The sequence below is a fragment of the Stenotrophomonas sp. SMYL8 genome, from assembly GCF_036320065.1.
Taxonomy (GTDB): Bacteria; Pseudomonadota; Gammaproteobacteria; order Xanthomonadales; family Xanthomonadaceae; genus Stenotrophomonas; species Stenotrophomonas maltophilia_A.
Map to the genome: position 1 here is coordinate 116,158 of NZ_JAWIRR010000005.1, position 55,702 is coordinate 171,859.

General features: G+C 66.6%; 51 protein-coding genes and 1 pseudogene (1 of these 52 cut by a window edge). 24 read left to right on the forward strand and 28 right to left on the reverse strand.

What is annotated here, in order from left to right; genetic code table 11:
• Window positions 1-129: 129 nt before the first annotated feature.
• On the reverse strand, window positions 130-789 hold the full coding sequence (locus tag V3B25_RS06755; RefSeq protein WP_189720168.1) for an RIO1 family regulatory kinase/ATPase: 660 nt from the start codon (window positions 787-789) through the stop codon (window positions 130-132).
• Window positions 790-1,225: 436 nt separating this feature from the next.
• Between V3B25_RS06755 and V3B25_RS06760 the strand changes: the two genes are divergently transcribed.
• Window positions 1,226-2,131 (forward strand): aspartyl/asparaginyl beta-hydroxylase domain-containing protein, encoded by a 906-nt coding sequence (locus V3B25_RS06760; protein ID WP_029550749.1) that lies wholly within the window; start codon window positions 1,226-1,228, stop codon window positions 2,129-2,131.
• Window positions 2,132-2,249: 118 nt separating this feature from the next.
• On the opposite strand, the gene speE is transcribed toward V3B25_RS06760, so the two are convergent.
• Window positions 2,250-3,101: a polyamine aminopropyltransferase gene (speE, locus tag V3B25_RS06765; protein WP_049403786.1), complete on the reverse strand. Its 852-nt coding sequence runs from the start codon at window positions 3,099-3,101 to the stop codon at window positions 2,250-2,252.
• 191 nt (window positions 3,102-3,292) lie between these two features.
• Between speE and speA the strand changes: the two genes are divergently transcribed.
• Complete coding sequence (gene speA, locus V3B25_RS06770; protein ID WP_012512349.1) at window positions 3,293-5,182, forward strand: arginine decarboxylase; 1,890 nt, start codon at window positions 3,293-3,295, stop codon at window positions 5,180-5,182.
• 43 nt (window positions 5,183-5,225) lie between these two features.
• On the forward strand, window positions 5,226-5,546 hold the full coding sequence (locus V3B25_RS06775; protein WP_005411369.1) for a DUF6122 family protein: 321 nt from the start codon (window positions 5,226-5,228) through the stop codon (window positions 5,544-5,546).
• A 258-nt stretch (window positions 5,547-5,804) separates the two neighbouring features.
• On the opposite strand, the gene V3B25_RS06780 is transcribed toward V3B25_RS06775, so the two are convergent.
• From V3B25_RS06780 to V3B25_RS06790, 3 genes are read right to left on the reverse strand one after another with little or no spacing between them, the layout of a single operon-like run.
• Window positions 5,805-7,124, reverse strand: a complete 1,320-nt coding sequence (locus V3B25_RS06780) for a HAMP domain-containing sensor histidine kinase (RefSeq protein WP_329810356.1) — start codon at window positions 7,122-7,124, stop codon at window positions 5,805-5,807.
• Window positions 7,121-7,780, reverse strand: coding sequence for a response regulator transcription factor (locus tag V3B25_RS06785; protein ID WP_154264680.1), 660 nt, complete (start codon window positions 7,778-7,780; stop codon window positions 7,121-7,123). Before V3B25_RS06785 ends, V3B25_RS06780 begins: the two co-directional genes overlap by 4 nt.
• Window positions 7,780-8,070, reverse strand: coding sequence for a PepSY domain-containing protein (locus V3B25_RS06790; protein ID WP_005411366.1), 291 nt, complete (start codon window positions 8,068-8,070; stop codon window positions 7,780-7,782). The genes V3B25_RS06785 and V3B25_RS06790 overlap by 1 nt, the downstream gene beginning before the upstream one ends.
• 151 nt (window positions 8,071-8,221) lie before the next feature.
• On the opposite strand from V3B25_RS06790, the gene V3B25_RS06795 reads away from it, so the two are divergent.
• A complete protein-coding gene (locus tag V3B25_RS06795; RefSeq protein WP_049422919.1) occupies window positions 8,222-8,656 on the forward strand; it encodes a PepSY domain-containing protein in 435 nt (144 codons plus the stop codon).
• A 128-nt stretch (window positions 8,657-8,784) separates the two neighbouring features.
• Here the strand turns inward: V3B25_RS06795 and V3B25_RS06800 are convergent, their stop codons facing one another.
• The 4 genes from V3B25_RS06800 to V3B25_RS06815 form a co-directional block, all read right to left on the reverse strand.
• A complete protein-coding gene (locus V3B25_RS06800; protein WP_329810357.1) occupies window positions 8,785-9,267 on the reverse strand; it encodes a hypothetical protein in 483 nt (160 codons plus the stop codon).
• Window positions 9,268-9,393: 126 nt separating this feature from the next.
• On the reverse strand, window positions 9,394-10,602 hold the full coding sequence (locus V3B25_RS06805; protein WP_329810358.1) for an FAD-dependent oxidoreductase: 1,209 nt from the start codon (window positions 10,600-10,602) through the stop codon (window positions 9,394-9,396).
• 3 nt (window positions 10,603-10,605) lie between these two features.
• A complete protein-coding gene (locus V3B25_RS06810; protein WP_329810359.1) occupies window positions 10,606-11,034 on the reverse strand; it encodes an SMI1/KNR4 family protein in 429 nt (142 codons plus the stop codon).
• A gap of 121 nt (window positions 11,035-11,155) precedes the next feature.
• Window positions 11,156-11,650 carry a lipocalin family protein gene (locus V3B25_RS06815; RefSeq protein ID WP_153854710.1) on the reverse strand — a complete coding sequence of 165 codons (495 nt, stop codon included), beginning with the start codon at window positions 11,648-11,650 and terminating at the stop codon, window positions 11,156-11,158.
• 182 nt (window positions 11,651-11,832) lie between these two features.
• Between V3B25_RS06815 and V3B25_RS06820 the strand changes: the two genes are divergently transcribed.
• Window positions 11,833-12,081, forward strand: coding sequence for a hypothetical protein (locus tag V3B25_RS06820; RefSeq protein ID WP_049422925.1), 249 nt, complete (start codon window positions 11,833-11,835; stop codon window positions 12,079-12,081).
• Window positions 12,082-12,168: 87 nt separating this feature from the next.
• Entirely contained in the window at window positions 12,169-14,598 is a 2,430-nt protein-coding gene (locus V3B25_RS06825) for a DUF3772 domain-containing protein (RefSeq protein WP_049422926.1), read from the forward strand.
• Window positions 14,599-15,285: 687 nt separating this feature from the next.
• Here the strand turns inward: V3B25_RS06825 and V3B25_RS06830 are convergent.
• Both V3B25_RS06830 and V3B25_RS06835 read right to left on the reverse strand, forming a co-directional pair.
• Entirely contained in the window at window positions 15,286-17,391 is a 2,106-nt protein-coding gene (locus tag V3B25_RS06830) for a phosphoglycerol transferase I (protein ID WP_201117538.1), read from the reverse strand.
• 244 nt (window positions 17,392-17,635) lie between these two features.
• Window positions 17,636-19,291 (reverse strand): annotated as a pseudogene (locus V3B25_RS06835) (AarF/UbiB family protein); the annotation flags it as partial.
• A gap of 199 nt (window positions 19,292-19,490) precedes the next feature.
• Here V3B25_RS06835 and V3B25_RS06840 point away from each other — a divergent pair.
• Window positions 19,491-20,417, forward strand: coding sequence for a DUF808 domain-containing protein (locus V3B25_RS06840; protein WP_049422928.1), 927 nt, complete (start codon window positions 19,491-19,493; stop codon window positions 20,415-20,417).
• 272 nt (window positions 20,418-20,689) lie between these two features.
• Here V3B25_RS06840 and V3B25_RS06845 read toward each other — a convergent pair whose 3' ends face one another.
• Window positions 20,690-22,228, reverse strand: a complete 1,539-nt coding sequence (locus V3B25_RS06845; protein ID WP_014038768.1) for a GGDEF domain-containing protein — start codon at window positions 22,226-22,228, stop codon at window positions 20,690-20,692.
• Between the two features lie 105 nt (window positions 22,229-22,333).
• On the opposite strand from V3B25_RS06845, the gene V3B25_RS06850 reads away from it, so the two are divergent.
• From V3B25_RS06850 to V3B25_RS06860, 3 genes are all read left to right on the forward strand, one after another.
• A complete protein-coding gene (locus V3B25_RS06850; RefSeq protein ID WP_193391260.1) occupies window positions 22,334-22,969 on the forward strand; it encodes an NAD-dependent dehydratase in 636 nt (211 codons plus the stop codon).
• Entirely contained in the window at window positions 22,969-23,676 is a 708-nt protein-coding gene (locus tag V3B25_RS06855; protein ID WP_049422931.1) for a YafY family protein, read from the forward strand. Before V3B25_RS06850 ends, V3B25_RS06855 begins: the two co-directional genes overlap by 1 nt.
• Window positions 23,677-23,960: 284 nt before the next feature.
• The gene (locus V3B25_RS06860; protein ID WP_049422932.1) at window positions 23,961-24,347 is read left to right on the forward strand and encodes a VOC family protein; all 387 of its coding nucleotides are present in this window, start codon (window positions 23,961-23,963) and stop codon (window positions 24,345-24,347) included.
• A 133-nt stretch (window positions 24,348-24,480) separates the two neighbouring features.
• On the opposite strand, the gene V3B25_RS06865 is transcribed toward V3B25_RS06860, so the two are convergent.
• From V3B25_RS06865 to pdhA, 4 genes are read right to left on the reverse strand one after another with little or no spacing between them, the layout of a single operon-like run.
• Entirely contained in the window at window positions 24,481-25,869 is a 1,389-nt protein-coding gene (locus tag V3B25_RS06865) for a dihydrolipoamide acetyltransferase family protein (protein WP_121504222.1), read from the reverse strand.
• A complete protein-coding gene (locus V3B25_RS06870) occupies window positions 25,866-26,219 on the reverse strand; it encodes an SH3 domain-containing protein (protein ID WP_012512332.1) in 354 nt (117 codons plus the stop codon). Before V3B25_RS06870 ends, V3B25_RS06865 begins: the two co-directional genes overlap by 4 nt.
• A 1-nt stretch (window position 26,220) precedes the next feature.
• Window positions 26,221-27,288 carry an alpha-ketoacid dehydrogenase subunit beta gene (locus V3B25_RS06875; RefSeq protein ID WP_329810360.1) on the reverse strand — a complete coding sequence of 356 codons (1,068 nt, stop codon included), beginning with the start codon at window positions 27,286-27,288 and terminating at the stop codon, window positions 26,221-26,223.
• The gene (gene pdhA, locus V3B25_RS06880; protein ID WP_005411347.1) at window positions 27,281-28,363 is read right to left on the reverse strand and encodes a pyruvate dehydrogenase (acetyl-transferring) E1 component subunit alpha; all 1,083 of its coding nucleotides are present in this window, start codon (window positions 28,361-28,363) and stop codon (window positions 27,281-27,283) included. The genes V3B25_RS06875 and pdhA overlap by 8 nt, the downstream gene beginning before the upstream one ends.
• A gap of 335 nt (window positions 28,364-28,698) precedes the next feature.
• Here pdhA and V3B25_RS06885 point away from each other — a divergent pair, with 335 nt between their 5' ends.
• From V3B25_RS06885 to V3B25_RS06900, 4 genes are all read left to right on the forward strand, one after another.
• Window positions 28,699-29,574 carry a tryptophan 2,3-dioxygenase family protein gene (locus V3B25_RS06885; protein ID WP_121504224.1) on the forward strand — a complete coding sequence of 292 codons (876 nt, stop codon included), beginning with the start codon at window positions 28,699-28,701 and terminating at the stop codon, window positions 29,572-29,574.
• A 181-nt stretch (window positions 29,575-29,755) separates the two neighbouring features.
• Window positions 29,756-31,255, forward strand: a complete 1,500-nt coding sequence (locus V3B25_RS06890; RefSeq protein WP_005411345.1) for an oligopeptide:H+ symporter — start codon at window positions 29,756-29,758, stop codon at window positions 31,253-31,255.
• Window positions 31,256-31,274: 19 nt separating this feature from the next.
• A complete protein-coding gene (locus tag V3B25_RS06895) occupies window positions 31,275-31,880 on the forward strand; it encodes a thioredoxin family protein (protein ID WP_329810361.1) in 606 nt (201 codons plus the stop codon).
• A gap of 263 nt (window positions 31,881-32,143) precedes the next feature.
• On the forward strand, window positions 32,144-33,283 hold the full coding sequence (locus tag V3B25_RS06900; RefSeq protein ID WP_329810362.1) for a hypothetical protein: 1,140 nt from the start codon (window positions 32,144-32,146) through the stop codon (window positions 33,281-33,283).
• 31 nt (window positions 33,284-33,314) lie between these two features.
• Here the strand turns inward: V3B25_RS06900 and V3B25_RS06905 are convergent, their stop codons facing one another.
• Both V3B25_RS06905 and V3B25_RS06910 read right to left on the reverse strand, forming a co-directional pair.
• Window positions 33,315-34,370: a PDDEXK nuclease domain-containing protein gene (locus tag V3B25_RS06905; RefSeq protein ID WP_329810363.1), complete on the reverse strand. Its 1,056-nt coding sequence runs from the start codon at window positions 34,368-34,370 to the stop codon at window positions 33,315-33,317.
• A gap of 375 nt (window positions 34,371-34,745) precedes the next feature.
• The gene (locus tag V3B25_RS06910; protein ID WP_043034279.1) at window positions 34,746-35,240 is read right to left on the reverse strand and encodes a MarR family winged helix-turn-helix transcriptional regulator; all 495 of its coding nucleotides are present in this window, start codon (window positions 35,238-35,240) and stop codon (window positions 34,746-34,748) included.
• Window positions 35,241-35,369: 129 nt separating this feature from the next.
• Between V3B25_RS06910 and hppD the strand changes: the two genes are divergently transcribed.
• Together hppD and hmgA are read left to right on the forward strand one after the other, a co-directional pair.
• Window positions 35,370-36,482: a 4-hydroxyphenylpyruvate dioxygenase gene (gene hppD / locus V3B25_RS06915; protein WP_005411340.1), complete on the forward strand. Its 1,113-nt coding sequence runs from the start codon at window positions 35,370-35,372 to the stop codon at window positions 36,480-36,482.
• A gap of 85 nt (window positions 36,483-36,567) precedes the next feature.
• On the forward strand, window positions 36,568-37,875 hold the full coding sequence (gene hmgA, locus V3B25_RS06920) for a homogentisate 1,2-dioxygenase (RefSeq protein WP_329810364.1): 1,308 nt from the start codon (window positions 36,568-36,570) through the stop codon (window positions 37,873-37,875).
• A gap of 81 nt (window positions 37,876-37,956) precedes the next feature.
• Here hmgA and V3B25_RS06925 read toward each other — a convergent pair whose 3' ends face one another.
• Complete coding sequence (locus tag V3B25_RS06925; protein ID WP_049422941.1) at window positions 37,957-38,490, reverse strand: hypothetical protein; 534 nt, start codon at window positions 38,488-38,490, stop codon at window positions 37,957-37,959.
• 125 nt (window positions 38,491-38,615) lie between these two features.
• Here V3B25_RS06925 and V3B25_RS06930 point away from each other — a divergent pair, with 125 nt between their 5' ends.
• Window positions 38,616-39,272, forward strand: coding sequence for a hypothetical protein (locus V3B25_RS06930; protein ID WP_329810365.1), 657 nt, complete (start codon window positions 38,616-38,618; stop codon window positions 39,270-39,272).
• Between the two features lie 73 nt (window positions 39,273-39,345).
• Window positions 39,346-40,311, forward strand: coding sequence for a sodium:calcium antiporter (locus V3B25_RS06935; protein WP_032127153.1), 966 nt, complete (start codon window positions 39,346-39,348; stop codon window positions 40,309-40,311).
• Between the two features lie 919 nt (window positions 40,312-41,230).
• On the opposite strand, the gene V3B25_RS06940 is transcribed toward V3B25_RS06935, so the two are convergent.
• The 8 genes from V3B25_RS06940 to V3B25_RS06975 all read right to left on the reverse strand — a co-directional run bounded on the left by V3B25_RS06940 (window position 41,231) and on the right by V3B25_RS06975 (window position 49,158).
• Window positions 41,231-41,620, reverse strand: a complete 390-nt coding sequence (locus V3B25_RS06940; protein WP_049401677.1) for a Na+/H+ antiporter subunit G — start codon at window positions 41,618-41,620, stop codon at window positions 41,231-41,233.
• Window positions 41,617-41,901 (reverse strand): K+/H+ antiporter subunit F, encoded by a 285-nt coding sequence (locus tag V3B25_RS06945; protein WP_005411334.1) that lies wholly within the window; start codon window positions 41,899-41,901, stop codon window positions 41,617-41,619. The genes V3B25_RS06940 and V3B25_RS06945 overlap by 4 nt, the downstream gene beginning before the upstream one ends.
• Window positions 41,898-42,404, reverse strand: coding sequence for a Na+/H+ antiporter subunit E (locus V3B25_RS06950; protein WP_329810366.1), 507 nt, complete (start codon window positions 42,402-42,404; stop codon window positions 41,898-41,900). The genes V3B25_RS06945 and V3B25_RS06950 overlap by 4 nt, the downstream gene beginning before the upstream one ends.
• Entirely contained in the window at window positions 42,401-43,936 is a 1,536-nt protein-coding gene (locus V3B25_RS06955; RefSeq protein WP_329810367.1) for a monovalent cation/H+ antiporter subunit D, read from the reverse strand. Before V3B25_RS06955 ends, V3B25_RS06950 begins: the two co-directional genes overlap by 4 nt.
• A complete protein-coding gene (locus tag V3B25_RS06960; protein WP_180845044.1) occupies window positions 43,933-44,325 on the reverse strand; it encodes a Na+/H+ antiporter subunit C in 393 nt (130 codons plus the stop codon). Before V3B25_RS06960 ends, V3B25_RS06955 begins: the two co-directional genes overlap by 4 nt.
• Window positions 44,325-47,153 (reverse strand): monovalent cation/H+ antiporter subunit A, encoded by a 2,829-nt coding sequence (locus V3B25_RS06965; protein ID WP_329810368.1) that lies wholly within the window; start codon window positions 47,151-47,153, stop codon window positions 44,325-44,327. Before V3B25_RS06965 ends, V3B25_RS06960 begins: the two co-directional genes overlap by 1 nt.
• 333 nt (window positions 47,154-47,486) lie before the next feature.
• The gene (locus V3B25_RS06970) at window positions 47,487-47,972 is read right to left on the reverse strand and encodes an Mpo1-like protein (protein ID WP_032127158.1); all 486 of its coding nucleotides are present in this window, start codon (window positions 47,970-47,972) and stop codon (window positions 47,487-47,489) included.
• A gap of 259 nt (window positions 47,973-48,231) precedes the next feature.
• Window positions 48,232-49,158 carry a phosphoribosylaminoimidazolesuccinocarboxamide synthase gene (locus V3B25_RS06975; protein ID WP_032127159.1) on the reverse strand — a complete coding sequence of 309 codons (927 nt, stop codon included), beginning with the start codon at window positions 49,156-49,158 and terminating at the stop codon, window positions 48,232-48,234.
• A 141-nt stretch (window positions 49,159-49,299) separates the two neighbouring features.
• Between V3B25_RS06975 and V3B25_RS06980 the strand changes: the two genes are divergently transcribed.
• From V3B25_RS06980 to yegS, 4 genes are all read left to right on the forward strand, one after another.
• The gene (locus V3B25_RS06980) at window positions 49,300-49,629 is read left to right on the forward strand and encodes a DnaJ domain-containing protein (protein WP_005411327.1); all 330 of its coding nucleotides are present in this window, start codon (window positions 49,300-49,302) and stop codon (window positions 49,627-49,629) included.
• A gap of 30 nt (window positions 49,630-49,659) precedes the next feature.
• On the forward strand, window positions 49,660-50,334 hold the full coding sequence (rpe, locus tag V3B25_RS06985) for a ribulose-phosphate 3-epimerase (RefSeq protein WP_032127160.1): 675 nt from the start codon (window positions 49,660-49,662) through the stop codon (window positions 50,332-50,334).
• Between the two features lie 59 nt (window positions 50,335-50,393).
• Window positions 50,394-50,876, forward strand: coding sequence for a GNAT family N-acetyltransferase (locus V3B25_RS06990; protein WP_329810369.1), 483 nt, complete (start codon window positions 50,394-50,396; stop codon window positions 50,874-50,876).
• Window positions 50,877-51,179: 303 nt separating this feature from the next.
• Window positions 51,180-52,115 carry a lipid kinase YegS gene (gene yegS, locus V3B25_RS06995; protein WP_329810370.1) on the forward strand — a complete coding sequence of 312 codons (936 nt, stop codon included), beginning with the start codon at window positions 51,180-51,182 and terminating at the stop codon, window positions 52,113-52,115.
• Window positions 52,116-52,130: 15 nt separating this feature from the next.
• On the opposite strand, the gene V3B25_RS07000 is transcribed toward yegS, so the two are convergent.
• The gene (locus V3B25_RS07000; RefSeq protein WP_229301135.1) at window positions 52,131-52,994 is read right to left on the reverse strand and encodes an ankyrin repeat domain-containing protein; all 864 of its coding nucleotides are present in this window, start codon (window positions 52,992-52,994) and stop codon (window positions 52,131-52,133) included.
• 105 nt (window positions 52,995-53,099) lie between these two features.
• Between V3B25_RS07000 and V3B25_RS07005 the strand changes: the two genes are divergently transcribed.
• Both V3B25_RS07005 and trpE read left to right on the forward strand, forming a co-directional pair.
• Window positions 53,100-55,457 carry an XVIPCD domain-containing protein gene (locus V3B25_RS07005; RefSeq protein WP_154353458.1) on the forward strand — a complete coding sequence of 786 codons (2,358 nt, stop codon included), beginning with the start codon at window positions 53,100-53,102 and terminating at the stop codon, window positions 55,455-55,457.
• Window positions 55,458-55,635: 178 nt separating this feature from the next.
• Window positions 55,636-55,702, forward strand: the 5' portion of a protein-coding gene (gene trpE, locus V3B25_RS07010) for an anthranilate synthase component I (RefSeq protein ID WP_201117515.1). The gene runs 1,409 nt beyond the window's last position; only the first 67 of its 1,476 coding nucleotides appear in the window; its start codon is at window positions 55,636-55,638; the stop codon falls past the right edge of the window.

A 55,702-nucleotide genomic window follows, 5' to 3' on the forward strand; every position in this document is an offset into this window, starting at 1 on the left:
CCCATCCCCCGCGAGAGATTTTGCCCCCCCCCCCCGCCCGCCCGCCGCCCCGCCCCCCCCCCCCCCCCCCGACTCTACAAAGAGCGGTAAAGCGGTCGAGCAAGCTCGACCCCTACCAAAGCAAAGCGCTTACCGGCGCTTCGCCCACTTATAGAACCGCTTCCAGCCCTGCCGCACGGCGGCGACCCAGCCGGGGTCGGCCACCAGTGCGGCCTGCGCGGCACTTGGCGCCTGGCCGGTCACGCGCTGGCGGATCTTCAGCAGGTTTTTCATGTCGCTACGGCGCATCTGCCGGCTCAGCGGGTTGCGGCGCAGCCAACGCGGGGCCCGCCAGGCCGAGGTGAAGTCCAGCAGCACCGGTACGCCGCTGCTGACCACCACGTTGGTGCCATGCAGGTCGTTATGGGTAATGCCGGCGGCGTGCAAACGGCTGAGCGCGTGCTGCAGCTGCTCGAACACTTCATTGCCCACGGCCTGCGCGGTGCTCAGGGTCTGGCCGGGAATGAACTCCATGCCCAGCGCCAGGCCACCGAGGGTGCCGAGCAGCGCGGGGGCATGCTTCCAGCCGCCGAGGCGCTGCAGCATGCGGGCTTCACGGCGAACCATCAGCCGGGCGATCAGCGAAAGGGGAGTGCCGCGGTAGCGGGAATAGTCCTTGATGACCGCCTCGCGCCCGTCCAGGCAGGTGCGGTAGACGTCGGGGGCCAGGAAGCGTTCGCCGCGCTTGAGCAGCAGCGGGGTGGCGGCGTCATCGCCGCAGGAGGAGGGGGGGAGAGCAGGAAGATACATGTCGGGGTCTCGGACGACCCGGTGGGTGGCGCAAAGCGTCAAGCGAACCGGTGTTACAGGGAGTTACTAAGTTTTCGTTAATTTTAGTACTCGCCAGTTCGCTATTCCACGATTTGTCGGAGAAATGTCGGGGTCGTGGCTGGAACAGTTCGTCGCGCCCAATCGGACAATTCTGTCTCACTTGGTCGGTGATTCTTTCAGAATCAATAGGTTGCGTTTCGCTCTATTTCGTTCATCCGCGGCCCGCTGAACGTCACGCACGTCCAGCTTGACCCCGACGCACGGCCTGCCGACCATAAGCTGTTAATTCGCGACATCGGCGGCCGCCCCTTCCTGGCACGTCCCCGTCCCCTGCCGCGGTCCCCACCGGTGCTGGCCGTCCGGCCGTGCATCGCCCTGTTTCCCGTTCCGGCTGCGGCTGGAGGAAAGTGTTTTGATCATCAAAATCGTCATTGCAGCGCTGTTCGTCGCCTGCGTGCTGTACATCCACTTCCGTGGCAAGGTCCGCGCGCGCTGGTCGCGCCAGCTGCTGGACCACTCCAGTTTCATGGCCCCGATCAACGTGGTCATGTACATGTTCTCGAAGGTGCCGACCACGCCGTTCCTGGACCCGGCCAAGGAATTCCCGCAGCTGGAGCCGCTGCGCCAGAACTGGCAGATGATCCGCGACGAGGCGCTGGCGCTGCGCGATGCACAGAAGATCGCCGCCTCCAGCACGTTCAACGATGCCGGCTTCAACTCGTTCTTCCGCCGTGGCTGGAAGCGCTTCTACCTGAAGTGGTACGGCCCGTCGCACCCGTCGGCGAAGGCGATGTGTCCCAAGACCACCGCGCTGCTGGAGTCGCTGCCGGACGTGCGTGCGGCGATGTTCGCGCAGCTGCCGTCGGGCAGCGAACTGCGCCCGCACCGCGACCCGTTCGCCGGTTCGCTGCGCCTGCACCTGGGCCTGGCCACGCCCAACAACGACGGCTGCTACATCGAAGTGGACGGCATCAAGAAGAGCTGGCGCGACGGCGAGTGGATGATGTTCGACGAGACCTACATCCACCACGCGCACAACGAGACGCCGGATGATCGCGTGATCCTGTTCTGCGACATCGCCCGCCCGCTGCGCTTCGGCCTGCCGGGCCTGTTCAACCGCGCGGTGGCGGCCACGCTGCTGGCCGGTGGTGCCTCGCCGAACCTGCCGGGTGACCCGACCGGTGGCGTCAACAAGGCCTTTGGCAGCGTCTACAAGGTGCGCCTGAAGGCCAAGGCGCTGCGTGAGCGCAGCGTGGTGGCTTACCAGGTCATCAAGTGGGGCCTGGTGGTGGCGGTGATCGCCGGTATCTGGGCGCTTTGATCGTTACATGCGGTTGCCGGCCAGCGGCCGGCACTACCGGAACATGAAAAAACCCGCGCTGTCGCCAGCGCGGGTTTTTCTTTTGCATCGTTGGGTGCCGACCGTTGGTCGGCACGCATTACTTCAATGCAGCCTGCACGAACGGCGGGGTCACCAGCACGCCGGTGTGCAGCGCGGCGGTGTAGTACAGGGTGTTGAAGGTCTTGGCGGCCGAGTCGGCCTGGCGGAAGTCGAAGCTGCTGTCGCCCTTGCGCGCCATGGTCACGCTCCACCAGCCGGTGGGGTAGCACGGCTGCGGGAACGGCAGGGTCTTGAACGAGCCGAAGCCGGCCTTGCCCATCTCGGTGCGCATTTCGTTGATCAGGTCCAGCTGCATCAGTGGCGATTCGGACTGCTGCACCAGGATGCCGTCGTCCTTCAGGGCCTTGAAGCAGCTCTCGTAGAAGGCCTTGTTGAACAGGCCTTCGCCGGGGCCGACCGGGTCGGTCGAATCGACGATCACCACGTCCACGCTGCCGGCCGGGCAGTTGGCCATGTAGGCCACGCCGTCGTCGAACAGCAGCTCGGCGCGGGCGTCGTCGTTGGAGTCGCACAGTTCCGGGAAGTGCTTGCGCGCCATCACCGTGACCTGCTCGTCGATGTCGCACTGGGTCACGCTCTCCACGCCCTTGTGCTTGAGCACTTCGCGCAGGGTGCCGCAGTCGCCGCCACCGATGATCACCACGCGCTTGGGCGCGGCGTGGGTGAACAGCACCGGGTGGCTGATCATCTCGTGGTAGAAGAAGTTGTCCTTGCTGGTCAGCATGATGGCCCCGTCGATGGTCATCAGGTTGCCCCAGTCGGTGGTCTGGAAGATCTCGATCTTCTGGAACGGCGACTGCACCTCGTCCAGCTTGCCGGTGATGCGGTAGCCGATGGCCGAGCCGGTGCGCTCGAAGTGCTCGATGTACCAGTTGTTGCTGTCAGTCATTTGAAAACAGTCCTGTTCGGAGAGGTGAAGCCGGGCTGGCGGGCGGGGCCGCGTGGCACAGATGCCACATCCGGACGGATCGGCCCGTTCAGGTTGGAACCTGTCACGGGCGCGGGCGCGCATGATAACGAACCTGTGGGCATATAGGCGTTATCATGCCCCCCCTTTTATTGCCAACAAGGCCGACTGAAATGACCGATTGGTCCCTCGACCAAGCCCGCAAGACCTACTCGATCCCGCATTGGGCGGACGGTTACTTCGACGTGGATCAGGCCGGGCACATGGTGGTGAGACCGACCGGGGCGGACGGCCCGGTGGTGTCGCTGCCCAAGGTGGTCGATGCGGCCCGTGCGGCCGGCGCCAAGCTGCCGCTGCTGGTCCGCTTCCCGGACATCCTCGGCCAGCGCCTGGGCAAGCTGCAGGCGGCCTTCGGCCAGGCCCAGCAGGACTGGGAATACAGCGGCGGCTACACCGCCGTGTACCCGATCAAGGTCAACCAGACCCGCGGCGTGGCCGGCACCCTGGCCAGCCACCACGGCGAAGGCTTCGGCTTGGAAGCGGGCAGCAAGCCCGAGCTGATGGCCGTGCTGGCGCTGTCGCGCCCGGGTGGCCTGATCGTCTGCAACGGTTACAAGGACCGCGAGTACATCCGCCTGGCTCTGATCGGCCGCAAGCTGGGCCTGCAGACCTTCATCGTCATCGAGAAGCCTTCCGAACTGAAGCTGGTGCTGGAAGAGTCCAAGGCGCTGGACGTGAAGCCGGGCCTGGGCGTGCGCATGCGCCTGGCCTCGCTGGGCGCCGGCAAGTGGCAGAACAGCGGTGGCGACAAGGCCAAGTTCGGCCTGTCGCCGCGCCAGCTGCTGGACCTGTGGAAGTCGCTGCGTGACACCGAGTACGCCGACTGCCTGAACCTGCTGCACTTCCACATGGGCTCGCAGATCTCCAACGTGCGCGACATCGCCAACGGCATGCGCGAAGCCACCCGCTACTTCGTGGAGCTGTCGCGCCTGGGCGCGAAGATCACTCACGTCGATGTGGGCGGTGGCCTGGGCGTGGACTATGAAGGCACCCGTTCGCGCAGCTTCTGCTCGATCAACTACGGCCTGCATTCCTACGCCAGCAACATCGTGCAGCCGCTGGCCAACGCGTGCGAGGAGTTCGGCCTGACCCCACCGCGCATCGTGACCGAGTGCGGCCGCGCGATGACCGCACACCACGCGGTGCTGATCGCCAACGTCTCGGAAGTGGAAGAGGCGCAGGAAGGCCGCGTGCCGGACCAGCACGACGACGAGCCGGCCGCGATCCGCCACCTGCGCGAGATCCACGACGAGCTGGACGTGCGCCCGGCGGTGGAACTGTTCCAGGAAGCACAGCACTTCCACGCCGAAGGCCTGGCCAGCTATGCGCTGGGCCAGATCGACCTGCCGCAGCGTGCGCGCATCGACGATCTGTTCTACGCCATCGCCCATGGCGTGCGTGCGCGCCTGAGCTACGACGAGAAGAGCCATCGCCCGGTGCTGGATGAACTGAACGAGCGCCTGGTCGACAAGTATTTCGTCAACTTCAGCGTGTTCGAATCGATCCCGGACGTGTGGGCGATCGACCAGGTGTTTCCGATCGTGCCGATCGAGCGCCTGGACGAAACCCCGGACCGCCGCGGCATCATCGCCGACATGACCTGCGACTCGGACGGCATGGTGGAAACCTATGTCGAGAACGAGAGCCTGGACAGCTCGCTGCCGCTGCACAAGATGAAGCCGGGCGAGAGCTACCGCATCGGCTTCTTCATGGTCGGCGCCTACCAGGAGATCCTGGGCGACATCCACAACCTGTTCGGCGATACCGACGCGGTGGAAGTGCTGGCCGATGCCGATGGCTATGCCATCACCCAGCAGCGCCGTGGCGACACCACCGATGTGATGCTGGATTACGTGGGCTACCGCCTGGACGAACTGCGTGCCACCTACGCACAGCGCGTGGCCGAGGCGCAGCTGTCGCCGGAACGCGCGCAGGAGTTGTCGGAGGCGCTGGAAGCCGGCCTGACCGGTTACACCTACCTGTCCGACGAACCGCTGGTCTGAGGTCAACGGGAACGCCGGGCATGGCCCGGCGCTTCCGGTCCCGATGAGCGCGCGCGCGATCTTCCACCTGTTCCTGCATGCCGCCGTGCCAGCCCTGCTGGCATGGCTGTTCTGGCGCAAGCGCTTCGCCTCGGCGTGGCTGCTGATGCTGCTGGGCTGGATCATCGACCTGGATCATCTGCTGGCTGATCCGATCTATGCACCGAACCGCTGTAGCATCGGGTTCCACCCCTTGCACACCGCACCGGCCATCGCGGTCTATGCGGGGCTGTGCGTGCCGAAGAAAACGCGGTTGTTCGGCATCGGTTTGATCATCCACATCGTGCTGGACGCGATTGATTGCTGGTGGATGCATCACCGTTGATGCTGGGTGCGTGTCGACCAAGGTCGACACCTACCGGGGCGCGATGGCCGACGGGACTGATGTACTGCTTTGGTAGATGCCGACCTTGGTCGGCGCTTTTGATGCGTGTCGACCAAGGCCGACACCTACCGGGAGCACGGCGACCGGTCGGGTTGGCGCTTGGTAGAGCCGGCCGCTGGCCGGCTTCCGCAGGGTGTTCCCGGTGACCACGTGGTTGCCGGCCAGCGGCCGGCACTACCCGCCGTCAGGTTGGCCGCCTCACGCCACCGGCAACCACAACGTGGCCCGCAATCCCGGCTGTGCATTTTCCAGCGCCAACCGCCCGCCATAACTGGCAGCGATATCACCCACAATCGCCAACCCCAGCCCACTGCTGCCCTCGCGCTCATCCAGGCGCACGCCACGCTGGGTGACCTGTTCCAGCGCGTCTGCAGCCAGCCCGGGGCCGTCGTCGCGTACCTCAATGCGCAACTGCCCTTCGCTGGTGTCTGCAGTGACGTCCACCCGCTGCTTCGCCCACTTGCCGGCGTTGTCCAGCAGATTGCCCAGCATTTCCTCCAGGTCCGCACCGGCACCGGCGAACTGCAGTGCCGGATCGATACCAGCCGCCGTGAACGTGATGCCACGTTCGCCATGCACGCGTGCCATCAGCCGGCACATCGCCTGTGCGACTGCCGCCACGTCGGTGCGCTGGCGATGGTCGGCGGCCAACCCTGCGGCCAGGTAACGGTCGACGCTGGCCTGCATACGCGCACTCTGCTCGCGTACGGTGGCGCGCCAGTCCGCGCCGTCGCCGTCGGCCTCAGTGGCCAGCACGCTCAGCGGGGTTTTCAGCGCATGCGCCAGATCCTGTGCACTGGTGCGCGCGCGCGCGACCATGCGTTGCTGATGCTCCAGCAACGCGTTGAGCTCCTCGCCCAGCGGTGCGACCTCCGCACCCAACCTCCGTGTATCGATGCGCTGCGCGTCGCCGCGCCGCACCCGTTCCAGCTGTGCACCGAGGCGATGCAATGGACGCAATCCGAAGTGCACCTGGCTGGCCAGCACCGCCAGCCACGCCGCGACCAACACACCCAGCGCGATGGCAGTACGCTGGCGGAACGCGGCAACGTCTGCATCCAGCGCGCTGCGATCGGTGGCAACCACGGCCACGAACGGTTCGTTGGCGCGTGGCAGGCGCACCTGCTGCACGCGTGCGCGCAGGGATTGCTGCAGCGGCCCACTCAGATTGCGCGTGGCCGGCCCGCTGGCTGTGACGGGCAGGGTTTCATCCCACAGCGAGCGCGACTGCAGCAGCACGCGGCCATCGGCACCGGCGATCTGCCAGTAAGCACCTGAGAACACGCGCTGGAAGCGCGCGTCATTGGGTTCCTGGCGCAGGCGCAGCTGTCCGTCCGCATCCACTTCGGCCTGCGCCAGCAGGGTCAGCATGTCCTGCTGCAGTTCATGGTCGAAGCGATCGCGCGCGCTGCGCTTGAACAGTTCGCCCAGCAGTGCACTGGCCAGCAGCGAGACCAGCAGCAGGCCGACACCGCCAGCCAGCAGCAGGCGCCGTCGCAGCGAGGGTTGCCGGCTCACGGCGCGGCCAGCCGCCAACCCTGGCCGCGTACGGTCTGGATCAGATCGATGCCGAGCTTGCGGCGCACCCGCCCGAGCAGCACGTCCAGTGCGTTCGAGTCCGGATCGTGGCCGCCATCGAACACCTGTTCACCCAGCCGGTCGCGGCCGATCACCTGGCCGCTGTGGTGGATGAAGTAGCTGAGCAGGCGGAACTCCTGCGGGCTCAGCGACAGCGCCTGCCCGTCCAGTTCGAAGCGGCCGGCGTTGACGTCCAGCTGCAGCGGGCCGCAGTGCAGGCGCGGGCTGGCGTGGCCGTGGCTGCGGCGGATCAGGGCGCGCAGGCGCAGCACCAGTTCGTCGGCCTGGAAGGGTTTGGTGAGGTAATCGTCGGCGCCGGCGTCGAAGCCGGCCAGCTTGTCGTGCCAGCGCCCACGTGCAGTCAGTACCAGCACAGGGAAACCCCGGCCGTTGCCGCGCCAGCGCTCGATCACGCTCAGTCCGTCCAATCCGGGCAGACCGAGGTCGACGATGGCCGCCTGCAGATCTTCGATCTGGCCGATCTCCTCGGCCTGGCGGCCGTCGGCGACCACGTGCACCACGTAGCCGGCCTGCTCCAGCAGGGGCACCAGGCGCTGTGCCAGCGCGGCATCGTCTTCGGCCAACAGGATGCGCATCAGTCGTCGAGCTCCGTCTTCAGCAGCTTTCCGCTGCGCGCATCATAGTCCAGCTCCACTACCACGCCGTCGCCGCGCAGGATCTCCACTTCGTAGACGCCATCGTCCAGTTCCACTTCCAGCAGCTGGCCCGGAAAGCGCTTGAGCGCATCGCGCACCACGCTTTCCAACGGCACGTAGCGGCCCTGCTGCACGGCGCGGCGCGCGACCTGCTGCGCCGGGTCCTGTGCCGGTGCGGCGGCGGTGGGGGCGCTGGCCAGGGCCAGCAGCAGGGGCAGGGTGGAGAGCATCGGGGCGCAGGGAGGGCTGTAGGAACAGGCGCGAGTGTGGAGGGGCTGACTAACAGCTGGCTAACAGTGCCGGCTAAGGAGCTGTTAACCACGGGGTGCATTGTGGCGTTGCCGGGATGGTCCGGCCACGAACACGAACAGGAGAACCCCCATGTTGAAGTCGCTCACCCTCGCCACTGTTGCTCTGCTGGCCATCGCACCGGCCGCACAGGCTGCACCGCTGGGCATGGCCCAGGTCGAAGAGACCCTGCGCAAGGCCGGCTACACCCAGATCCACGAGATCGAACGCGATGATGGCCTGTGGGAGGCTGACGTGAGCCGCGCCGATGGCCGCTTCAGCGAGGTCTACGTTGACCCCAAGACCGGCGAGATCTTCGACGAGCACAGCGGCCGCGCGCTGTTGACCACCGAGCAGGTGCTGGCACGGGCACAGGCGCATGGCCTGCGCGAGATCCATTCGCTGGAACGCGATGGTGCGACCTGGTCGCTGGAAGCCCGCAATGCCCGCAACCAGAAGGTGGACGTGCGCCTGAGCGGCTATGACGGCCGCATCCTGCACAGCGAGCGCGACGGCTGGCTGGATTGATTCGCGTGCCGGTAGGTGCCGGCCGCTGGCCGGCACACGGGGAGAAAGCGTGTCGACCAAGGTCGACACCTACCAAGCGTACGCAGCGGTAGTGGCCGACCTTGGTCGGCCCAGGCCCGACGCGGGGCTTACCAGCCAAACGGCGGCGGGTAATCCCAATAGCCCGGGCCGCGGCCGTAGTAGCCGCCGTACGGGCCGTAGAAGCCCGGGCCCTTGCCTTCGCTCACGTGGATGTTGACGTTGACCCCGTGGGTCTTGCCCTCATCGGTGGTGTAGTTCTTGCTCAGGTTCAGCGTGGCGGCGTTGTAGTGGCTGTTGCCACCGATCTTGGAATAGCCGATGCCGGTGGTGAAGCTGCCGGACACTTTGACCTTGTCGTCGGTGACGTCGGCGATCTTCGCGTCGTCGTGCACGCGCGGGCCGCTCTTGTCACCGTAGTACGTGCCCGGCGGGTCCTGCTGCAGGGCCGGGTCGTTGAGGTAGCGCATCGGCGCCTGCGGCAGCGTCAGGTCCAGGCCGGCGGCCTGCGGCGCGGTGGCGCCAGCGGCGGACTGGGCCAGCACGGTTCCCGGCAGGGCCAGGCACAGCAGCAGGGTCAGGGGGCGGATCATGACGGCGCTCCAGCGGACAGGTGGCCACGCAACACGCGGCGGTACAGGCCGACGCTAGCAGGGGTTGCTTGAATGATGCCTGTCGGCGCCGGATTGGGGTAGAGCCAGGCCATGCCTGGCTGCAGGTCACAACCGCCCGAACCCGAACAGCCCTTCCAGCGCATGCCTGCGCCGCTCGATCCGGGCCCGCAGCAGCTGGGCGCCGATCATCGAATAAGTGATGCCGTTGCCGCCGTAGGCCATGGCGAAATGCACCCGTGGCCCCCACTGATCGTGCGGGCCGAAGAAAGGCAGGCCGTCGGCGGTTTCGGCGAAGGTGCCGGCCCAGGAGAAGGCGGGCACCGGATCCAGCCGCGGGAACCAGTGCTGGAGCTGTTTCATCAGCTTGTCGGCCTTGCGCTCTACGCGCCGATCGCGGCGGGCGGGAATGTCGATGGCGTCGTCCAGCCCCCCCACGAGCAGGCGGCGATCGCCGGTGGCGCGCAGGTAGAGGTACGGGCGTGCGCTCTCCCACACCATCGTGTTGCGCAGGCGGCCCAGCACGTCCGCATCGATCGGGTCGGTGATGAAGGCGTAGCTGCTGCGGTTACGTGCGACGCGCTGCTGCAGCCACGTCTGGTTGGCGTAGCCCATTGCCAGCACCACATGGCGGGCGTGAATCGTGGCGCCGCCCTCGGTGAGGGCGGTTACCCCGCGCGCGCTGGGCGTGAGCGTGTGCAGTGCCGTACGGTCATGCACATTGCCGCCGCGCCGGCGCACGCGTTGCAGCAGCGCATAGGTCAGGCGATAGGGATCGACCCGCGCCGCCTGGCGCGTGAGCAGGGCACCGCCGGCGTCCACGTCGAAGCGCTCCCGCAGTGCCTCCGGGCCCAGCCAGCGGGCATCCAGGCCGATTCCGCGCCGTGCCTCACCTTCGGCCATCAGGCGCGGCACGTCGCGATGGCGGCTGGCCAGGTACAGGCTGTCCATGCGCTGGAAATCAACGTCTTTCAGGCCGCGAGCCACGTCGCCCAGGGCCGGAATCGCCTCGGCACACGCCCGATAGGCAAGCGTGGCGGCGTCCTGGCCATAGCGTTGGGCCAGCTCCATCAGATGGGTATCGATCTCGTACTGCAGCAGCGCGGTGCTGGCGGCGGTGCTGCCCCAGCCGATGTCGCGCTGCTCGATCACCGCCACGTCGTGGCCATGCCGGGACAGTTCGTCGGCAATCAGCGCACCGGTGATGCCGCCGCCGACCACCAGCACGTCGCAGCGCAGGTCCTTTTCCAATGGCGGAAACGCCTGGATCAATCCATTGCGTACCGCCCACCAGGGGTAACCGCTCTTCAGGTCCATGCGTCAATTCGCCGGATCGATTTCATGCTCGTCCGCAGGCTGATCTACAAGCAATCGAGCGAACAGGTCGGGAAGGTCACTCGCTACCGGGATGGCGTACTGACGTTCCATGCCAATGAATGGAATCCGCACAACCGGCATTGCTGCGTCCAGTGTGTCGAATCCATAGCCCTCCCCGCCGCCGTCCGAAGCGAACAGGAATATGCCCGGCGCGTATGATTCAACCTCATACTCACGAATGAAGTCGATGACCTCTTCTGCTTCCCAGAAGACAATGTAGTTGTCACCAATAAATCCTTCGCCGCCGTTGTGCGCCCTAAGGAATTCAAGGTAATTCTCGGGAAGTGTCACTCCCACGCGGGCTGACAGACCAGCAATGGCCGACATTTCAGCCGGGCCATTGAGCTGTCCCTCTGTCAGGTGATATTCCATGGCTGCTCTTCCATGTCTCTCGGGGACTGGTTAAACCAGAAGTTTGCCTGCTGCTGATGAATGTCGCGATGGGGGATAACGTCATTGGCGGAGTCGGTTGGCGTCCACCATTGCCCGTAGATCAGGCCGTGGGCTGGCCGGTATGCGGGGTCTGGATCAGTTCGGACAGATCGAAGCCCTGCAGGCGGGCGGCCGCCAGATAATGGTCCTGCACGGTCGCGTCCAGGCGCGGCTCGCGGGCCAGCAGCCACAGGTACTTGCGATCGGGGCTGCCGACCAGTGCCACGCTGTAGTCCGGCGCGACCTGGATCACCCAGTAGTCGCCCTTGGCGAACGGCAGCCAGCGCAGGCCCTTGGGCAGGAAGCTCACCTCCAGGCGCGCGCTGTCGTTGTCGACGGCGCAGGCCTCGCCGGTGGCTTCCTCGACCTCGCCGTCCATACGGCAGCGGTTGGTGACGCCGACGTTGCCGTTGTCGAGCAGGGTGTAGTGCGCCGACACGTCGGTGCAGCCTTCCGGTTCATGGCGCATCGGCAGGCGTGCGATCTCGTACCAGGTACCCAGGTAGCGGGGCAGCTTGAGGTCGGCAACGGTCTTCAGCGGCGGGTGCTCGGTCATCGGCGGTCGTGGCAGGGGTGGGCCTCCACGATGCCGATGGCCTTGCCATGGGCGGGTGAAGCCGGGGCGATGGCCGTGTCCAGAACGTTCCGTCGCCCCGGCGGAGCGCCCGTTGTCACCGGCGTGGCGGTATCCTGCTGCCAGCGCCGTGTTTCCCTGATCCAACCGAGGTGGAGGTGCCGATGTACCAGGTGATCCTGTTGAAGAGTGAATCCGCGTTCGCACGCGAACAATGGCCGCAGGTCGATGACCTGGTCGACTACGAAGGCGTGGCCTACAGCCTGCGCGCCGGCCCGCGCCAGCCGCTGCCGACCGACCACGACTGGCACCCGGTGGCGGTGTATGCGCCCGATGAGATCACCGAGGAAGAGTTCCAGGACTGGTACGCGCTGCAGCAGCCGGCCGTGGAAGAGCTGCGGCTGAAGTACTGATGCTCGACGTTGCCAGGGCCGCCCATACGCCCTTGACCGCCTCTGCCGTATAGTCGCGCGCAGGCGCGGTGGTCCGCGCGAACCGGTGTGGCTGGCTTGTCTTCTTTCCTGCGATCGATCCGTGCACAGGGCCCTTGGCTGGCCCTGCTGCTGTGCAGCGCCTTCCTGCTGTCCGCGCCGGTGCTGGCGCAGGATGATGCGCCCACGCCGAAGCAGCAGCTGGCAGGTATCGATGCGAAGCTGAAGGAGGTCGACCGCAAGCGTGGTGATGCGGCCGCCATCGAGACGCTGGCGATGCTGTCCGAGAATGCCTCGCAGGTACGGCGTGACGCCGAGGCGCTGGAAAAGGAGTTGCAGCCACAGCTCGTCCGCCTCGACGAACAGCTGGCGCAGTTGGGCACGCCTGCCGAGGGCACCACCGAGCCGCCCGAACTGGCGGCGCAACGGCGCAGCATCAACAAACAACGCGACGGACTGGCCGCGTCGGTAGCGCAGGCCAAGACCAGTGCCGTGCGCGCCCAGCAGCTGGCGACCGACATCGACCAGCAGCGCGCCGCGCAACGTACCGAAGAACTGGGGCAGAAGGTTGCCTCGCCGTTGTCGCCCGCGCTGTGGAGCAAGGTTGCCGAGCGCCTGCCGATCGATATCGCACGCGTCGCGCCGTTAGCCGAGCAGGGGCGCGATACCTTCGTCGCCGGCATCCGGGCCAATGGCTGGGGCACGCCGTTGCTGGGCCTGGTGGCCGCGCTGGTGATGATGTTCCCGCTGCGGCTGTGGCTGCGCAGGCTGGGGCGGCGCTTTGCGGAGTCCGAGCGCGCGCCGGACGGTCGCCTGCGCCGTTCCGGCCTGGCCATGTGGCTGCTGCTGGTGGGGACACTGCTGCCCGGCTATGCCGTGGTTGTACTGATGGCAGCGCTTGATGTGATCGATGCCATCGCGCCGCGCCTGCAGGTGGTGGCCGATGGGTTGGAAACCGCGACCTTCCGCGCCGCCTTCATCGCTGCACTCAGCGCCTGCATGCTGGTTCCCAAGCGTCCGTCGTGGCGGTTGCTGAATCTGGATGACACCGCCGCACTCAAACTGCGCAAGTACGCGTGGTGCGCGGCGGCGCTGGCTTGGCTGAGCACGGTGCTGGTCGCCCTCGATCAGGCCACACGTACCAGCGACGTCACCACGGTGGCGCTGGACGGCCTGATTGCGCTGACTTACCTCGGCCTGATCATGGCCATGTTGGTGACCCTGGCGCGCCTGCATCGCCGGCAGACTGCCGAAGCCGAGGCCAAGCTGGAGGCGCAGGCCGATGGCGTGGGCGCGACCACGCCGGTGCGCCGCAGCAGCTGGCTGGTGCTGGCGCGCGTGGCGGGCAATGTCGCGGTGGTGGCCGCCATCGTCGCGACGTTGATGGGCTATCTGAACTTCGCCAAATTCGTGAACCAGCAGCTGATCGGCGGCAGCATCGTGGTGCTGGCGGCGACGCTGCTGTTCAAGTTCGTCGATGACTTGAGCACGTGGATGCTCAACGCCGACAGCAAGGTGGGTCAGACCATCCTGCTCAGTACCGGCCTGAGCGTGTCGCGGCTGGAGCAGGCCGGCGTGCTGCTCTCTGCAGCCCTGCGCACCATCGTCGTGCTGATCACATTGCTGGCGCTGGTGGCACCGTTTGGCAACATCGGCGCGGTGGTGGAACGCTTCTCTTCGCTGCTCACCACGGGCATTCCGTTGGGTGGAACCACCCTGAAGCCGATGCAGATTGTGCTGGCGGTTGTGGTGCTGCTGGCCGGCCTGGCGATCACCCAGCTGGTGCAGCGCTGGCTGACCGATACCTACCTGCCCAAGACCGAACTGGACCTGGGGGCGCGCAACTCGGTCAGTACCGTCGCCCGCTACGTCGGCATCATCCTCGCCGTGATCTGGGCGTTGACGGCGATGGGGCTGGAGCTGACCAAGCTGGCGCTGCTGGTCAGTGCGTTGTCAGTGGGTATTGGTTTCGGCTTGCAGGTGATCACACAGAACTTCGTCTCCGGCCTGATCCTGCTGGCCGAGCGTCCTGTGAAGATCGGCGACTGGGTGAAGCTGGGCGACCAGGAGGGCGACATCCGCCGCATCAGCCTGCGTTCGACCGAGATCCAGGTGGGCGACAAGTCGACGCTGATCGTGCCCAACTCCGAGCTGGTCACCAAGACCGTGCGCAACATGACGATGGGCAACAATCAGGGCCGCATCCAGATCCAGTTCGCGGTGCCGCCCAGCACCGATGTCGGCAACCTGCGGCAGGCGTTGCTGGATGCGTACACCGCGCATACCAACGTGCTGAAGCAGCCGGCGCCGACGGTCTACATCGACAGCATTGCCGGTGGCCAGATCACCATCAACAGCTTCGCGTACGTGGCCAGCCCGCGGCAGGTGTATGCCACCCGCAGCGATCTGTACTTCAGCCTGCTGCAGATACTGGCGGAGCGGAACATTCCGCTGTCGACCCCGACCGACATCCACATCACCCGCGATCCGCAGGAGTAGGGGGTTCTTTGCAGGGCTGCGCCCTGCACCCGCTACAAGCCGGAGCAAAGGCAACAGCAACAGCGTGCATTCCGTGGGATGGCGGGGTGATGTCGGAGTGCGGGGGCGCCGTAAATCCGTCCATGGAGGCTTGGCAGCCGCATCCATGCGGCTGACACCCCGCACTCCGACACCGCCCCACCTCTGACAGATTCCTGCGGCTGTCGGTAGGTGTCGACCTTGGTCGACACGTCTGTCGGATATCGAAATCAATCTGGGGTCAGATTCGTTTTCCTCCGGAAAACGGATCTGACCCCATCGGCATGTCCAACAGACCGCAGCTAACTGTCGAAGGCGGGGTGGGTCCGGTTGCGGGGGCGTGAGCCGCATGGGTCGGGCGCATGCGCCCGACGGGTTGGGCAGGACGCCCAACCCCGGTCTTGCCGTGTGCGCAGGACAGCGCACACGAGCAAGCGGCGACCGAGCTTACATGGGTGAGGGCGCTTTGCTTGCGAAGCATTGCTTCGCAAGCGCCCGAACGCGCAGCCGCCAGCGGCTGGGCCGGGCCCCGGAGGGGGACTTGCAGCGTCCCCCGCAACCGGATCCACCTCGCCATCCCACGGAATGCCCGCTGTTGCTGTTGCTTCTGAGGTTGCCGGCCAGCGGCCGGCACTACCACGGGTGCAGGGCGCAGCCCTGCAAAGAACCCTACCCCCGCGGTCGGCCGCGTGACGGCACCAGTGCGAACGTGTCCACCGCCAGCTTCTCGGCGTGGTTCAACCACGCGCGGATCTCCAGATCATCCACTTCGTGGTCCAGCCCGAACGACACGTTGATCTTGCCGTTGGCATCGGGCTGCACCCACTGCTGGGCCAGCACCACCTTGCGTTGTGAGGACACCGCCTCGATCCAGAAGCCGCGATCCGGGCGCGTGCTTGCCACCAGCTGCAGCATGTACTGGCCGGCACGGGTACGGCGGCCCTTCTGCGTAATCATGTGCGCCTGGCGCACGCTCGGGCGCGGGCCCTGGAACGCATCCAGCGGTGCATCCACCGCGATGCCGCCACGCAGGTCGTTGTCGCGGTACAGCTTGATGCCGTTGTCGCGGTTGACCAGCAGGGCGCACCAGTCACCGTCGGCCGAGCCGTCCTCGAACGCGGTGCACCGGTCGACGTAGGCCAGGGTGTTGTCCGGGTTGGCATCGTCGAACTGGCGCGAGGTGTTCTCCAGGTATACCGACTTCAACCCCCAGTCCTTGTCGTACTCCAGCAGCACCGGCGGCTGCACGTGCTGCAGGCCGACCACCACCTGGTCATCGCCGTCGATCTTCAGCTCGCGGGTCGGTTCGCCCAGCCACAGCGAACGGGCGAAGGCCAGGTACTGTGGGTAATCGCGGCCGCCATCGCGCTGGGTGGCCACGCTGGCGCTGGGTGCGCGCTGGGCATCGATCAGCGAACGGCCGAAGCCCATCGTCTTCAGGTTCGGGTCCAGCAGGCTGAGCAGGGTCGCACCCGAATCCAGCGTGGTGCCGGCGTCGGCGCTGAGCTGCTGCGGGGCAATACCATCACCCAGGAACAGCAGCAGGTTCTCGCGCTTCTGCCGGGTCAGGATATGGGTCAGATCGTTGGGCATCGCCAGGTGGTCGGAAGCGATGACGATCAGCGTGTCCTTGCCGTACGGGCTGGCCTGGATGCGTTCGACCAGCTGCGAGATCAGGCGGTCGCTGCACTTGAGCGCGTTGAGCATGTTGATGTTGCCGTACTGGCTCTGGTAGCGCTCGCCCTTGCACGACACCGGCAGGTGGCCCGCCGGATGGTGGGTATCCATGGTCAGCGTGGTCAGCATGAACGGTGAGCCGGCGCGCGAGAGCTGTTCAAAGCGCTGGTAAGCGGTGTCCAGCAGCACGTCGTCGTGCACGCCCCAGGCCGAGTAGTGGATGCGACCGATCTTCTTCTGCTGCTTGAACCACGCCAGGTCGTGCACTTCGTCGAAGCCGTGGCTGGCCAGGAACTGGCCCTTGCCGGCGAACTGGCCGTTGGCGCCACCCAGGTAATGGTTGGTGTAGCCCTGCTGCTTCAGGTAATCGCCCAGGCACACGGCCTTGGGCAGGAAGCTGCCCATGCGGTCCATGCTGTTCTCATCGCCCTGCGAGGTGGTCAGCGGCACGCCGCACATCGACGACACCAGGCCGGCGATGGTCCAGCCGCTGCCCTCGGCCGAGGCCAGGTTGCGCACGTCCAGTGACTCGGACGCCAGGCGGTTGAGGTTGGGCATCAGGCCGGGAAACACGGCCTCGTCCAGGTAGGTACGTTCCAGGCTCTCGCCGTAGATCCAGACGATGTTGCGCGGGCGCTGCAGCGGCTGCGTCGGCACCTGGTACTCGGGGGCGATGCGGGCGAAGTCGACCGGACGCAGCTGCTGGTAGAGGCGTTGGCCGTCGCGGGCCAGCGGACTGATCATGATCGTGGCCACCCACACGGCCGCGAAACCGGCGAACAATGCGCCACCATGGCCGGGCCGGCGCCAGCGCTTCACCCGCGTGGCGAACAGCGGCAGCAGCGAGACCAGCGCCAGCACGATGAAGCCGGCGATATAGCCCTTGAAGTCGGAGACACCGGCGCCTTCCATGTCGGCGCCGAGGTGGTACAGGGTGGCGGCATTGAGCCCATCACCGGACAGCTTGTCGATCAGCCACCACGCGCTGAGCATGAGCAGCAGCAGCGAGAACGCACCAGCCTTCCACCACACCCACTTGTCGGACGCGAGGAACAACCAGCACAGCAGCAACAACGACAGCAGCAGTATCCAGAGCATAGGCAGCTTCGGCAGTGACGGGGTGGTGGTGATGGACGTCGTACCGACGCGTGTCCATCCGACCGACGCTGCCACAAGCACATGCATATGACAGGCCGATGACCCGATAGTGCATGCACGAACCTGACTGAAATGTTTGTTGAAATAACACGCGCGCAATTGCGCTCAGAAGGTAAAACGAGCGTGAAGGGCTTCGTTGGATTACATTAAAAACCGCATGAATACGGCGGTTTTCGCTGATGCGCTAGCGATGACCACGTTCTTCGCGCGCCCGCGCACGACGGTCGAACAGCAATGCACTGGTCACGATGCCAAGGCCGAGCACCACGCCGATGAACAGCAGAATCAGCGCAATGAGCGGGTAGCCGAACAGGTGCCAGCCGGTGTCGATCTTCATCATCATCGCCGCAGCCATGATCAATGCGGCACTGATGATGCCAGCAGCCACGCGGTTGGCGATCTTCTGCAGGTTCTCCATCAACCGCGATTCTTCCAGGCCGGTCACCTTCATCTGCAGGCGGTTCTCGGCCAGCAGCGCCATGATGTCCGACAGCTTGCGTGGCCCATCGCGCAGCAGCTGCTGCAGCTCCATCGCCTCGCTTGCGAGGTTGGCGGCAGACAGCGATTTCTTCAGGCGCGCACGCATCACGTGCTGCAGCTGGCGCTCAACGATGCGGCGGGTTTCCAGCTCGGGTGCCAGCAGCCGGCACACGGTTTCCAGATTGAGCAGCGCCTTGCCCAGCAGGCTCAGTTCCGGCGGCGTGCGCAGGCCGCAGGCGGTGGCGATGCGCACCATGTCCAGCACCACGCGGCCTTCCGAGAAGCTGCCACTGGCGGCGTAGCGCGCGATCAGCTGGCCGGTCTCGCGCAGGTAGCGTTCTTCGTCGAACGCCTCCAGCCGCGTGCTGATGCTGATCAGGTCGTCGGCCACTTCTTCGCCGCGGCCATCGACCGCGGCGAACAGGATCTTCAGCAGGCGCTCGCGCAGGCGCGGCGGCATGTGCGCGACCATGCCCAGGTCGAAGATCGCCAGCCGGCCATCGGGCATCACCCGCAGGTTGCCGGGATGAGGGTCGGCGTGGATCTCGCCATGCACGAAGATCTGGTCCAGGTAGCCGCGGATCAGTGCCGCCGCCAGCGGGTCCATCGACTGCTCGGTGCGGCGCACATCGGGAATCGCATCCACGCGCACGCCGGTGGCCAGTTCCATGGTCAGCACGCGCTGGCTGCTGTAGTCCCACAGCGGCTGCGGAATCCACAGGCGGCGGAACGGCTTCAGGTGCCGGCCGAAACGGGCCAGGTTCTCGGCCTCGGCGTGGTAGTCCAGCTCCTGCATCAGGGTCTTGGCGAACTCGTTGAGCCAGTCGCGCAGGCGCACGCGACGGCCCACCTGGGTCAGGTGGTCGGCGGCCAGCGCGAAGCTGCGCAGCGCCTCCAGGTCCGAGCGCAGTTGTGCAGCCACTTCAGGCTTCTGCACCTTCACCGCCACCTCGCGGCCATCGTGCAGCACCGCGCGATGCACCTGCGCGATCGAGGCACAGCCCAATGGCTCGGGATCGAACGCGGCGAACAGCTTGTTCACCGGCGCGCCCAGCTCCTGTTCGACGATGGCATGGATGCGCTCGACCGGAATCTCGGCCACCTTTTCCTGCATGCGCTCCAGCGCCGTGGCGAACTCCACCGGCACCATGTCCGGGCGGGTGGACAGCATCTGGCCCAGCTTGACGAAGGTCGGCCCCAAGGCCTCCAGGTCGCTGACGAACTGTTCCGGGTTGCCATCGGCGGGGACGTCGGCCTGGTTGCTGGCGGCATCCAGGTTCATGCCTGAGAACACGCCCGAATGGCGGTAGCGCATCAGCAGGCGCAGGATCTGGCTGCGCCGGTTCATGCCTTTGACCAGCGGGGGATTGCCATTGGCGGTGGGCGGATTGCTCAAGCGGAACTCCCATGCGACGAATACAGGTAGTGCCGGCCGCTGGCCGGCAATGTCCGGATTACGCAGTGTCGCCGGGGGGCGGTAGGCACGCGGTGAATCCGACCGCTTCCGCAGCTGCCCCGGTATCGGTCAGAATCCGCTCATTCCCTTTCTTGGACGCCCCATGGCCGGTGCCAGCCTGTTCGCCCTGCTCGACGATATCGCCTCCCTGCTGGACGATGTCTCGGTCCTGACCAAGGTCGCGGCAAAGAAGACCGCCGGCGTGCTGGGCGACGACCTGGCGCTGAACGCGCAGCAGGTGACCGGGGTCAACGCCAACCGCGAACTGCCGGTGGTGTGGGCGGTGGCCAAGGGCTCGCTGGTCAACAAGGTGATCCTGGTACCGACGGCGCTGGCGATCAGTGCACTGGAGGCGTGGCTGCACAGCCGTGGCTGGAACGTGCCGCTGATCGTGCCATTGATGATGATCGGCGGTGCCTTCCTCTGCTTCGAGGGCGTGGAGAAGCTGGCGCATCGCTTCCTGCATTCGGCTGACGACGATGCCGAGCATCAGGCCGAGCGGCGCAAGGCGCTGGCCGATACCCAGGTGGACATGGTGGCGTGGGAGAAGGACAAGGTAAAAGGCGCGATCCGTACCGACTTCATCCTCTCGGCCGAGATCATCGTGCTGACCCTGGGCGTGGTCGCCACCGCACCGTTCACCAACCAGGTGGTCACCCTGGCCGTGGTTGCACTGGCGATGACGGTCTTCGTCTATGGGCTGGTCGCGGGCATCGTGAAGCTTGATGACGTCGGCCTGTACCTGTCGCGCAAGGGTGGGGCTGTGGCCGCCTTCGGTCGCGGCCTGGTGGCCTCGGCGCCGTGGCTGATGAAGTTCCTGTCGGTGGCCGGCACCATCGCCATGTTCCTGGTCGGTGGCGGCATCCTGGTGCACAACGTGCCGGCGCTGCACCACGCGGTGCAGGCGCTGGGCGGCGAAGGGCAGTGGGGCTGGCTGATCAGCGCTGCGGCCAACATGGTGGTGGGCATCATCGCCGGCGCCATCGTGCTGGCGGCGGTGACCGGGTTCCAGAAGCTGCGCGGTAAGTAAGCGGCGGCCTATTGCCCGGTGGAGGCCGACCTTGGTCGGCGCATTGTTCCGGCGTGAGCCAACCAAGGTTGGCACCTACCGAAGCGCTGTCCTTGGCGTTGGTAGAGGCCGACTTTGGTCGGCGCTTTGTTCCGGCGTGAGCCAACCAAGGTTGGCACCTACCGAAGCGATGTCCTTGGCGTTGGTAGAGGCCGACCTTGGTCGGCGCTTTGTTTCTGCTCGTGCCAACCAAGGTTGGCACCTACTGAAGCGGTTCGCGGTGGGCCGGACGATCAACCCGCCTGCACCCGGTTCTTGCCCTGCCGCTTGGCCGCATACAGCGCGTCATCGGCGCGCCGCAGCAGGGTCTCGGTATCGTCGCCGGGCTGCCATTGCGCCAGCCCGGCACTGAAATGCACCGGCACGCGCCGGTCCTGCACGGTCAGCACGCGGTGTGCCAGTGAACGCTGCAGGCGCTGCACGGTGGCCATGCTGTCGGCGCCCTGGGTCTCCGGCAGCACCAGCACGAACTCGTCGCCACCCAGCCGCGCGATGCCATCGGTGGCGCGCAGCAGCAGCTTGCACACGGCTACCAGGTGCTGCAGCAGTGCATCGCCACCGGCATGGCCATGTGCATCGTTGGTCTGGTGGAAATCATCCAGGTCGATCACCGCCACGCCCAGCGGCGAGTTGTTGCGCGCGGCGCGCGCCAGCTCGCGCTGCAGCAGTTCGTCCAGGCCACGGCGGTTCAGCGCCTGGGTCAGTGGATCGATGCGCGCCAGGTCACCGGCGGCGCGCAGTTCCTGCTCCAGCTCGGCAATGCGTTGCTCTGCACGTTCCACTTCCTGCCGCGCGTTGGCCAGGTGATCGCGGGCCTGCGCGGCCTGCTGCTGCACCTTGCCGGTGTCGCGCATCACGTCCTGCAGCAACTGGTTGAGGTCGGCGATGCTACGCGCCTCGCGCAGCTGCAGTGCGTAGCTGCCGATGCGGTCGTGGTATTCGCCGGTGCTGGTGGCCATGCCATCCATGCGCTCGATGAACTCGCCCATCAACCCGCGCATCGCCGCCTTCGAATCGTCGATGCCCTGGCGCAGCAGGCCCTGCTTGTAGATCACTTCGCGCAGTTCGGCGCGGGTGCGCTCGACCGCCTCAGCTTCCAACGGCCCGTCCAGCAGCTGGCGTACTGCGGCGATCTGGCCCTGCAGCCAGCTGCGGTCATCCAGCAGCTCGCTCACGTTCTCCAGCAGCAGCGCGAACAGCTCAAGCAGCAGCGCCTGCTGCTCCTGCCAGCTCTCAGCACGCACGCCGACCTGGTGGCCGAGTTCGCGCACGCCCTGTTCGATCGGTTCCAGTGCCGTGCCCGGTTGCCACTGGCGCAGGCGCGTGGCCAATGCCTGTGCCTGCTCGCGCAGGTCCGGATCGTGCTGCAGCAGGGCCACCACCGCGCCGCCCAGCAGCAGGCGCAGCTGCTCGGACAGGCGCAGGCTTTCCGGCTGCCCATCCGGCGAATGCTGTTCGATGGTGCGGATGTACTTGTCGATCAGCTGCCGCATCGCGCGCCCATAGCGCGGCCAATCGGCACTGGCCTGCGCCGACTGCAGGCGGTCGCCCATGTCACCCAGTTCGCCGGGCAGGGTGGCCATGCCGTTGGCGAAGGCGGCCAGCAGCGGTTCCGGCGCGTCGGCGCCGGCGAACAGCTGCTGCAGTGCCACGCCACCACCGCCCTGCAGCACCACGCGGTCGCCCAGCCCATCGTCCACCACCGCGCGCACGCGTGCCGGCGGCCCAAGGGCGGTACCGGGGGCAGGGCGGTGGTCGGGCTGGTCCGTCATGGAGCAAATCCTGGGGCTGGCAGGGACTGGTTCCAGCATATCGGCGCGGCCGCCGACGGCTTGAACGGCTAGGATGGGCGACAGGATGCCGCAGTGGAGGTGGTGATGCGCGTGATGTTGCTGGGGGCGACCGGGCTGGTCGGTGGGCTGACCCTGTCCAGGCTGCTGGACGACCCGCGCTGCAGCGCCGTGATCGCGCCGACCCGCCGCCCGTTGGCTGTGGCCCACGCCAAGCTGGAGAACCCGGTGCTGGCCTTCGATGCGCTGCCTGCCTCGCCCGAGTGGGCGGGTGTGGACGCAGTCATCTGCGCGCTCGGCAGCACCATCGCCCAGGCCGGCAGCCGCGAAGCCTTCCATCGCATCGACCATGATTACCCGCTGGCGTTCGCCCGCCTGGCGCAGGCGCAGGGTGCGCAGACCTATGTGCTGAATTCCGCAGCCGGTGCCAACCCGCAGTCGTCGATCTTCTACAGCCGGGTGAAGGGTGAGCTGGAGCGTGACCTGCGCGCGCTGGGCTTCAACTCGTTGACCCTGGTCCGCCCCGGGCTGATCGGCGGCGAGCGCACCGAGGTGCGACGTGGCGAGCGCCTGGCCCTGACGGTGTTCGGCGCGCTGGGGCCGGTGTTGCCACGGGCGTGGCGGATCAACCCGGCCAGCGAAATCGCCAAGGCACTGGTCGAGGCCGCGCTGGCCCCGCAACCGGGTGAGCATGTGGTGGCATCGAGCGCGCTGGTCGGCTGATGTCGCGCGCGCTGCGCCTGACCCAGCTTCAACAGCTGCTGCGCCGCCATCGCCGGCCGGTCGCGGGGCAGGTGCTGGCCGAAGCGCTGGGCATCAGCCTGCGCACGCTGTACCGCGATATCGAGACCCTGCGCGAGCAGGGCGCCGATCTGCGTGGTGAGGCCGGCGTCGGCTACCAGCTGGCACCGAGCGATACCCTGCCGCCGATGACCCTGCCACCCGCAGAGATCGATGCACTTGTGCTGGGCCTGCGCTGGGTTGCGGCGCGCACCGAGCCTGCGCTGGCTGAGGCCGCGCGTGATGCCCTGGCGCGCATCGCGCATGTACTGCCTGCCGCGCGTCGCGAAGCCTTGCGTGACAGCGGCCTGCGCGTTGGCCCTTCGCGTGCGGCGACCAAGGTTCCCGCTGCGCGCCTGCAGGCTGTGCGTGAGGCCGTGGGTTCACAGCAGCGCCTGAAGTTCGGCTACGAGGATGCGCAGGGCCAGCGCAGCGAGCGAATCGTCTGGCCGTTCGCGCTGGGCTACTTCGACGAAGTGCCGATGCTGGCGGCGTGGTGTGAGCGCCGCGAGGACTTTCGCCATTTCCGGCTGGACCGCATCCGCCAGGTGCGCGTGCTGGAGGATCACTACCTCGTGCCACGCGCCACCCTGCTGCGGCGCTGGCAGAAGGCGCAGGGCATCGCACCGGACTGGCTGGACCGTTCGTAGCGTTGAGCATGCTCGACTGCTTCTGTGCTTCGCTTCCTGCTTCTGGGGGAGGGCGGCCTTCGCTCTTTGCTTCTGGTAGAGGTCGAGCTTGCTCGACCGCCTTTGATCTTCGCGAACAGCAGTCGAGCAAGCTCGACATCTACCAGAGCAACGACAACAGCAGTCGAGCAAGCTCGACCTCTACCAGGGCAAGGGCAACAGCGGTCGAGCACGCTCGACGCTACTGACAGAATCTGTCAGCAGGGCCGTACCACCATGATTGCTCCCAACAACGGAGCTTCCCCATGTTCACGCCCAGCACCCTGCTGCAGTACGTGCGCGACGTCGCCGCCAGCGCCACGTTCTACAGCGGCATTCTCGGCAAGCCACCGGTCGAGCAGTCGCCCGGCTTTGCCCTGTTCCTGCTCGGCGATGGTGCCGCACTGGGCCTTTGGCAGCGCGACGACGTGCAGCCGCCGGTATCCGCGCAGGCCGGTGCCGCCGAACTGGCGATGGTGGTCGCCAACCCGGAGGCCGTGCAGCAGATGCACGATGCGTGGCACGCACTCGGCGTGCAGATCCTGCAGGCACCGGTGACCTTGGAGTTCGGCCATACCTTCGTCGGCGCCGATCCGGATGGCCACCGCCTGCGTGTGTACAGTCGCGCCGAGGGCATGGTCGCGCGCGATTGATCGCCCGCATTGTGTAGATCCACGCCATGCGTGGATGCGGAAAAGAAACGCCGGGCAGTGCCCGGCGTTTCTCCAGTTCATGTGCCAACCAAGGCTGGCACCCACCGATCAGTTCCTCGGTGGGCCCACCCGATCAGCTGGCCAGCGCCAGGTCGTCCATCATTGCGCGCAGGAAGCGGGCCGCTTCACCACCGGTGGCCGCGCGGTGGTCGAAGGTGACCGACAGCGGGATCACCTTGTGCGCTTCCACGCCGCCCATCACCGGGGTCATCTGGTGGCGGGCACGGCCGGCACCAACGATGGCCACACACGGCGGCACCACGACCGGGGTCGCGTAGCGGCCGGCGAACATGCCGAAGTTGGACAGCGAGATGGTGTAGCCGCTCAGTTCCGAGGCGGCGATCGAACGCGATTCCACCTGCTCGCGCAGGCGGTTGACGCCTTCGCGGATGCCGCGTGCATCGAGCATGTCGGCGTTGCGCAGGGCCGGCACGAACAGGCCGTCGTCGGTGTCCACGGCGATGCCGATGTCGACCTGGGCGTGCAGGGTGCGGGTCAGCGCTTCACCGTCGAACCAGGCGTTCATCGCCGGCACCTTCTGCGCGGCCACCACGATCGAGCGCACCAGGCGCGCGGTGACGTCGTTGCCCGGCAGCCAGGCGTGGATGTCGGCATCGTCGTTCAGCGTGGTCGGCACGACCTTGCTGTGCGCATCGGCCATCACGCGCGCCATGTTGCGGCGAACGCCCTTCAGCGGTTCCGGCTGGCCCTTGGCGACCACGCCCGGCGGCTGGGTACGCATCGGCTTGCCGGCGGCAGACAGCGGGGTGCGGGCTTCGTTCTGCACCGGGGCAGACACCTGCGCCGGGGCCGGCGCGGCATAGGCGGCAGCAGCGGCCGGGGCCGGAGCGGCACCGATCTTGGCGCTGCCATCCGCAGCCGCCTGCTTGACGTCGGCCATGGTCACCGCGCCATCGGCGCCGGTGGCGCGCACGCGGGACAGGTCTACGCCCAGCTTGCGCGCGGTGGCACGCACGGCCGGCACGGCCTTGACGCCACCGACGGCCAGCGCCTGTTCGGCGTGCACGGCGTTGGAGCTCTGCATCGCGCCGACCACGGTACCGGCGTCATCACGCTCGGCGGCGGCGGGCTTGGCGGCTTCGGCTGCCACCGGTGCGGCAGCGGCCGGCAGCGGCGGCGGGGTCGGTGCTGCGGCAGGTGCAGCATGGCCGTGGCTGTGGCCGGTGTCCTGGCCATCCGCGCGCTGCGGCAGGTTGGGGTCCAGTTCGAAGCTGGCCAGCACCGAGCCGGTCGGGATGATGTCGCCGGCTGCGCCGGACAGCTTCAGCACCTTGCCGGAGAACGGCGACGGCACTTCGACGACGGCCTTGGCGGTCTCCATCGAGACCAGCGGCTCGTCCAGCTTGATCACATCGCCTTCCTTGACGAACCACTCGACGATGGTCGCGTCCGGCAGGCCTTCGCCCAGGTCGGGCAGGTTGAAGTTCTTGGTCTGGCTCATTTGCAGTTCTCTTCCAGCAGTTCCAGTTCGCGGGCCGGCAGCCAACCCGTCGCGCCATTGGCGCGCTCGGACCACCACCACCCGCCGTGTTCGTGATGAAGCTTCACCATCTCGCCGCTTTCCACATCCAGCTCGCGGGCGTCGTAGTCGCACAGCGCTTCGGCGCGACCCTCGTCCAGCAGCTGCAACCAGGCGATGGGCGCCCATCCAGCGCGCCCATCGTTGGTGCGTACCCAGGCAAACGCCGGCCATTCCTCGTCACGTACACCTACTTCGACGATCTGGCCGGTGCGGAACCGGAGCGGGTTGGGATACTGGCTGCGGTAAGCCCCCAGAAGGCGGGCCCGCATGTCAGCCGGCCGCCACCGCGCGCTTGGCCGCAGCCACGATCCGCTCAACGCTCGGCAGGTACTTCATTTCCAGGCGGAACAGCGGAATATGGGTGTCGTAGCCAGTGACGCGCTCGACCGGGGCCAGCAGGTCGTAGATCGATTCCTCGGCCAGGCGCGCAGCGATTTCGGCGCCGAAGCCCGCGGTCTTCGGGGCCTCCTGCACGATCACGCAGCGGCCGGTCTTGGCCACCGATTCGGCGATGGTGGCGAAGTCCAGCGGACGCAGCGTGGCCACGTCGATGACTTCGGCACTGATGCCTTCACCGGCCAGCTTGTCGGCCGCTTCCAGCGCTTCCTTCACCTGCGCGCCCCAGGTCACCAGGGTCACGTCGGTGCCGTCGCGCAGCACGAAGCAGACGTCCAGCGGCAAGGCTTCGCCGTCGTTGACGACCACTTCCTTGTACTGGCGGTAGATGCGCTTGGGCTCCATGTAGATGACCGGATCCGGCTCGCGGATCGCGGCCAGCAGCAGGCCGTAGGCGCGCTGCGGCGACGACGGCAGCACCACGCGCAGGCCCGGCACGTTGGTGAAGATCGCCTCGTTGGCCTCGCTGTGGTGTTCCGGTGCGCGGATGCCACCGCCCCACGGCACGCGCAGCACCATCGGGCAGTGCAGGCGGCCACGGGTGCGGTAACGCAGGCGGGCGGCGTGGCAGACGATATGGTCGACCATCGGGTACATGAAGCCGTCGAACTGGGCTTCGGCGACCGGCTTCATGCCCTGCGCGGCAAGACCAATCGTCAGGCCGGCGATGGTGGTCTCGTCCAGCGGGGTGTCGAGGATGCGGTCCGAGCCGAAGCGCTGCTGCAGACCGGCGGTGGCGCGGAACACGCCGCCGTTGACGCCCACGTCTTCGCCCAGCACCAGCACCGACGGGTCATGTTCCAGCTCCCAGGCCAGCGCCTGGGTGATGGCTTCGATGAGGGTGATGGGGGTGGTGGTCATGCTCTGTTCTCCGCGCGCGACGGCGGCGCTGTCGGCGGCGTTGGTATGCGCGCCGGGCGCGCCGTTCTTGATCTCATCCATGGCGCTTCTCCAGGGCGATCGCCTGGGCACGCTGAGCCAGCAGGTCCGGCGGCGGATCGGCATACAGGAAGTCGAACATCGCCTCGACAGGCTGCACCGGCGTGTTGAGGTACAGGTTCACTTCCTCGTCCACGCGCGTGCCGCATTCGGCGACCCAAGCAGTTTCCTCTTCTTCGCTCCACACACCGGCGTTGATCAGGTACTTGCGCAGGCGCAGCATCGGCTCGCGCTGCCAGGCATCCTTCACCTCGGCGTCGTCGCGGTAGCGGCGCGCGTCATCGGCGGTGGTGTGGTCGGACAGGCGGTAGGTCATCAGTTCCAGCACAGTGCCACCGTCGCCGGCCAGCGCACGTTCGCGCGCCTGCTCCATTGCCGCCAGCACCGCGATCAGGTCGTTGCCGTCCACCTGCAGGCAGTGCAGGCCGCCGGCCAGGCCCTTCTGCGCCAGCGTTTCGGCACCGGTCTGGGCCGAACGCGGAACCGAGATGGCCCAACCGTTGTTGACGATGCACAGGATCAGCGGGAGCTTGTAGGCGCCGGCCGAATTCAGTGCTGCGTAGAAGTCGGTCTTGGAGCTGCCGCCGTCGCCGCACACGGCCACCGCGATCTGCGGTTCCTTGTTGAGCTTGAACTTCAGCGCCGCCCCTGCGGCATGCAGGCACTGGGTGGAGATCGGCACGCAGAACGGGAAGTCCTTGGCCGCGTTGCCGCCATAATCGTTGCCGCGTTCGTCGCCGCCCCAGTACATCAGCACGTCGTGCGGGCGCACGCCACGCATGAACATCGCGCCATACTCGCGGTACGAAGGTGCGAACACGTCGTCCTTCTGCATCGCGGCACCGATGCCCACGTGCGCGGCTTCATGGCCCAGGCAGGCGGCATAGGTGCCGAGCTTGCCGGTGCGCTGCAGCGCGATGGATTTGCTGTCGAACGTACGTACGAACAGCATCTGCTTGAACAGCGGTACCAGGACCTTGGGGTCGCGCAGCGACGCGGGCAGGTCATCGCGGACGAGCTTGCCGTCCGTATCCAGGTACTGCAGGTATTCGATCTTGAATTCAGCGGCAACCGTCATTGCGTACTGCACCTTCGACAGAGAAGTTACAAATGATATGAATCGCCATGTTAAGGAACGCGTACGGAATAGCCTTCCTGCGCCGCAACACGGCGATTCCCCGTTTTACCCCTGCCGGCGGGTGGGGGGCCAATAACAACAACGTATTCAGTCGTTGCTGCAAAGCATCAGAATACGCCTCTGGCTGACCGCCAGTACAACGGCGCGGACGGTTCCACGCGCAGCCCCGGCATCAGCCGATGCTCCACGACCAACCGCACGCCCCGGTATGGACCCGGCGGCTGCCAGCGCGGCGGCAACGCGCTACCCTTGCCGCCCCCGATCTGGTCCCGCCCATGTCCGTCGACAACAACCAACGCGATCTCGAAGCTGGCATCCACACCGATCTGCAGGGGCGGCTGACCTATGGCGGCTACCTGCGGCTGGACCAGCTGCTCAGCGCGCAGCAGCCGTTGTCCAACCCGCCGCACCATGACGAGATGCTCTTCATCATCCAGCACCAGACCTCGGAGCTGTGGCTGAAGCTGCTTGGCCACGAACTGCGTGCCGCAATCGGCTTCCTGCAGCGTGATGAAGTCTGGCAGTGCCGCAAGGTGCTGGCGCGCAGCAAGCAGGTGCTGCGCCAGCTGACCGAGCAGTGGTCGGTACTGGAAACGCTGACCCCGTCCGAGTACATGGGCTTCCGCGACGTGCTGGGCCCGTCCTCCGGCTTCCAGTCGCTGCAGTACCGCTACATCGAGTTCCTGCTGGGCAACAAGAACGCACAGATGCTGCAGGTGTTCGAGCACGATGCGGCCGGGCAGGCGCAGCTGCGCACCGTGCTGGAAGCGCCCAGCCTGTACGAGGAATTCCTGAAATACCTGGCCCGCTTCGGCCACGCCGTCCCGGCGGTGTACGAGGCCCACGACTGGACCCAGCCGCATGTGGCCGACGACGCACTGCAGCCGGTGTTCGAGCGCATCTACCAGGACACCGACCGCTACTGGCGCGAGTATTCGCTGTGCGAGGACCTGGTCGACCTGGAGACCGCGTTCCAGCTGTGGCGATTCCGACACATGCGCACGGTGATGCGCGTGATCGGCTTCAAGCGCGGCACCGGCGGCTCGTCCGGCGTCGGCTTCCTGGCCAAGGCGCTGGAGCTGACCTTCTTCCCTGAACTGTTCCAGGTGCGGACCAGCCTGCAGGCCGGGCCCCCGGCAGAACAGGGCTGATCCGTATTCAGCTTGGATCCCGGCCGGCGGCTGGATCGTTTCAGATGCAAGTTCAGGGAGCAGGCTGGCACCTGCCTCAAACGGCGTGTATTTGACGTGAACGCCAGAAGTCGGTGATCCTCGCGCGTTGCTCCAACTGCACATCGGACGTGCTCGTCATCCACCGAACCAGGAAATCCGCATGAGCGTAAACGCCACTGCGAACACCCCAGAGCCGGCGCTGCCGGACTTCAAGACCACGCTGGGCCACCCGCGCCCGTTGTGGATGCTGTTCATGACCGAGTTCTGGGAGCGCTTTGCGTTCTATGGCATCCGCTGGGCCTTGGTGCTGTACATCGTCGCCCAGTTCTACAACGGCAGCGCTGCCGGTGAAGGCGACGCCAGCCGCATCTACGGCGCCTACCTGGCCCTGGTGTATGCCGCAGCGATCTTCGGTGGCTACGTGGCCGACCGGGTACTGGGTTACCAGCGATCGATCCTGACCGGCGCGATCATCATGGCCGCCGGCCTGTTCATGATCTCGCTGCCGCAGGAGCACATCTTCAAGCTCGGCCTGGCCACGATCATCGTCGGCAACGGCCTGTTCAAGCCCAACATCTCGACCATGGTCGGCAAGCTGTACGGCCTGAAGGACGAGCGCCGCGATTCGGGCTTCACCATCTTCTACATGGGCATCAACATCGGCGCGATGATCGCCCCGGTGCTGACCGAGTACCTGGCCCGCAAGGTCTTCGGTACCGACGCGATGCCTTCCTACAAGGTCGTGTTCATCGCCTCGGGCGTGGGCATGCTGATCTCGCTGGTGTGGTTCTACATCGGTCGTGCCGGCCTGAAGGGCATCGGTGCACCGCCGGCCGGCGCTGAAGGTTTCGGCCGCATCATCATGGTGCTGGCCGGTGCCGTGGTCGCCATCCCGGTCGCGTACTTCCTGCTGGCCACCGGCGCCACCGCGCTGGCCTGGATCCTGGGTGCGATGTTCACCGCGCTGGCCGTCCTGCTGCTGGTCGAGGGCATCCGCGAAGGCAAGGTGCAGCGCGACCGCGTGATCGCCATGCTGATCATCTTCGCCTTCAACGTGATGTTCTGGATGTTCTTCGAACAGGCCGGCAGCTCGTTCACCTTCCTGGCCGAGAACATCGTCAACCGCCAGTTCGGTGACTGGACCTTCCCGACCGCGTGGTTCCAGTCGGTCAACTCGGTGGCGATCATCACCCTGGCCCCGGTGATTGCCTGGATCTGGGTGGCCATGGGCCGCGCCAATCCGTCCATCCCGCGCAAGTTCGGCCTGGGCCTGCTGTTCAACGGCGCCGCCTTCGCGCTGCTGATGTTCGCCCTGTCGCAGATGGTCGTGGACGGCAAGATCCCGTTCTGGACCCTGTTCATGGTCTACGTCATCCAGTCGGTGGGTGAGCTGTGCCTGTCGCCGATCGGCCTGTCGATGGTGACCAAGCTGGCCCCGGTGCGCCTGGTCGGCTTCGGCATGGGCGGCTGGTTCCTGTCCACCGGCATCGGCAACAACCTGTCGGGCATCTTCGCTGGCGTGGTCAGTGGTGAAGGCGGCATGACGGTCGAGTCGGCCCTGAAGGGGTATACCTTCGGGTTCTGGGCCCTGATCGGCTCCGGCGTGGTGCTGTTCCTGATCGCCCCGCTGATCAACAAGCTGATGCACGGCGTCAAATGATGATGAGAGGGTAGAAGGCATGCGTAGCAAGCTCGGTACTGCGGTAGTGGTGGTCTGTGCGGCGCTGATCGGCGCCTGTTCCCAACCGCAACCGCCTGCCACCGCCGAGCCCACGCAGCCCCTGGATACCCGACCCACCGAGCCACCGGTCGCTGACCCCAGCGAACCGGTGGCCTCGGGCAACACCCCGGTGGCGGCAGACATCGCCGCCATCGCCGGCCTCGGCGCTCAGTTCGACCCGGCCCGCAACCCCGCCGATGATCTGGCCACCGCCAAGGTGGAAGCCCAGCGGGGCAAGAAGCGCATCCTGCTGGAGGTCGGCAACGCCGCCTGTGAGCGCTGCCGGGCGCTGGACGAGGTGGTGGAAGGCAACGGCGACCTGCGCCGCTTCCGCGATGCCCACTACGTGTGGGTGAAGGTCAACGCCAGCGACGAACAGCCCAACACCGCTTTCTTCGCCCAGTTCCCGATGATGGAACGCGACTACCCGTACCTGCTGGTACTCGATGCCGATGGCGGACTGCTGGTGTCGCAGGCGACCGGCGAGCTGCGCAAGGGCGAAGCCTTCCAGCCGGCACGGGTGAGCGCGTTCCTGAAACAATGGGCACCTGACAAACCGGAATAGGGGTAGTGCCGGCCGCTGGCCGGCCGGGGGGGTGGTGGTGGGTGCCGACCGCTGACCGCCAACCCCGGTGGATGCCGACCGCTGACGGCCATCTCCGGTGGGTGCCGACCGTTGGTCGGCACAGAAGTGCATCCACGCATGGCGTGGATCTACTGTGGTTGCGGTCACATTCCCGGAATCGGCATCTCAATATCGCAACGCGCTCGCCGTTACCGGCAAGGACCTCAGTCGACATCCCGTCGATGCAACCTTCCGGAACGCCCATGCACAGCGACCACGCCGAACGACTGCCCGAACCTGCCAGCGACCTGGCCGAGGCTGGGGCAGGCGAGGGCGTGACCCTGCCGCCGCAGGAGGTGTTGCTGGATGACGCCGGTACCGGCGAGGACACCGTTGAACTGGCACCGCCGCGTCACCGCCTGCCGCAGATCGCGCTGCCCGACAACGTGGTGCTGAAGGGGGCGGTGCAGAAACTGGTCGAGCAGAAATCACGGCTCGATGCATTGGCCGCCGACGGCCAGCTGGGCGGGCTGCTGCCGCCGGAATGGCAGGGCCATGGCGTGCGTGCGATCGAACTGTCCACGTTCATCCAGGGCGTGCTGCCGTTCCTGCAGCCGGGCGAACGCGGCGAAACCGCGCCCGCGCGCCTGCCGGTGCGCCATGTGCTGGGGGACGACAGCCGCTGGGGCCTGGACGATGTCTCCGAACCGAAATCGCTGGCCTGGTACCTGGCCAGCGACGAACGCGCTACCGCCGGCAGCAAGGACGTGGCCGAGGCCTATCTGGTGGGTGCACTCGGTCTGGCGTGGATGCAGGAAGGGCGCAGCCGTCCTGGCTTCCTGCGCGCGATGGGCCAGGACAGCCTGGCCGCGCGGGTGACCATGCTCGGCTACCCGCCGGCCAACGAACTGGCGCTGTACAGCGTCACCGCGCACGGCCAGCCGCAGATCTGGTGCGTGCATGGCCGCCGCCGCATGCGCCCGCTGGTGGCGCCGTGGCTGAGCGTGCCGCTGCTGACCGCCTATGGCGTGCCGGCGCCGGTCGCGTGGCCGTCCAGTTTCCCGCCGGTGGAGGCGGTGGCCGAACTGCTGGCGACCGCGCGGCAGGGGCGCGCGCTGCCGGAGGTGGACCTGGGCAAGGTCGTGGCGAAGATCGCTGAAGATGCCGCATCCGACGCCTGGCAGCCGGTCAGCCTGCTGCAGCTCAACACCTGGTCACCGCGCTGGCACTTCTTCCTGGGCACCTTCGTCGGCCTGCCGTCGCTGCTGCTGGTGGCGGCGGCGCTGGCGCTGCCGGGGGCGGTCGAAGCAGCCACGGTTGCGGCTTCCCTCGGCTTCGCCGGTGGTGCCATCGCGGCGCTCGCGGTGCCGTGGATCCATGCACGGCGCAAGCATCTGAGCTGAAGCATGGATGCCATCCGCGCGTGGCGTAGATCTACGGGAGGCCGGGCGCCGCGGTCTGCAGCTGCTGCCGCGCCCGCTCCATGGCAGTCTGCAATCTTTGCTTGAGGACCTCACGGGAGGGCAGCGTGGTCAGGTACTCCGCAACATGGATGCCTGAGCGGTCCAGCTCCAGCAATTCAATCTGGCCCGCCTTCTTCCCTGTGCAGAGGATGATGCCCAACGGCGCCTGCTCGCCGTCCTCACGTTCGTACCGGTCCAGCCAGCGCAGATAGAGTTCCATCTGTCCCTTGTAGGCCGGCTTGAACTCGCCGATCTTCAACTCGATGGCAATTAGTCTGCGCAGGCGCCGGTTGTAGAACAGCAGGTCCAGGTGGAAGTCATCGCCGTCGATCTGGATGCGCTTCTGGCGGGCGACGAAACTGAAGCCCGTGCCAAGTTCAAGCAGGAAGCCCTGCATCTCGCGAAGGATCGCGGTTTCAAGGTCCTGCTCGTCCCAGCTGTCCTTGAGGCCAAGAAAGTCCAGTACGTAGGGATCACGCAGTACCAGCCCCGGAGACAGCTGCTGGTTGCCGCGCAGTGCCGCCAACTCTTCGGCGATGGTCTGCTCTGGCTGACTGGAGAGTGCCGTGCGCTCATACAGCATCGAATCGACGCGCTGGCGCAGCGTACGTACACTCCAGCCCTCGGTGGCGGCCATCTGTGCATAGAAGTCGCGCTTGAGTGGGTCCGCCAGTGGGATCAGCGCGATGAAATGGGTCCAGCTCAATTGTCGTATCAGCGATACGACAATCTGCTCGTCCGCAAATGCGGTGGAGAACTGCACCATCCGGCGCAGGCTCTTTTCACCGAAGGAGGTACCGAATTCGGTCGTCAGCGCCTTGGCTATCCGGGTGAAGACAAGCTCTCCGTAGAGGGCCCGTCGGCCCCTCAACTGATCAGCGTGGATGCGCCGCCCGATCCGCCAGTACAACAGCGTGAGCTCGCTGTTGATGGTTCTGTGCATCCTGCTGCGCGCTGCGCAGATCAGCTCTCTGAGATCGGCCAGCAATTCCTGGCCATGCGGCGACGTTGAACGCGAGTCATCCATGAGGGAGCCCGTTCGATGTGGATGGCCGGGCTGATACCCGTTGAACGTTTACCGTCCGGCCGCACACGTGAGCAGTCCAATAGGAGAATTCACTGGATCAGCCCGTTTCGATACACCAGCCTGGCGGAAACGGGCCGTATCGGGCCAATGCGGAAATGCTGCTGGGCGAGGGCGACACTTCAGGACGGGATCTGCGGAAGGTGAATGCGTCCAATGGCATCGTTCGCGGTCGGTCCGCAGTCCGCCAAGAAGCGGGTCCCGTCAGATCAAAGGGGGCGGACGACAATCGCCCAGCCACTGTTCCGCTACCGGCCGGGGTCGGCACCCGCGACTTGGGGCCCAAAACGACTTAATCCCCTCCGTCCCCTTTTTCTTTCAGACGCCTTCGCCCATCCGCTCCAGGCCTTCGCCGGCCAGGCGCAGGATCAGCTTTTCCAGCACCTGCTCTTCCTCTTCGCTCAGCACCGACATCAGTTTGCGGGTGATCTCGATCACCATCGGCGCGATGGTCTCGTAGACCTCGAAGCCGGCTGCCGACAGCGCCAGCACCGAGCGGCGGCGGTCGTCGCCGTGGGTCTCGCGCTTGATGAAGCCACGCTCCAGCAGGCGGGCCACGGCGCGGCTGACCGCCACCTTGTCCATTGCCGTGCGGTCGGAGACCTCGCTGGCCGAGGAGCCCGGGTACAGCGCCAGGATGGTGATCACCCGCCACTCGGGGATCGCCAGACCGTAACGATCGCCGTATAGCTTGGCGATGTTGCCGCTGACCCGGTTGGACAGCACGCTCAGCCGGTACGGCAGGAACTGTTCCAGGTCGAGCAGGACGTGCGAGGAACGCAGGCGGGTCGAAACGGGATCGGCGGGGCTCATGTTGCGGTGCACCTTGCTGGTGGTTTCAAGTGTAACTATAAGGGGTAGGTCCAGACCCTGCATTCTCGCCGGGTCCCTACCTGCCCGCACCTGGTTTGTACCGATGCGGTACCGATTCGGAGCCACGCCATGAATACCGCAGTCCCGACCGCCTCGCACCCCAACCCCGGCATGCAGGTCACCACCTTCGAGAACCCGATGGGCATCGACGGCTTCGAGTTCGTCGAATTCGCCGCCCCGGCCGGCCGTGGCCAGGAGCTGCACGAGTACTTCCGGAAGATGGGCTTCAGCGCGGTGCTCAAGCACAAGCAGCGTCCGATTACCGTCTATCGCCAGGGCGACGTCAACTTCCTGGTCAATGAGGACCCCGATTCGTTCGCCGCCGACTTCGCCGAGAAGCACGGCCCGTGCGCCTGCGGCTTCGCCATCCGCTTCAAGAAGCCGGGCCAGGAGGTCTACCAGACCGCGCTGGGCAACGGCGCCGAAGCCATCGCCTTCAAGCCGGACAGCAAGGCGGTCAGCGCGCCGGTCATCAAGGGCATCGGCGACTGCATGCTGTACCTGGTCGATCGCTACGGCAGCGCCGGCAGCATCTATGACGGCGACTACGAGCCGATCGCCGGTGCCGACCTGCACCCGGTGGGCTTCGGCCTGACCTTCATCGACCACCTGACCCACAACCTGTACTTCGGCAACATGCAGCAGTGGTCGGACTACTACGAGCGCCTGTTCAACTTCCGCGAGATCCGCTACTTCGACATCAAGGGCTTGAAGACCGGCCTGGTGTCCAAGGCGATGACCGCGCCGGATGGCATCGTGCGCATCCCGCTGAACGAATCGTCCGACCCGAAGAGCCAGATCAACGAGTACCTGGACGCGTACAAGGGCGAGGGCATCCAGCACATCGCCTGCTTCACCGAGAACATCTACGAGACCGTCGAAGCGATGCGCGCGCAGGGCGTGGACTTCCTCGATACGCCGGAGACCTACTTCGACGTGATCGACCAGCGCGTGCCGAACCACGGTGAAGACGTGCCGCGCCTGGCGAAGAACAAGATCCTGATCGATGCCGATCCGGAAACCCACCAGCGCAAGCTGCTGCAGATCTTCACCCAGAACTGCATCGGCCCGATCTTCTTCGAGATCATCCAGCGCAAGGGCAACGAAGGTTTCGGCGAAGGCAACTTCACCGCACTGTTCGAGAGCATCGAGCGCGACCAGATCCGCCGCGGCGTGCTGTAAGGTCAGCAGGCAATGTCGGCGTCCCGCCGGCAGTGCCTGTCCGAATGGTCGTGCCGGCCGCTGGCCGGCAATCTCTGGAGTTCCCATGTCCCCCGCCATCACCGCCCGCGGCTACCAGTCCGGCTTCGGCAACGAATTCGCCACCGAGGCCGTCGCCGGCGCGCTGCCGGTCGGGCAGAACTCGCCACAGAAGGTGGCCCACGGCCTGTACGCCGAACAGCTGACCGGCACCGCCTTCACCGCGCCGCGCGGCAGCAACCGCCGCAGCTGGCTGTACCGGATCCGCCCGGCGGTGACCCATGGCGAGTTCACCCCGTTCGCGCAGTCGCGGTTGCAGTGTGATTTCGGCGCACAGCCGGCCTCGCCGAACCAGCTGCGCTGGAGCCCGCTGCCGCTGCCGGAATTGCCGACCGACTTTGTCGAAGGCCTGTACACGATGGGTGGCAACGGCTCGCCCGACGCGCATGCCGGCGTGGGCATCCACCTCTATGCCGCCAACCGCGACATGGTCGGCCGCTACTTCTACGATGCCGATGGTGAACTGCTGATCGTGCCGCAGCTGGGCGCGCTGCGCCTGCTGACCGAGCTGGGCGTGATCGAGATCGAGCCGCAGCAGATCGCGGTGATCCCGCGCGGCGTGCGCTTCCGCGTCGAACTGCCCGATGGCCCGAGCCGCGGCTATATCTGCGAAAACTACGGTGCGCTGCTGAAACTGCCGGACCTCGGTCCGATCGGGTCCAACGGCCTGGCCAACCCGCGCGACTTCGAAACCCCGCACGCGGCGTTCGAGGATGTCGATGGTGATTTCGAACTGATCGCAAAGTTCGAGGGCCGCCTGTGGCGTGCGCCGATCGACCATTCGCCGCTGGACGTGGTGGCCTGGCATGGCAATTACGCGCCGTACCGCTACGACCTGCGCCGCTTCAACACCATCGGTTCGATCAGCTACGACCACCCGGATCCGTCGATCTTCCTGGTGCTGCATTCGCCCAGCGACACGCCCGGCACCAGCAACATGGACTTCGCGATCTTCCCGCCACGCTGGCTGGTGGCGCAGAACACGTTCCGTCCGCCGTGGTTCCATCGCAACATCGCCAGCGAGTTCATGGGCCTGGTGCATGGCGCCTACGATGCCAAGGCCGAAGGCTTCGTGCCGGGTGGCGCATCGCTGCACAACTGCATGAGCGGCCACGGTCCGGATGCGCCGACCTTCGACAAGGCCTCCAATGCGGACCTGTCCAAGGCCGATGTGATCAAGGACACGATGGCTTTCATGTTCGAGACCCGCGCGGTGATCCGCCCGACCGCACAGGCGCTGGCCGCCGGCCATCGCCAGGGCGATTACCAGCAGTGCTGGAACGGCCTGCGCAACAACTTCCGGTCGTCCCGCTAGCTTGGTGGGTGCCGACCTTGGTCGGCACGGATCCTGATCGCATCCACGCCATGCGTGGATGCTCTCCGCCGGAACCTGCGCTTACGCCACCTCCGCGAACGCGTCGCAGTGCTCCAGCGGCAGCGCTTCCAGCAGGCGTTGGCGCACGCGCTGGCAATAGCCGTCCGAGGTCAGCCCGGGCAGCATCTGCATCGCCGACTGCAGCCGCTGCAGCACCTCGTCTTCCGCACGCGCCTGCTGCAGGTCGCGGAACAGTGCAGCCGCCTGCGGGTGGCGCTGCATCTCCAGGATGCCCAGCACATAGATGCGCGCGGCCACCAGCGAGCGGCGGCGTTCGACCGCGGGTGCAGCAAGTGCTGCAGGTGCGGCTGCCGGCGGTGTGGGCACCGGCGCTACCGCGGTTGCGGGCGACGGTGCTGGGACGCCAGTGCTCAGGTACCCCGCCTGCACAAGCTGGATGACCATCGCAGGTGCGTCCTGGCCGAGCAGGCCGGTCAGGTCGGCAATGGTGCGCTGGCCGTCGCAAAGGATCAGCAGCCGGCGCTGGCGCATGTCCAGCGGCGCGCGGTGGGCCTGCAGCGCGGTTCGGGCGAGATCGGTCTTGCGCGGTTGCATGGAAGGGACGGCCAGGTCGGTGCTCGCCGAGCCTGAACGAAGGCGATGAAACCGCGATGACAATGCAGCGCCTGCACACAGGATGGGCTAGCGTGCAGCCACCTTCGTGCCAGGGAACCGCACCGATGAAGCACCTTCCGCTTGCTGGTCTGTTGCTCCTTTCGCTCACCGCCTGCAGTGCTGGCTCCGACAGGCAGGGGGCGGCCGGCAGCGGCAGCGATACCCCGGCCGAAACCGCCTCGGCTACCGGGCCCGCGCAGTCGACGGATCCTGATCTGGCAGCCCGTCCAGCCAATGACCGCCGCGAGGACAGTCCCGCGCACCTGGAGGGCTTCGCCGGCGCGAAGCTGGGTGCCGGCATCGCTGAGGTCCGCAGTGGCTTCGGCGCGCCGTTGCAGGGGCTGGGCACCGATGCCAGTGGCAAACCGCTGCAGGTCGACGACAGCAACGATGGCTGCTATTTCCTGCGACCGCAGAATGCCGAAGACCCGCGCCTGATGATCGAGGGCCGCAAGCTGGTGCGCTACGACGTGCGCAGCGCCGCCATCATCGCACCGGGCGGCGGCAAGGTCGGCATGACCCTGGGCGAGCTGCAGGTGCTGTACCCCGACCGCGGTGACGTCGGCCCCGACAAGTACGACGAGAAGGCCCAGCACCTGCGCGTGCGTCCGGCGCAGGAGGGTGGGGCGGTGATCGACTTCGCGCTCGGTGCGGACGGCCGGGTCGGTGCGTGGCGGGTCGGGCAGACGCCGCAGGTCGATTATGTGGAAGGCTGTGGCTGATCCTTGATCCACGGCCCAGCCATGCGCGCGGGGCCAGCGTAGAATCGCGCCACGACCGCTGGGGGAGTGCTCGATGATCGCCATTGCCATTGCCTGGTTCCTGCTCGGCCTGCTGCTGCTGGCGCTGGGCGGGGACTCCATCGTCAAGGCCGTGTCCGGCCTGGCGCAACGCTTCGGGGCCAGTCCGTTCACGGCTGGCCTGTTGCTGCTCGGCGTGACCACTTCGCTGCCGGAACTGGCGGTCAACGCGCGCGCGCTGGCGGTCGGTCAGCCGGAGCTGGCGCTGGGCAACGCGGTGGGCAGCAGCATCGTCAACCTGGGCCTGACCCTGGCCGTGGCGGCCATGGCTGCGCCACTGCTGCTGCGCGCGCGCCTGCAGACGGTGCTGTGGTGGTCGCTGCTGGCGGCCGGCGTGCTGCTGATCCTGTTCGGTCTTGATGGTGGCCTGGCACGCTGGGAAGGCGGCGTGCTGCTGGCCGGCTTCATCGTGGTGCAGGTGCTGCTGCTGCGCCGTGGTCGCAGCGAGAGTGCGGAGGTGCAGGCAGCCATCGCCGAGTCCGCACTGAGCCGCACCAGCCTGCCGTTGAATGTACTGCGGGTGCTCATCGCCGCGCTGGCCCTGTACTGGGGCGCACGCCTGGTGGTGGGGGCCGCAGCGGACTTCGGTACTGCACTGGGTTGGACGCCGCTGCTGGTCGGTCTGCTGCCGGTCGCGATCGGTACCGCGTTGCCGGAGGTGGCAACCGCGATTGCTGCCGCACGCCGTGGTCATGGCGACATGGTGCTGGGCCACGTGCTGGGTTCCAGCGTGGTCAACCTGTTGCTGGTGATTGGTGCGATGGCGGTACTGCAGCCGCTGGCCCTGCCGGCCTCGTTCGTGCGCCTGGAATTGCCGGCGCTGCTGGCCTTCGCACTGGTGCTGTACCCCATGCTGCGCGGCGACCTGAAGATCAGCCGCGGCGAAGGCGCGATCCTGCTGGTCGCGTTCGCGGGCTGGTTCGTGCTGGAGCTGCTGCTGGTGGGCGCACCGGCGTTGTAGATCCACGCCATGCGTGGATGCGGTTGGTTCCGTGCCGACCAAGGTCGGCACCTACCGGTCACCTCGCCGATGATGCGGTAGCTGCCAACCTTGGTTGGCACTCGGGGAAACAAAGCGCCGACCAAGGTCGGCCTCTACCGGGCATTGCAGTCGGTAGATCCACGCCATGCGTGGATGCGGTTGGTTCCGTGCCGACCAAGGTCGGCACCTACCGGTCACCTCGCCGATGATGCGGTAGCTGCCAACCTTGGTTGGCACTCAGGGAAACAAAGCGCCGACCAAGGTCGGCCTCTACCGGGCATTGCAGTCGGTAGATCCACGCCATGCGTGGATGCGGTTGGTTCCGTGCTGACCAGCGGTCGGCACCCACCGGTCCACCCACCGATGATGCGGTAGCTGCCAACCTTGGTTGGAACTCGGGGAGCAAAGCGCCGACCAAGGTCGGCCTCTCCGGGCATTGCGGTCGGTAGATCCACGCCATGCGTGGATGCGGTTGGTTCTGTGCCGACCATCGGTCGGCACCCACCACCGGTCACCCGGAGGGTGCCAACCTTGGTTGGCACTCGGGGAGCAAAGCGCCGACCAAGGTCGGCCTCTACCGGGCATTGCGGTCGGTAGATCCACGCCATGCGTGGATGCGGTTGGCTCCGTGCCGACCAGCGGTCGGCACCCACCGGTCCACCCACCGATGATGCGGTAGCTGCCAACCTTGGTTGGCACTCGGGGAGCAAAGCGCCGACCAAGGTCGGCCTCTACCGGGCATTGCGGTCGGCAGATCCACGCCATGCGTGTATGCGGTTGGTTCTGTGCCGACCAACGGTCGGCACCCATCGGTCAACCCACTGATGATGCGGTAGCTGCCAACCTCGGTTGGCACTCGGGGAAACAAAGCGCCGACCAAGGTCGGCCTCTACCGGATTCACCGGTTCTGCGTGGTTTCTTCTTCCCGCACCGGTTCCGGCGGCGGCAGCTGCTCTTCAGCAGCCGGCTCGTTGCCGGGCAGGCTGGGGCGGGTTTCCATCAGCAGCGACAGCGCGGCCTTGGCCATCATGTGCGCGCTGATCGGTGCGGTGATGAACAGGAACACGGTGATCAGCAGCTCGCGCGGCTGCGGGTCCTGGCCGAGAAAGATGTGGTAGCACACCGAGCACACCAGCACGCAGCCCACGCCCAGTGTGCTGGCCTTGGTCGGTGCGTGCAGCCGCTTGAAGAACGTGGACAGCTTCACCAGGCCCAGTGCACCGACCAGGATGAAGAAGCAGCCGAACAGCAGCAGGATCGACAGGCCGATCTGGATCGCGGTGATCATTCGACGATGTCCCGGCGCAGCACGAACTTGCTCAGCACCACGGTGCTGCCGAAGCCGAGCATGGCGATGATCAGCGCCGCCTCGAAGTAGATCGGCGAGTTGAGGTACATGCCGAACAGCATCAGCTCGGCAATCGCGGTCACCGACAGCGTGTCCAGCGCGAGGATGCGGTCGGGCACGGTCGGCCCGCGCAGCAGGCGCCAGGTGGCCAGCAGCATGGCCAGGCCGACCACGTGCATGCACACCACCAGCGTGGTCTGGATGACTTCAAAACCGGTCATGGGAAGATCTCCATCAACGGCGCCTCGTAACGGCGCTTGATCGTATCGATCAGGTCCTGTGGGTCCTCCAGGTGCAGCACGTGCACCAGCAGGAACCTGCGGTCGTCACTGAGCGCGGCCGAGACCGTGCCCGGGGTCAGCGTGATCATGCTGGTCAGCGCCGCGATGCCGTGGATGTTGGCGATGTCCAGCGGCAGCCAAATGAAGCCCGGATGGATGTTCTTCTCCGGGCCCAGCACCTGCACGGCAACGCGGATGTTGGACATCAGGATGTCCCACAGGGTCACGCACAGCAGCTTGGGCAGCGGTCGCAGGGTACCGATGCGGGCGAACTCGCGGTCCAGGCGCGCGGCGAACAGCGGCACCACCACGCCCAGCACCAGCCCCAGCACGAACTGGCCGAGGGTGAAGCTGTCGGACATCAGCAGCCAGAACGCCACCACCATGATGCTGAGCATCGGCGAGGGAATGATGCGGCGGAACAGGGAACGCTGGGCGGTCATGGCTGGCGGATCTCCGGCGTGGTCGCGCGCAACTGCTGCACGTACTCGCTGGGGTGCAGCAGCTGTGCGGCGGTGGCGTCGGTGTAGCGCATCAGTGGCGCGGCGGCCAGGGTCATGCCGATGCCGTAGGCCAGCAGGATGCAGGCCGCGTACAGCTCGACCCGGCGCAGGCGTGCCTTGCGCGGCTTCGGTGCATCGGCCTCGACCGGCGGCACGCGCCAGAACAGGCGGATGCCGCCACGGGTCAGGCCCATGATCACCAGCAGGCTGCTCACCAGCACCGCCGTCCACACCGGGGCGGTGTACTGCGCCGGCATGCCGGCCAGCAGTGCGGCCTTGGCCAGGAAGCCGGACAGCGGTGGCAGGCCGGCCACGGACACCGCGCCGATCAGGAACAGCACCGCCGGCGTTTCCTTGCCCGGCATCGGCGCGACCACTTCCTTGCGGTCGCTGGCGCCACCGCGGCGGCGGCGGATCAGGTCGGCAATCAGGAACAGTGCGGCGGCGACGAAGCTGCTGTGTGGCAGGTAGTACAGGCCGGCGGACAGCACCTGCGGCGTGCCTACCGAGAAGGCGATGAACAGCGTGGCCGCCGAGACGATTACCAGATACGAGATCAGCACGCGCAGGCGGGTCGCGGCCAGCGCACCGAGGCCGCCCAGCACCAGCGTTGCCACGCCGGCCCACAGCAGCCAGTCGCGGCCATAGCCGGCCATCGCACCGGCATCGTCGCCGAACCACAGCATCTGGATGCGCAGCACCGAGTACAGGCCGACCTTGGTCATGATCGCGAACAGCGCAGCCACGGCGGCCGGTGCGCGCGAATACGCTTCCGGCAGCCACAGGTACAGGGGCATCAGCGCGGCCTTGGCGCAGAACACCAGCAGCAACAGGCCCATCGTCGCCTTCACCAGGGTCAGCTGCGCCGGCGGCACCTCGGCGATGCGCTGCGACAGCTCGGCCATGTTCAGCGAACCCAGCGTGGCGTACAGCAGGCCCAGCGCGATCAGGAACAGGGTCGAGGCGGTGACGTTGAACACCACGTAGTGCACGCCGATGCGCATGCGCAGGCCGCGGCCACCGCTGAGCAGCAGGCCGTAGGAGGCGATCAGCATCACCTCGAAGAACACGAACAGGTTGAAGATGTCGCCGGTCAGGAACGCGCCGTTGAGGCCGACCAGCTGGAACTGGAACAGTGCATGGAAGTGCGGAGCGCGGCGGTCCCAGCCCGAGCAGGCATGCAGCAGGCAGGGAATGGCCAGCAGCAGGGTGGTCAGCAGCATCCACGCCGACAGCCGGTCGGCCACCAGCGCGATGCCCAGACGCGACGGCCAGTCGCCGAGCAGGTAGACGTTGATCTCACCAGTGGCGGTGGTGGCAAACAGCAGGCCCACCGCCAGCGCCAGCGCCGACAGCGCAGTCCAGGCCACCGCGCGCTGCACCTTGGGGCCATAGCGGCGGTGTTCGACGAACAGCGACAGTGCAGCACCCAGCAGCGGAATCAGGATGGGCAGGATCACCAGGTGGTTCATGCGCGGTCCTCGCCCTGGCGCGGCAGCACGCTCTCATCCTGCAGGTCGTCATCCGGCTCGTGGGCGTCCACATGGTCGCTGTGGTTGTCGCTGCGGCTGCGCATGGCCAGCACGATGCTGACCGCGGTCATCGCGAAGGCGATCACGATCGCGGTCAGCACCAGCGCCTGTGGCAGCGGGTCGGTGTAGTTGCCGAGGTGACTGTCCACGCCTTCCTGCAGCACCGGTGCCTTGCCCAGCACCACGCGGCCACCGGCGAAGATCAGCAGGTTGGTGGCGTAGGACAGGAAGGTCATGCCGAGGATCACATCGAAGCTGCGCGCACGCAGCAGCAGGTAGATTCCGATCGCGGTCAGTACGCCGATCGCGGTAGCCAGGGCCAGTTCCATCAGTGCATCTCCCCGGTGCGTGCCGAACGGCGTTGCAGGTCGATCTCACCCTTGCGGGCAGTGCGGGTACGCGACGGCTTGATCGTGCCCATCATCGACAGCATCAGCATGGCGCCACCGAACACCACCAGATAGACGCCGATGTCGAAGCCGATCGCACTCGCCAGCGGCACGTCGCCGATCAGCGGCAGGTGCAGGTCGAGGTGGCCGCTGGTCAGGAACGGCACGCCGAACAGCATCGACGCGCTGCCGCTGAGCAGGGCGATCAACAGGCCCATGCCGATGCAGCGGATGTAGTCGAAGCCGAAGCGCGACTCCACCGACGCGGTGCCCTGGATCACGTACTGGATCAGCAGCGGCACCGCCAGCACCAGGCCGGCGATGAAGCCACCGCCCGGCGCGTTGTGGCCGCGCAGGAACAGGAAGATCGATACGGTCAGGGTCAGCGGGAACATGATCTGCGCCAGGTCGGCCGGCACCGGCAGCTTGATCGGCGGGCCGGGCATGATCTGCTCCGGCGCCATCCGCGTACGCCGCAGCAGCGCGTGCACCACCAGCGCGGCGATGCCGAACACGGTGATCTCGCCGAAGGTATCGAAGCCGCGGAAGTCGACCAGGATCACGTTGACCACGTTCTGGCCATAGGCCTCGGGCAGGGCACGGGCGAGCAGCTCGCCGGCCATGGTGTTCGGCGGCAGGGTCATGGCGGAATAAGCCAGCGCGCCCAGGCCGGCGCCGGCGATGATCGCGATCACCGCATCGCGGCGCTTGCGCCAGCGCGGCCGCTCCGGCCCGGACTGCGCGGGCAGGTAGTTCATGCCCAGCAGCATCAGCACCAGGGTCACCATCTCCACCAGCAGCTGGGTCAGCGCCAGGTCCGGTGCGGACAGGAACACGAAGGTCAGCGCCACCATCAGGCCGACGCCGCCGACCAGCAGCACCGCCAGCAGGCGCTGCTTGTAGACACGGAGGGTGGCAACGGCGCAGGCCATCATCACCAGCCACAGCACCCAGCCCAGCAGCGGGATCGGCTGCGGCGCGGTCCAGTTCGGGGAGGCCGGGTTGGCCACGAACGGCGCGGCGGCGACCACGATCGCCACCAGCACCAGGCCCAGCAGCATGCGCTGCAGGCTGCCATTGGCGATGCCGTTGGTCAGGCGCATGGCCAGCGCGGAAAGGGCATCCAGCTGCGCATGGAACACGTTGCGGCCGGTGGTGCGGGTTTCCACCCCGTGCAGGTTGATCAGCTTGCGCAGGCCGAAGTACAGCGCCACGCCACCGACCACGCCGATCGCGCTCATCGCCAGCGGCAGGTTGAAGCCGTGCCATACGGCCAGGCTGTACTCGGGCATGGCGTTGCCGAGGATCGAGGCCGCAGCGGCATGCAGCACTGGCGCCACGGTCAGTGCCGGGGCGATGCCCACCGCCACGCAGATCACCACCAGCAGTTCCACCGGCACCTTCATCCAGCGCGGCGGCTCATGCGGCACGCGGTCGAGGTCGCGCGGGCCGGGGCCGAAGAAGGTGTCGTGCACGAAGCGCAGGCTGTAGGCCACGCCGAACACACCGGCCAGCAGCGCCGCGATCGACACGGCCGCGCGCATGATGCCCGGTCCGCCCGCGGTAATGGCTTCGGCGAACAGCATTTCCTTGGACAGGAAGCCGTTGAGCAGCGGGATGCCGGCCATTGCCAGCGAGGCGATGATCGCCAGCGCGCTGGTGAATGGCATCAGTTTGCGCAGGCCACCCAGCTTGCGCATGTCACGGGTGCCGGTTTCGTGGTCGATGATGCCGGCGGCCATGAACAGCGAGGCCTTGAAGGTGGCGTGGTTGAGGATGTGGAACACGCCGGCCACCACCGCCATCGGCGTGGACAGGCCGAACAGCAGGGTGATCAGGCCTAGGTGGGAAATGGTCGAGTACGCCAGCAGGCCTTTCAGGTCGTGCTGGAAGATCGCATTCCAGGCACCGATCAGCAGGGTCAGCGCGCCGATGCCGCTGACCGTGTAGAAGAACAGGTCGCTGCCGGCCAGCGCCGGGTGCAGGCGCGCCAGCAGGAACACACCGGCCTTCACCATGGTGGCCGAATGCAGGTAGGCCGAGACCGGGGTCGGCGCCGCCATCGCGTGCGGCAGCCAGAAGTGGAACGGGAACTGCGCGCTCTTGGTGAAGATGCCGGCCAGCACCAGGAACAGTGCGTACGGGTACAGCGCGCTGGCGCGGATCTGCTCGCCGGCGGCCAGCACCACGTCCAGGTCGAAGCTGCCGACGATGCGGCCGATCAGCAGCACGCCACCGAGCAGGGCCAGGCCACCGCCGCCGGTGATCACCAGCGCCATGCGCGCGCCTTCGCGGGCGTCCTGGCGGTGCGACCAGAAGCCGATCAGCAGGAACGAGCTGATGCTGGTCATTTCCCAGAAGATCATCAGCAACAGCAGGTTGCCCGACAGCACCATGCCCAGCATGGCGCCCATGAACAGCAGCAGGTAGCAGTAGAAGCGGTGGGCGTTGTCCTGCTGGCTCAGGTAGTAGCGCGCATACAGCACCACCAGCGCGCCGATGCCGAGCACCAGCCCGGCGAACATCCAGGCCAGGCCGTCCAGGCGCAGGGTGAAGTCCAGGCCGATCTGCGGCAGCCAAGGGACCATCGTCCGCACCACCTGGCCGTCGAGCACCGACGGGGTCAGCCAGCCGAGGATGGCCAGCCCGCCCAACGGCGCCAGCGCCGCCAGCCAGGCAGCAGTCGAGCGCGAACTACGGGGGAAGGCCGCAACAGCCGCTGCCATCAGGAACGGCAGGGCCAGCAGCAGGGGCAGGCTGGGGAGCATGCAGGGAATCCATGATTCACGAGCAGGTCAGGGAGGATAACAGGCTGCGAAATGTCGCCGAAACCCATCGAACAGCGATCAATTGCATGTAACGTCCGCTGATTCATTTTTTCTGCAGCGCAGCATCACGTTGCTGCGGTCCCTCCCCGGTTGCCCTAGGGGGACACCCTACGCCCACGCAGGGAGACCGCAGGCCCTGTCGCACAGGGGCTGCCGTCGACGGGCGGGAGGTGGGGAACGGATCACCGGTGCAGGCTGGCAGGGCCGTCGTGGAGTGCGGGTGACGGAATCTGCCCGTTCAGGAAACGAGGGGCACCGTCGGCCACGGGCAGGTCAGTAGCGCCAGTCGAGCTTGCGGTAGAACTTGGCCATCACCCAGGCCGGGCCGATCAGCAGGTAGGTCAGGTCGGTCAGGAAGCTGGGCTTGCGGCCCTCGAACTTGTGACCGATGAACTGGGCGATCCAGGCCACAACGAATACACCCACCGCCAGCCAGAACAGGTTGTGCAGGCCGATCTCGGCCTCCAGCAGGCGGCATAGGCAGCCGAATACGAAGAACTGGATGAGCATGCCGATGCCCAGCGGGCGCGACAGCTTGTTGTAGAAGCACCAGGCGCTGAACATCGCGAACGCCGACCAGATGCCGTACTGGAACCAGGTGATCAGCGGCGGCAGGCACCACAGCAGGGCCACCACCGACCACAGGATCGCCGGCACCGCCACCACGTGGATGCGCTGGTTGATCAGATTGCGGTGGTCGTCGGAGTAGCTGGCGAAATAGCGGTCGATCGGCCGCGCAAGCTCGGTGGATGTCTGCATGCTGCGTTGCTTCCTCGGACAACGGTAGTGCCGGCCGCTGGCCGGCAATCCAGAGCATAGCCGAGTTCGCGAGGTTGCCGGCCCCCGGGCGGGCCCACCCCCCGCCACCGTCCGTGGAGGCCGAGCGGCCGGCACCACCCCAGGCAACCGTCAGTAGAGCCAGGCCATGCCTGGCTGCAGGCTTGCGAGGTTGCCGGCCAGCGGCCGGCAGTACCGCATTCAGAACGCCCCCAGCCAGACCGGCGGGGGGCGCAGGTCATCAGTCGACGCTGATCCCGGCCAGGCGCTGCAGCGCCTCGGCGTACTTGGCGCGGGTGCGCTCGATGATCTCGGCCGGGATGGTCGGGCCCGGGGCGGTCTTGCCCCAGTCCAGCGTCTCCAGGTAATCGCGCACGAACTGCTTGTCGTAGCTCGGCGGGCTGGTGCCCACTTCGTACTCGTCGGCCGGCCAGTAACGCGAGGAATCCGGCGTCAGCATCTCGTCCATGATGTACAGGCGGCCATCGGCGTCGGTACCGAACTCGAACTTGGTATCGGCCAGGATGATGCCGCGCTCGCGGGCGTACTCGGCGGCGAACTTGTAGATGCGCAGGGTGGCATCGCGCACGCGCTCGGCCATCTCGGCACCGACCTGCTTCACCATCGCATCGAAATCGATGTTCTCGTCATGGTCGCCCACGGCGGCCTTGGTCGAAGGGGTGAAGATCGGCTCGGGCAGCTGCTCGGCCTGGCGCAGGCCGTCGGGCAGGTCGATGCCGCTGACCTTGCCGGTGCGCTGGTAGTCCTTCCAGCCGCTGCCGATCAGGTAGCCGCGGGCGATCGCTTCCACCGGCACCGGCTTCAGCTTGCGGGTGACCACCGCGCGCTTGGCGTACAGGGCCGGGTCCACGCCTTCGGGCAGCACGCTGGCCACGTCGATGCCGGTCAGGTGGTTGGGCATCAGGTGCGCGGTCTTGGCGAACCAGAAGTTGGAGACCTGGCAGAGCATCTCGCCCTTGCCCGGAATCGGGTCGGGCAGGACCACGTCGAACGCCGACAGGCGATCGGTGGCCACCATCAGCAGGTAGTCGCCCGGCGGGGTCCCTGCTGGCAGCCGCTCGCGCGGGATATCGAACACATCACGCACCTTGCCGCGATGGCGCAAGGGCAGGCCGGGGAGATCGGATTGCAACAGCGTGGTTGGCACGGGCACTCCTGGGGCGTTGTCGATACGGCTGCCCAGCGGACCCGGCGGGCCCGCTGACCAGCGGGCGGCCTAGTGTAAAGCCGTCCGGGCCCGCTGTGACGTAAAATGAGCGTCCATTTCGTCGGCCGACCCCGGAGCGCCATGCGCTGGTACGGAAAACTGCTCGGATTCATCGCCGGCGCCCTGCTGTTCCGGCCCAATCCGCTGTTTGGCGCGGTGGTCGGCCTGTTGATTGGCCATGCCTTCGATTCGGACTGGTTCCGCCTGAACAAGGAGAACCCGTACCGGGAGCTGGGGCTGACCTCCGAGGCCACCGATGCCGAGGTCGAGCGCGCCTACCGCAAGCTGATTTCCCAGTACCACCCCGACAAGCTCGGCGGCGCGGCCCCCGAGCTGCAGCAGCAGGCCGAGCAGAAGTCGCGGCGGATCAACGCCGCCTACGACCGCATCAAGACCCTGCGCAAGCGCTGACCCTCTTTCCTACCGTTGCAAGGCCCGGCCATGTCCAACTGCCTCATCGCCCCCTCCATCCTGTCCGCCAACTTCGCCCGCCTCGGCGAGGAAGTCGACAACGTCCTCGCCGCCGGCGCGGACTGGGTCCACTTCGACGTGATGGACAACCACTACGTGCCGAACCTGACCATCGGCCCGATGGTCTGCCAGGCGCTGCGCAAGCACGGCGTGACCGCGCCGATCGACGTGCACCTGATGGTCGAGCCAGTGGACCGCATCATCCCGGACTTCGCCGAAGCCGGTGCCACCTACATCAGCTTCCACCCGGAAGCGAGCCGCCACGTGCACCGCACCATCCAGCTGATCCGCTCGCTGGGCTGCAAGCCGGGCATCGTGCTCAATCCGGCCACCCCGGTGGACATCCTCGACTGGGTACTGGACGACCTGGATCTGGTGCTGCTGATGTCGGTCAACCCGGGCTTCGGCGGCCAGGCCTTCATTCCCTCGGCGCTGGACAAGCTGCGCGTGGTGCGCAAGATGATCGATGCCAGCGGCAAGGACATCCGCCTGGAGATCGACGGCGGCGTGAAGGCCGACAACATCGGCGAGATCGCTGCGGCCGGTGCCGACACCTTCGTCGCCGGTTCGGCCATCTTCAACGCCAAGACCAGCTACCAGGACGTGATCGCGCAGATGCGCGCGAATGTCGCTGCGGCACGCTGACAAAAAAGGGACGGAGGGGATTAAGCTCGCCTGATTCCCTCCGTCTCCCTTTTCCGCCCATGGCTCTGTTGAACATCCGTCCGGCCACTGTGGCCGATGCCGGTCTGATCCTGCAGTTCATCCGCGAACTGGCCATCTACGAGAAGGCCGAGCATTCGGTGCAGACCGATGAGATCGGCATCGCCGAGAGCTTGTTCGGTGCCGATGCCGCGGCCCGCGCGCTGATCTGCGAAGCCGACGGCGAGCCCATTGGTTACGCCGTGTATTTCTACAACTACTCCACCTGGTTGGGCCGCAAGGGCATCTACCTGGAAGACCTGTATGTCAGCCAGGAAAAGCGCGGCGCAGGCGCCGGCAAGGCGCTGCTGAAGTACATCGCACGCCAGGCCGTGGCCGAAGGTTGCGGTCGTTTCGAATGGTCGGTGCTGGACTGGAATACCCCGGCCATCGAGTTCTACACCGCCGCTGGCGCCGCGCCGCAGGACGAGTGGACCGTGTACCGGCTGCAGGGCCAGGCATTGCACGATTTCGCCAACGGTTGAGGCGAAGTGCATCCACGCATGGCGTGGATCTACCCACCTGGTGTGCGCGAACCGCAACCCGGTGTGTGCGAACCGCAGCCTGGTGGGTGCGAACCTTGGTTCGCACTCCCTGTGAACTCCAAAAAAAAGCCACGCCAATCACTGGCGTGGCCTCGCTGCATGCGTGGGAGGCTGATCCTGCCTCCATCCGTCGTCCCTGCTATGGCCTTCCATTCTCCAGCAGCTGAATGACACCTGCGTGACATTCACTGCGGACAAACGGCGCATTGCTAGCCTGTGCCACCCCCGTCCTGGAAGCACCGCATGACCACCCCGCGCTGGCGCCTGATCCTCAACGGAAAATCCGCAGGCAATGACGAGCTGCGCGACGCGGTCGGTCATTGGCGTGGGCAGGGCGTGCAGCTGGAAGTGCGGGTGACCTGGGAAGACGGTGACGCCGAACGCTACGTGGCCGAGGCGATCGATCATGGCGTGGACGTGATCGTGGCCGCCGGTGGCGACGGCACGCTCAGCGCGGTGGCCGAGACACTGGCGCATCGTGAGGAGCCGGCAGATGCGTTGCCCTCGCTGGCGCTGATCCCGATGGGGACCGCCAACGACTTCGCGACTGCGGCCGGCATCCCGACCGAGCCGAAGGCGGCCTTGGCCTTGATCGGGCAGGCCACGCCGCATGCCATCGATCTGCTGCGCGTGGACGCCGATGGCACGCAATGGTGGTGCGCCAACCTCGCCAGCGGTGGCTTCGGCACGCAGGTGACGGTGGAGACCGATGCCGGCCTGAAGAAGATGCTGGGCGGGCTGGCCTACGTGATCACCGGCATTGCCAAGCTGGGGCGGATCGAGCCGATCCATGCGCGCCTGTCGGGCCCGGATTTCGCGTGGGAAGGCGACTTCATCGCGCTCGGCATCGGCAATGGCCGCCAGGCTGGTGGTGGCCAGCAATTGTGCCCGCAGGCGCTGATCGATGATGGGCAGCTGGACGTGACGTTGCTTCCGGAGCTGGAAGGTGAAGTCACCGCCACGCTTGGTCAGATGCTGAAGTCCGGCACCCAGGCCGCGCTGGAACAACTGGCGACGCGCGCGCGCCTGCCGTGGCTGCAGGTGGAATCCGAGCGTCCGTTGACGCTCAATCTGGACGGCGAACCGGTACAGGCGCGCCAGTTCCGCATCGCGTGCGTGCCGGGCAGGGTGCGGATGCACCTGCCAGTGGGCTGTGCCCTGTTGTCCGAGCCGCGCTGAGCCGGACCGGAAGTCCTACAACGGGGGGATGTCCTGCTCCTTCGCCGGGAACCCGAATGCTTCACGCTTTTCGCGGATGTACTGCGGCAGCGGCGGCCGGGCAATGCCGTGATCGATCAGCCACTGCTGGCACTTCTTCTGCCAGGGCAGCAGGTCCGGTGTGGTGATTTCCCAGTAGATGGCTTCGACCATGGCCATCCGATCGGGCGCGCCTGGTTGCGCCGATGACGGCGATGCAATCGTGGGGTCCGCACCATGCTCAAGCAGCCAGTAGGCCTGCTCGAAGCCGCCACGGCCGGTGTACCAGCTGAGAACGGTATCGGCCTGGCCGATGTTGGATTCGTTGACGTGCGCGCCTCGCTCCACCAGCAGCTGGATGTTCTTCCACAGGTTGCCGGAAATGAAAGCCTGGAACAGCAGCGTTTCGGTATTGGAGGTGCGCGTGTCCGGGTCGCCGCCATGATCCAGCAGCAGGGCCAGGTAGCGCGGATCGTCCATCTTCGCGGCATAGACCATGGCGTTGTTGTGGCGGAACGTCTCGCCGTCCAGCGTTTCAATACGCCGTGCATTCGGGTCGGCGCCGCTGTCGAGCATCGCGCGCAGGCCTTCCAGGTTCTGTGCGCGCAACGGCCACGCGATGAGCGGAATGCCATCCTGCTCCGAGAACTCCTTGTCGGGGTTCACGCCTTCGGTCTTGATCAGGCGCGTGATCGTCGCTGCATCACCCTGTTCGGCGGCGATGGCCAGTTCAAGTGCCTTGCCCTCGAAATAGCGCTCCGCGCCATGTGAAGACGTGCGCGCGCAGGCGCTCAGCAGCATCAGCAGCATCAGCGCCAGGCAGGAAAATGGCGTAAAGGAACTGTGAGGGTGACGGTGCATGTGATCCCTTGACATGGACGCGTTCGGGGGATGATAGCGTTGGCCGTGGTCATTCCAGCAGGTCCTGGATGACCGTGTCTTCACTGATGAGCAATGGAGTCTGCCATGAGCGGTCACGATCCCGAGCAGCAGGAACGCCTGTTGCAGGCCCGCGCCAAGAGCGTCCAGGCGCAGCAGCACCTGGTCGAGCAACTGCAGGGAGGTGGACATGCCACCGAGGCGGCGCGCTTGCGCGAGACCTATCACGCCCGCGAGCTGGGTTCGCTTGCTGATGATGTGTATGCCTCGGCAAAGGGCAAAGGTGAGCCGCCGGTCGGGTGGACGCGAGCCAGTGCCGTGACCGACCCGGACACGCTCAAAGCGGCGGGCATCAGCCTGGGAGCGGCCGACCTGAAGAAGCTGATGCGGCCGAACGACTCGGGTTTTCGCGCAGAGATCTACATTCCGGACAAAAGGGTGTTCGGTGATGACGCCAAGCCGGTGCTGGTGTTCAAGGGCTCAACGGGCGAAATCATCGATCCCCGGGCGAAAGGCGGGCGGCGTGAGTCCGGAGGCGAGGATTTCCTCAACAATGGACGCCAGGGCGTAGGCATGCAGAGCGACTACTACGATCGGGCCATGGCACTGGCGAGTCGCTTGAAGACCTCTGGTACCCAGTTTGAACTTGCCGGTCATTCGCTTGGCGGCGGCATGGCCTCTGCCGCTTCGGCGGTTACCGGTGTACGTGCGACCACCTTCAATTCGGCGGGGCTGCATCCGGCCACCGCCGATCGCTACGCAAAATCCCACGGATTGCCGGTGTTCAACACGCGCGACACGGTGCACACCTACCAGACGTCGGGTGAAGTGCTCAACGATGTGCAGAACGGATTGAAGCGGCTCAACGAGCATCACCGGCAGGGCTTTGGCCTGTTGGCCAGCGAGACCAGCCAGCTGCTGCGTCAGCCCGGCGTGCAGCAGATGGTTACCCGCAAGCTGCAGGAGATGATGCCGGCGGGTGCGCAGACGGCCACGGCCCAGCTGGTTGACCAGCTGGCGTCGAAATCCGGGGCAGAGGCATTGCGCAATGTTCCGGTGGCCGCGGGCAGGATGGAACTGTTGCTGGACGCCAAGACCGAAGTGAACGGAAAGGTGGTGGACCGCCGCCATCGAGAAGCGCCAAGCCAGCTTGCCGAATACGGTGGCCCGCTGGCCGAGGTGCTGATCGCAGGTGCGCGCGGCATGCGTGCCGGACGGGTTGCCGGTGAACATGTCGAGCAGGTCGGCGCGCTGGCGGGCCGGGGCATGAGCTTGTCCGGCGTGGCCGTCGAGCGTGCGTCGACCCTGCAGGGAAATGCGATCGGCACCGTGGTCGACTACGGTGGCAAGAGCATGCGGGTGGGCATCGAAGGCGGTGCGACGGTCATTGCCAAGGGTCGCGAGCTGCAGGGTCTGGTCGAATCGGTCAGCCACCGCGTGCAGGCCAAGGGCAGTTACGGCTGGAACATCGGGGCCAGCGTGCTGGGTGCGCTCGGTGCCGACGACATGGCCAGACAGATGCGTGAGCACGGTGATGCGGCGCGCAATCAACACGAAACCAAGGCCCGTGAAGCCACCCGTGAAGCGGCGGCGGATGCCGGCCGCATCCGTGCCGGCGGCCATCATCTGGGCGGCCAGCTGCAGCAGGGCGTGCATGGCGTGGCCAATGGGCTGCGCAACGGCTATGCCGTGTACGGCGCGACTTTCCACATGGGCATGAACTGGAGCAGCCATCAGATCACCGGGCTGACCTCGCAGGCGCCGGCCGTGCTGGCCGGCACCGTCGGGCTGGGCGCGATGGCTAACAAGGGCATTGCCACGCACCTGCCCACGCCGGCACTGCCGCAGAACCTGGTCAACCTGGCCAAGACGTCGTGGGTGATCGGGCGCGGCAGCGCGACCATGGGGGAGTCGGTGGACCGGCATGGCATGAGCGAGACGATGAACCCCAGTCTCGACGCGGCAATCGCGAGCCAGGAGGCGGCCGCGCGCAAGCTGCTTGGACGGCCGCATGCGCAGCTGCAGGAGGGGGGCGCGAAGATGCCCGCGCTGAACGATCCGGGGCACATCGATTTCCATCTGTTCAAGGGCGCGCAGACCGGCGTGCACGGCCTCGATGTGGCACATGGCCGCATCCCGAACCTGCAGAGCGATCAGCTGGCCGGGGCGTTGGCTGTGCAGGCCAAGCGCGAAGGGTTGCAGGCCATCTCCCATGTGCTGCTCAGTGACGACCGCACGCGGGCATTCGCGGTCGACACCCCGGATCTGCAGGCGGCCCACCGCCGACATGCGCATGTGGACGTAGCGGCCGGCATGGCCCAGCCGCTGGCCGTGAGCACGGCGCAGGTTGACGCCCTGAACACCGGTCGCGAACAGGCGACGGCAGCCGGACTGGCCCAGCAACAGGGGCTGGAGGCCCAGGAGAACGCCCGGCGGATGGGCTAATGGCCGAATGAACCGCGACGCCGCGACGGGGTTCCCCTCCCGCCCCGGCTGCGATACAGTCAGGGGGTGTCCAGCCTGACGACCCCGCATACCCTTTCTTCCGCACGCCGTTGGTGGCGATGGTGGCCCGTTGCCGTCGTCCGCCCCCATAACGCTGTGTCCCGGAAGGAAAGTCGTCTTGAACTCGCACGCTCAGTTTCTGCAGCAGGCCGCTGAAGGCCACACCCATATTCCCGTCGTCCGTG

What these genes read in the sequence shown, in the direction of transcription:
- V3B25_RS06755 (WP_189720168.1), bottom strand. Translation starts at nt 789, where the DNA reads ATGTATCTTCCTGCTCTCCCCCCCTCCTCCTGCGGCGATGACGCCGCC.
- speE (WP_049403786.1), bottom strand. Translation starts at nt 3,101, where the DNA reads ATGACTGACAGCAACAACTGGTACATCGAGCACTTCGAGCGCACCGGC.
- speA (WP_012512349.1), top strand. Translation starts at nt 3,293, where the DNA reads ATGACCGATTGGTCCCTCGACCAAGCCCGCAAGACCTACTCGATCCCG.
- V3B25_RS06775 (WP_005411369.1), top strand. Translation starts at nt 5,226, where the DNA reads ATGAGCGCGCGCGCGATCTTCCACCTGTTCCTGCATGCCGCCGTGCCA.
- V3B25_RS06785 (WP_154264680.1), bottom strand. Translation starts at nt 7,780, where the DNA reads ATGCGCATCCTGTTGGCCGAAGACGATGCCGCGCTGGCACAGCGCCTG.
- V3B25_RS06790 (WP_005411366.1), bottom strand. Translation starts at nt 8,070, where the DNA reads ATGCTCTCCACCCTGCCCCTGCTGCTGGCCCTGGCCAGCGCCCCCACC.
- V3B25_RS06795 (WP_049422919.1), top strand. Translation starts at nt 8,222, where the DNA reads ATGTTGAAGTCGCTCACCCTCGCCACTGTTGCTCTGCTGGCCATCGCA.
- V3B25_RS06800 (WP_329810357.1), bottom strand. Translation starts at nt 9,267, where the DNA reads ATGATCCGCCCCCTGACCCTGCTGCTGTGCCTGGCCCTGCCGGGAACC.
- V3B25_RS06805 (WP_329810358.1), bottom strand. Translation starts at nt 10,602, where the DNA reads ATGGACCTGAAGAGCGGTTACCCCTGGTGGGCGGTACGCAATGGATTG.
- V3B25_RS06810 (WP_329810359.1), bottom strand. Translation starts at nt 11,034, where the DNA reads ATGGAATATCACCTGACAGAGGGACAGCTCAATGGCCCGGCTGAAATG.
- V3B25_RS06815 (WP_153854710.1), bottom strand. Translation starts at nt 11,650, where the DNA reads ATGACCGAGCACCCGCCGCTGAAGACCGTTGCCGACCTCAAGCTGCCC.
- V3B25_RS06820 (WP_049422925.1), top strand. Translation starts at nt 11,833, where the DNA reads ATGTACCAGGTGATCCTGTTGAAGAGTGAATCCGCGTTCGCACGCGAA.
- V3B25_RS06830 (WP_201117538.1), bottom strand. Translation starts at nt 17,391, where the DNA reads ATGCTCTGGATACTGCTGCTGTCGTTGTTGCTGCTGTGCTGGTTGTTC.
- V3B25_RS06840 (WP_049422928.1), top strand. Translation starts at nt 19,491, where the DNA reads ATGGCCGGTGCCAGCCTGTTCGCCCTGCTCGACGATATCGCCTCCCTG.
- V3B25_RS06845 (WP_014038768.1), bottom strand. Translation starts at nt 22,228, where the DNA reads ATGACGGACCAGCCCGACCACCGCCCTGCCCCCGGTACCGCCCTTGGG.
- V3B25_RS06850 (WP_193391260.1), top strand. Translation starts at nt 22,334, where the DNA reads ATGCGCGTGATGTTGCTGGGGGCGACCGGGCTGGTCGGTGGGCTGACC.
- V3B25_RS06855 (WP_049422931.1), top strand. Translation starts at nt 22,969, where the DNA reads ATGTCGCGCGCGCTGCGCCTGACCCAGCTTCAACAGCTGCTGCGCCGC.
- V3B25_RS06860 (WP_049422932.1), top strand. Translation starts at nt 23,961, where the DNA reads ATGTTCACGCCCAGCACCCTGCTGCAGTACGTGCGCGACGTCGCCGCC.
- V3B25_RS06865 (WP_121504222.1), bottom strand. Translation starts at nt 25,869, where the DNA reads ATGAGCCAGACCAAGAACTTCAACCTGCCCGACCTGGGCGAAGGCCTG.
- V3B25_RS06870 (WP_012512332.1), bottom strand. Translation starts at nt 26,219, where the DNA reads ATGCGGGCCCGCCTTCTGGGGGCTTACCGCAGCCAGTATCCCAACCCG.
- V3B25_RS06875 (WP_329810360.1), bottom strand. Translation starts at nt 27,288, where the DNA reads ATGGATGAGATCAAGAACGGCGCGCCCGGCGCGCATACCAACGCCGCC.
- pdhA (WP_005411347.1), bottom strand. Translation starts at nt 28,363, where the DNA reads ATGACGGTTGCCGCTGAATTCAAGATCGAATACCTGCAGTACCTGGAT.
- V3B25_RS06885 (WP_121504224.1), top strand. Translation starts at nt 28,699, where the DNA reads ATGTCCGTCGACAACAACCAACGCGATCTCGAAGCTGGCATCCACACC.
- V3B25_RS06890 (WP_005411345.1), top strand. Translation starts at nt 29,756, where the DNA reads ATGAGCGTAAACGCCACTGCGAACACCCCAGAGCCGGCGCTGCCGGAC.
- V3B25_RS06895 (WP_329810361.1), top strand. Translation starts at nt 31,275, where the DNA reads ATGCGTAGCAAGCTCGGTACTGCGGTAGTGGTGGTCTGTGCGGCGCTG.
- V3B25_RS06900 (WP_329810362.1), top strand. Translation starts at nt 32,144, where the DNA reads ATGCACAGCGACCACGCCGAACGACTGCCCGAACCTGCCAGCGACCTG.
- V3B25_RS06905 (WP_329810363.1), bottom strand. Translation starts at nt 34,370, where the DNA reads ATGGATGACTCGCGTTCAACGTCGCCGCATGGCCAGGAATTGCTGGCC.
- V3B25_RS06910 (WP_043034279.1), bottom strand. Translation starts at nt 35,240, where the DNA reads ATGAGCCCCGCCGATCCCGTTTCGACCCGCCTGCGTTCCTCGCACGTC.
- hppD (WP_005411340.1), top strand. Translation starts at nt 35,370, where the DNA reads ATGAATACCGCAGTCCCGACCGCCTCGCACCCCAACCCCGGCATGCAG.
- hmgA (WP_329810364.1), top strand. Translation starts at nt 36,568, where the DNA reads ATGTCCCCCGCCATCACCGCCCGCGGCTACCAGTCCGGCTTCGGCAAC.
- V3B25_RS06925 (WP_049422941.1), bottom strand. Translation starts at nt 38,490, where the DNA reads ATGCAACCGCGCAAGACCGATCTCGCCCGAACCGCGCTGCAGGCCCAC.
- V3B25_RS06930 (WP_329810365.1), top strand. Translation starts at nt 38,616, where the DNA reads ATGAAGCACCTTCCGCTTGCTGGTCTGTTGCTCCTTTCGCTCACCGCC.
- V3B25_RS06935 (WP_032127153.1), top strand. Translation starts at nt 39,346, where the DNA reads ATGATCGCCATTGCCATTGCCTGGTTCCTGCTCGGCCTGCTGCTGCTG.
- V3B25_RS06940 (WP_049401677.1), bottom strand. Translation starts at nt 41,620, where the DNA reads ATGATCACCGCGATCCAGATCGGCCTGTCGATCCTGCTGCTGTTCGGC.
- V3B25_RS06945 (WP_005411334.1), bottom strand. Translation starts at nt 41,901, where the DNA reads ATGACCGGTTTTGAAGTCATCCAGACCACGCTGGTGGTGTGCATGCAC.
- V3B25_RS06950 (WP_329810366.1), bottom strand. Translation starts at nt 42,404, where the DNA reads ATGACCGCCCAGCGTTCCCTGTTCCGCCGCATCATTCCCTCGCCGATG.
- V3B25_RS06955 (WP_329810367.1), bottom strand. Translation starts at nt 43,936, where the DNA reads ATGAACCACCTGGTGATCCTGCCCATCCTGATTCCGCTGCTGGGTGCT.
- V3B25_RS06960 (WP_180845044.1), bottom strand. Translation starts at nt 44,325, where the DNA reads ATGGAACTGGCCCTGGCTACCGCGATCGGCGTACTGACCGCGATCGGA.
- V3B25_RS06965 (WP_329810368.1), bottom strand. Translation starts at nt 47,153, where the DNA reads ATGCTCCCCAGCCTGCCCCTGCTGCTGGCCCTGCCGTTCCTGATGGCA.
- V3B25_RS06970 (WP_032127158.1), bottom strand. Translation starts at nt 47,972, where the DNA reads ATGCAGACATCCACCGAGCTTGCGCGGCCGATCGACCGCTATTTCGCC.
- V3B25_RS06980 (WP_005411327.1), top strand. Translation starts at nt 49,300, where the DNA reads ATGCGCTGGTACGGAAAACTGCTCGGATTCATCGCCGGCGCCCTGCTG.
- rpe (WP_032127160.1), top strand. Translation starts at nt 49,660, where the DNA reads ATGTCCAACTGCCTCATCGCCCCCTCCATCCTGTCCGCCAACTTCGCC.
- V3B25_RS06990 (WP_329810369.1), top strand. Translation starts at nt 50,394, where the DNA reads ATGGCTCTGTTGAACATCCGTCCGGCCACTGTGGCCGATGCCGGTCTG.
- yegS (WP_329810370.1), top strand. Translation starts at nt 51,180, where the DNA reads ATGACCACCCCGCGCTGGCGCCTGATCCTCAACGGAAAATCCGCAGGC.
- V3B25_RS07000 (WP_229301135.1), bottom strand. Translation starts at nt 52,994, where the DNA reads ATGCACCGTCACCCTCACAGTTCCTTTACGCCATTTTCCTGCCTGGCG.
- V3B25_RS07005 (WP_154353458.1), top strand. Translation starts at nt 53,100, where the DNA reads ATGAGCGGTCACGATCCCGAGCAGCAGGAACGCCTGTTGCAGGCCCGC.